At 59.1% G+C, this 52247-nt stretch carries 54 protein-coding genes, 3 tRNA genes and 6 pseudogenes (1 of these 63 only partly in view); 28 read left to right on the top strand and 35 right to left on the bottom strand.

Annotation, left to right across the window (positions count from 1 at the left end; all coding sequences use genetic code 11):
* Both BLP23_RS24570 and BLP23_RS24565 read left to right on the top strand, forming a co-directional pair.
* Positions 1-257 (top strand): VOC family protein (locus BLP23_RS24570; RefSeq protein ID WP_208603196.1); only part of this gene is annotated, 257 nt, incomplete at its 5' end.
* Positions 254-475, top strand: a complete 222-nt coding sequence (locus BLP23_RS24565; protein ID WP_092587333.1) for a DUF4287 domain-containing protein — start codon at positions 254-256, stop codon at positions 473-475. The genes BLP23_RS24570 and BLP23_RS24565, both read left to right, overlap by 4 nt.
* Before the next feature lie 241 nt (positions 476-716).
* Here the strand turns inward: BLP23_RS24565 and BLP23_RS24560 are convergent, their stop codons facing one another.
* Both BLP23_RS24560 and BLP23_RS24555 read right to left on the bottom strand, forming a co-directional pair.
* Positions 717-1547, bottom strand: a complete 831-nt coding sequence (locus BLP23_RS24560; RefSeq protein WP_092587364.1) for an alpha/beta fold hydrolase — start codon at positions 1545-1547, stop codon at positions 717-719.
* 586 nt (positions 1548-2133) lie between these two features.
* Positions 2134-3076, bottom strand: a pseudogene (locus BLP23_RS24555) (LysR family transcriptional regulator).
* 123 nt (positions 3077-3199) lie between these two features.
* Between BLP23_RS24555 and BLP23_RS24550 the strand changes: the two are divergent.
* The 4 genes and pseudogenes from BLP23_RS24550 (at position 3200) to BLP23_RS24535 (ending at position 6035) form a co-directional block, all read left to right on the top strand.
* Positions 3200-3679: a carboxymuconolactone decarboxylase family protein gene (locus BLP23_RS24550; protein ID WP_092587332.1), complete on the top strand. Its 480-nt coding sequence runs from the start codon at positions 3200-3202 to the stop codon at positions 3677-3679.
* Positions 3680-3708: 29 nt separating this feature from the next.
* Entirely contained in the window at positions 3709-4461 is a 753-nt protein-coding gene (locus tag BLP23_RS24545; protein WP_092587331.1) for an SDR family oxidoreductase, read from the top strand.
* Between the two features lie 58 nt (positions 4462-4519).
* Positions 4520-4943 (top strand): annotated as a pseudogene (locus BLP23_RS24540) (cupin domain-containing protein).
* Between the two features lie 81 nt (positions 4944-5024).
* Entirely contained in the window at positions 5025-6035 is a 1011-nt protein-coding gene (locus BLP23_RS24535; RefSeq protein ID WP_092587330.1) for a mechanosensitive ion channel family protein, read from the top strand.
* On the opposite strand, the gene BLP23_RS24530 is transcribed toward BLP23_RS24535, so the two are convergent.
* Complete coding sequence (locus tag BLP23_RS24530; protein ID WP_092587329.1) at positions 6018-6506, bottom strand: RrF2 family transcriptional regulator; 489 nt, start codon at positions 6504-6506, stop codon at positions 6018-6020. The two genes, BLP23_RS24535 and BLP23_RS24530, sit on opposite strands and share 18 nt — an antisense overlap.
* 505 nt (positions 6507-7011) lie before the next feature.
* On the opposite strand from BLP23_RS24530, the gene BLP23_RS24525 reads away from it, so the two are divergent.
* Together BLP23_RS24525 and BLP23_RS24520 are read left to right on the top strand one after the other, a co-directional pair.
* Entirely contained in the window at positions 7012-7968 is a 957-nt protein-coding gene (locus tag BLP23_RS24525; protein ID WP_092587328.1) for an MBL fold metallo-hydrolase, read from the top strand.
* Positions 7969-8062: 94 nt separating this feature from the next.
* A pseudogene (locus tag BLP23_RS24520) lies at positions 8063-8479 on the top strand (nitroreductase family protein); the annotation flags it as partial.
* Here the strand turns inward: BLP23_RS24520 and BLP23_RS24515 are convergent.
* The 8 genes and pseudogenes from BLP23_RS24515 to BLP23_RS24475 form a co-directional block, all read right to left on the bottom strand.
* A pseudogene (locus tag BLP23_RS24515) lies at positions 8438-8645 on the bottom strand (IS481 family transposase); the annotation flags it as partial. The pseudogenes BLP23_RS24520 and BLP23_RS24515 sit on opposite strands and share 42 nt — an antisense overlap.
* A gap of 137 nt (positions 8646-8782) precedes the next feature.
* Positions 8783-9187 (bottom strand): cupin domain-containing protein, encoded by a 405-nt coding sequence (locus BLP23_RS24510; RefSeq protein ID WP_208603195.1) that lies wholly within the window; start codon positions 9185-9187, stop codon positions 8783-8785.
* 541 nt (positions 9188-9728) lie between these two features.
* Positions 9729-10040: pseudogene (locus tag BLP23_RS24505) on the bottom strand (alpha/beta hydrolase); the annotation flags it as partial.
* 277 nt (positions 10041-10317) lie between these two features.
* The gene (locus tag BLP23_RS24500; protein ID WP_092587363.1) at positions 10318-14115 is read right to left on the bottom strand and encodes a vitamin B12-dependent ribonucleotide reductase; all 3798 of its coding nucleotides are present in this window, start codon (positions 14113-14115) and stop codon (positions 10318-10320) included.
* Between the two features lie 582 nt (positions 14116-14697).
* Positions 14698-15288 (bottom strand): hypothetical protein, encoded by a 591-nt coding sequence (locus BLP23_RS24490; RefSeq protein ID WP_092587325.1) that lies wholly within the window; start codon positions 15286-15288, stop codon positions 14698-14700.
* A gap of 169 nt (positions 15289-15457) precedes the next feature.
* The gene (gene gpt / locus BLP23_RS24485; protein ID WP_074061031.1) at positions 15458-15952 is read right to left on the bottom strand and encodes a xanthine phosphoribosyltransferase; all 495 of its coding nucleotides are present in this window, start codon (positions 15950-15952) and stop codon (positions 15458-15460) included.
* A gap of 166 nt (positions 15953-16118) precedes the next feature.
* The gene (locus BLP23_RS24480; RefSeq protein WP_092587324.1) at positions 16119-16961 is read right to left on the bottom strand and encodes a universal stress protein; all 843 of its coding nucleotides are present in this window, start codon (positions 16959-16961) and stop codon (positions 16119-16121) included.
* Between the two features lie 98 nt (positions 16962-17059).
* Positions 17060-17836, bottom strand: coding sequence for a competence/damage-inducible protein A (locus BLP23_RS24475; protein WP_092587323.1), 777 nt, complete (start codon positions 17834-17836; stop codon positions 17060-17062).
* A gap of 223 nt (positions 17837-18059) precedes the next feature.
* Here BLP23_RS24475 and BLP23_RS35150 point away from each other — a divergent pair, with 223 nt between their 5' ends.
* Entirely contained in the window at positions 18060-18503 is a 444-nt protein-coding gene (locus BLP23_RS35150) for a hypothetical protein (RefSeq protein WP_208603194.1), read from the top strand.
* A gap of 117 nt (positions 18504-18620) precedes the next feature.
* Positions 18621-18887 carry a hypothetical protein gene (locus BLP23_RS24470; RefSeq protein ID WP_092587322.1) on the top strand — a complete coding sequence of 89 codons (267 nt, stop codon included), beginning with the start codon at positions 18621-18623 and terminating at the stop codon, positions 18885-18887.
* A gap of 45 nt (positions 18888-18932) precedes the next feature.
* On the opposite strand, the gene BLP23_RS24465 is transcribed toward BLP23_RS24470, so the two are convergent.
* Both BLP23_RS24465 and BLP23_RS24460 read right to left on the bottom strand, forming a co-directional pair.
* Positions 18933-19017 (bottom strand) — tRNA-Leu (locus BLP23_RS24465).
* A gap of 30 nt (positions 19018-19047) precedes the next feature.
* Positions 19048-19455: a VanZ family protein gene (locus BLP23_RS24460; protein WP_092587321.1), complete on the bottom strand. Its 408-nt coding sequence runs from the start codon at positions 19453-19455 to the stop codon at positions 19048-19050.
* Between the two features lie 165 nt (positions 19456-19620).
* Here BLP23_RS24460 and ilvA point away from each other — a divergent pair, with 165 nt between their 5' ends.
* From ilvA to BLP23_RS24445, 3 genes are all read left to right on the top strand, one after another.
* The gene (gene ilvA, locus BLP23_RS24455; protein ID WP_092587320.1) at positions 19621-20877 is read left to right on the top strand and encodes a threonine ammonia-lyase; all 1257 of its coding nucleotides are present in this window, start codon (positions 19621-19623) and stop codon (positions 20875-20877) included.
* 37 nt (positions 20878-20914) lie between these two features.
* Positions 20915-21241: an HlyU family transcriptional regulator gene (locus BLP23_RS24450; protein ID WP_022718328.1), complete on the top strand. Its 327-nt coding sequence runs from the start codon at positions 20915-20917 to the stop codon at positions 21239-21241.
* 138 nt (positions 21242-21379) lie between these two features.
* The gene (locus BLP23_RS24445; protein ID WP_092587319.1) at positions 21380-22648 is read left to right on the top strand and encodes a GGDEF domain-containing protein; all 1269 of its coding nucleotides are present in this window, start codon (positions 21380-21382) and stop codon (positions 22646-22648) included.
* 486 nt (positions 22649-23134) lie between these two features.
* On the opposite strand, the gene BLP23_RS24440 is transcribed toward BLP23_RS24445, so the two are convergent.
* Positions 23135-23749 carry an FMN-dependent NADH-azoreductase gene (locus BLP23_RS24440; RefSeq protein ID WP_092587318.1) on the bottom strand — a complete coding sequence of 205 codons (615 nt, stop codon included), beginning with the start codon at positions 23747-23749 and terminating at the stop codon, positions 23135-23137.
* A 140-nt stretch (positions 23750-23889) separates the two neighbouring features.
* Here BLP23_RS24440 and BLP23_RS24435 point away from each other — a divergent pair, with 140 nt between their 5' ends.
* Complete coding sequence (locus BLP23_RS24435; protein ID WP_092587317.1) at positions 23890-24858, top strand: LysR family transcriptional regulator; 969 nt, start codon at positions 23890-23892, stop codon at positions 24856-24858.
* Positions 24859-24894: 36 nt separating this feature from the next.
* On the opposite strand, the gene BLP23_RS24430 is transcribed toward BLP23_RS24435, so the two are convergent.
* The 4 genes from BLP23_RS24430 to BLP23_RS24415 all read right to left on the bottom strand — a co-directional run bounded on the left by BLP23_RS24430 (position 24895) and on the right by BLP23_RS24415 (position 28822).
* Positions 24895-26883 (bottom strand): bifunctional 2',3'-cyclic-nucleotide 2'-phosphodiesterase/3'-nucleotidase, encoded by a 1989-nt coding sequence (locus tag BLP23_RS24430; RefSeq protein WP_092587316.1) that lies wholly within the window; start codon positions 26881-26883, stop codon positions 24895-24897.
* 99 nt (positions 26884-26982) lie between these two features.
* Positions 26983-27315, bottom strand: coding sequence for a PilZ domain-containing protein (locus BLP23_RS24425; RefSeq protein ID WP_233426790.1), 333 nt, complete (start codon positions 27313-27315; stop codon positions 26983-26985).
* A 91-nt stretch (positions 27316-27406) separates the two neighbouring features.
* Complete coding sequence (locus BLP23_RS24420; protein ID WP_092587314.1) at positions 27407-28288, bottom strand: DMT family transporter; 882 nt, start codon at positions 28286-28288, stop codon at positions 27407-27409.
* A gap of 72 nt (positions 28289-28360) precedes the next feature.
* Positions 28361-28822 carry an Lrp/AsnC family transcriptional regulator gene (locus BLP23_RS24415; RefSeq protein WP_022718321.1) on the bottom strand — a complete coding sequence of 154 codons (462 nt, stop codon included), beginning with the start codon at positions 28820-28822 and terminating at the stop codon, positions 28361-28363.
* Positions 28823-28980: 158 nt separating this feature from the next.
* Between BLP23_RS24415 and ald the strand changes: the two genes are divergently transcribed.
* The gene (ald, locus tag BLP23_RS24410; protein WP_022718320.1) at positions 28981-30099 is read left to right on the top strand and encodes an alanine dehydrogenase; all 1119 of its coding nucleotides are present in this window, start codon (positions 28981-28983) and stop codon (positions 30097-30099) included.
* A gap of 16 nt (positions 30100-30115) precedes the next feature.
* Here the strand turns inward: ald and BLP23_RS24405 are convergent, their stop codons facing one another.
* From BLP23_RS24405 to BLP23_RS24385, 5 genes are all read right to left on the bottom strand, one after another.
* Entirely contained in the window at positions 30116-30625 is a 510-nt protein-coding gene (locus tag BLP23_RS24405) for a DUF1203 domain-containing protein (protein ID WP_092587313.1), read from the bottom strand.
* A gap of 70 nt (positions 30626-30695) precedes the next feature.
* A complete protein-coding gene (locus tag BLP23_RS24400; protein ID WP_039844683.1) occupies positions 30696-31256 on the bottom strand; it encodes a GNAT family N-acetyltransferase in 561 nt (186 codons plus the stop codon).
* Between the two features lie 8 nt (positions 31257-31264).
* Positions 31265-32134, bottom strand: a complete 870-nt coding sequence (gene sseA / locus BLP23_RS24395) for a 3-mercaptopyruvate sulfurtransferase (RefSeq protein WP_092587312.1) — start codon at positions 32132-32134, stop codon at positions 31265-31267.
* A gap of 21 nt (positions 32135-32155) precedes the next feature.
* Positions 32156-32893: an alanyl-tRNA editing protein gene (locus BLP23_RS24390; RefSeq protein ID WP_092587311.1), complete on the bottom strand. Its 738-nt coding sequence runs from the start codon at positions 32891-32893 to the stop codon at positions 32156-32158.
* 5 nt (positions 32894-32898) lie between these two features.
* Complete coding sequence (locus BLP23_RS24385) at positions 32899-33939, bottom strand: cysteine synthase A (protein ID WP_092587310.1); 1041 nt, start codon at positions 33937-33939, stop codon at positions 32899-32901.
* A gap of 312 nt (positions 33940-34251) precedes the next feature.
* On the opposite strand from BLP23_RS24385, the gene BLP23_RS24380 reads away from it, so the two are divergent.
* Positions 34252-35088: an SDR family NAD(P)-dependent oxidoreductase gene (locus BLP23_RS24380; protein WP_092587309.1), complete on the top strand. Its 837-nt coding sequence runs from the start codon at positions 34252-34254 to the stop codon at positions 35086-35088.
* Positions 35089-35475: 387 nt separating this feature from the next.
* Here BLP23_RS24380 and BLP23_RS24370 read toward each other — a convergent pair whose 3' ends face one another.
* The gene (locus BLP23_RS24370) at positions 35476-35853 is read right to left on the bottom strand and encodes a hypothetical protein (RefSeq protein WP_092587308.1); all 378 of its coding nucleotides are present in this window, start codon (positions 35851-35853) and stop codon (positions 35476-35478) included.
* A gap of 342 nt (positions 35854-36195) precedes the next feature.
* On the opposite strand from BLP23_RS24370, the gene BLP23_RS24365 reads away from it, so the two are divergent.
* Positions 36196-36555: a hypothetical protein gene (locus BLP23_RS24365; protein WP_167363967.1), complete on the top strand. Its 360-nt coding sequence runs from the start codon at positions 36196-36198 to the stop codon at positions 36553-36555.
* A gap of 197 nt (positions 36556-36752) precedes the next feature.
* Here the strand turns inward: BLP23_RS24365 and BLP23_RS24360 are convergent, their stop codons facing one another.
* The 4 genes from BLP23_RS24360 to BLP23_RS33835 form a co-directional block, all read right to left on the bottom strand.
* Positions 36753-36950, bottom strand: a complete 198-nt coding sequence (locus BLP23_RS24360) for a hypothetical protein (RefSeq protein ID WP_139187103.1) — start codon at positions 36948-36950, stop codon at positions 36753-36755.
* Between the two features lie 605 nt (positions 36951-37555).
* The gene (locus tag BLP23_RS24350) at positions 37556-37840 is read right to left on the bottom strand and encodes a hypothetical protein (protein ID WP_092587304.1); all 285 of its coding nucleotides are present in this window, start codon (positions 37838-37840) and stop codon (positions 37556-37558) included.
* A 203-nt stretch (positions 37841-38043) separates the two neighbouring features.
* Positions 38044-38118 (bottom strand) — tRNA-Asn (locus BLP23_RS24345).
* Positions 38119-38295 carry a hypothetical protein gene (locus BLP23_RS33835; protein ID WP_167363952.1) on the bottom strand — a complete coding sequence of 59 codons (177 nt, stop codon included), beginning with the start codon at positions 38293-38295 and terminating at the stop codon, positions 38119-38121.
* On the opposite strand from BLP23_RS33835, the gene BLP23_RS24340 reads away from it, so the two are divergent.
* Entirely contained in the window at positions 38236-38532 is a 297-nt protein-coding gene (locus tag BLP23_RS24340) for a hypothetical protein (protein WP_092587303.1), read from the top strand. The two genes, BLP23_RS33835 and BLP23_RS24340, sit on opposite strands and share 60 nt — an antisense overlap.
* A 116-nt stretch (positions 38533-38648) precedes the next feature.
* Here BLP23_RS24340 and BLP23_RS24335 read toward each other — a convergent pair whose 3' ends face one another.
* From BLP23_RS24335 to BLP23_RS24325, 3 genes are all read right to left on the bottom strand, one after another.
* Positions 38649-39236: a hypothetical protein gene (locus BLP23_RS24335; RefSeq protein WP_139187102.1), complete on the bottom strand. Its 588-nt coding sequence runs from the start codon at positions 39234-39236 to the stop codon at positions 38649-38651.
* An 88-nt stretch (positions 39237-39324) separates the two neighbouring features.
* Complete coding sequence (locus tag BLP23_RS33320) at positions 39325-39510, bottom strand: hypothetical protein (protein WP_139187101.1); 186 nt, start codon at positions 39508-39510, stop codon at positions 39325-39327.
* Positions 39511-39599: 89 nt separating this feature from the next.
* A complete protein-coding gene (locus BLP23_RS24325) occupies positions 39600-39911 on the bottom strand; it encodes a hypothetical protein (RefSeq protein ID WP_092587300.1) in 312 nt (103 codons plus the stop codon).
* A 35-nt stretch (positions 39912-39946) separates the two neighbouring features.
* On the opposite strand from BLP23_RS24325, the gene BLP23_RS34705 reads away from it, so the two are divergent.
* Both BLP23_RS34705 and BLP23_RS33830 read left to right on the top strand, forming a co-directional pair.
* On the top strand, positions 39947-40381 hold the full coding sequence (locus BLP23_RS34705) for a hypothetical protein (protein WP_233426789.1): 435 nt from the start codon (positions 39947-39949) through the stop codon (positions 40379-40381).
* Positions 40350-40499, top strand: a complete 150-nt coding sequence (locus BLP23_RS33830) for a hypothetical protein (protein ID WP_167363966.1) — start codon at positions 40350-40352, stop codon at positions 40497-40499. The genes BLP23_RS34705 and BLP23_RS33830 overlap by 32 nt, the downstream gene beginning before the upstream one ends.
* 51 nt (positions 40500-40550) lie before the next feature.
* Here the strand turns inward: BLP23_RS33830 and BLP23_RS24315 are convergent, their stop codons facing one another.
* The gene (locus BLP23_RS24315) at positions 40551-40778 is read right to left on the bottom strand and encodes a hypothetical protein (protein WP_092587299.1); all 228 of its coding nucleotides are present in this window, start codon (positions 40776-40778) and stop codon (positions 40551-40553) included.
* A 414-nt stretch (positions 40779-41192) separates the two neighbouring features.
* On the opposite strand from BLP23_RS24315, the pseudogene BLP23_RS24310 reads away from it, so the two are divergent.
* The 3 genes and pseudogenes from BLP23_RS24310 to BLP23_RS24295 all read left to right on the top strand — a co-directional run.
* Positions 41193-41336, top strand: a pseudogene (locus tag BLP23_RS24310) (ATP dependent DNA ligase); the annotation flags it as partial.
* 518 nt (positions 41337-41854) lie between these two features.
* Positions 41855-41928, top strand: a tRNA-Cys gene (locus BLP23_RS24305).
* A 710-nt stretch (positions 41929-42638) separates the two neighbouring features.
* Complete coding sequence (locus BLP23_RS24295) at positions 42639-42836, top strand: hypothetical protein (RefSeq protein ID WP_092587297.1); 198 nt, start codon at positions 42639-42641, stop codon at positions 42834-42836.
* 18 nt (positions 42837-42854) lie between these two features.
* Here BLP23_RS24295 and BLP23_RS24290 read toward each other — a convergent pair whose 3' ends face one another.
* The 3 genes from BLP23_RS24290 to BLP23_RS35145 all read right to left on the bottom strand — a co-directional run bounded on the left by BLP23_RS24290 (position 42855) and on the right by BLP23_RS35145 (position 45125).
* Positions 42855-43040, bottom strand: a complete 186-nt coding sequence (locus BLP23_RS24290; protein WP_092587361.1) for a hypothetical protein — start codon at positions 43038-43040, stop codon at positions 42855-42857.
* A gap of 570 nt (positions 43041-43610) precedes the next feature.
* The gene (locus BLP23_RS33825) at positions 43611-43811 is read right to left on the bottom strand and encodes a hypothetical protein (protein WP_167363951.1); all 201 of its coding nucleotides are present in this window, start codon (positions 43809-43811) and stop codon (positions 43611-43613) included.
* A 1095-nt stretch (positions 43812-44906) separates the two neighbouring features.
* Positions 44907-45125, bottom strand: coding sequence for a DUF6719 family protein (locus BLP23_RS35145; protein ID WP_092587360.1), 219 nt, complete (start codon positions 45123-45125; stop codon positions 44907-44909).
* Positions 45126-45385: 260 nt separating this feature from the next.
* On the opposite strand from BLP23_RS35145, the gene BLP23_RS24265 reads away from it, so the two are divergent.
* From BLP23_RS24265 to BLP23_RS24245, 5 genes are all read left to right on the top strand, one after another.
* Positions 45386-46291 (top strand): hypothetical protein, encoded by a 906-nt coding sequence (locus BLP23_RS24265; protein ID WP_092587295.1) that lies wholly within the window; start codon positions 45386-45388, stop codon positions 46289-46291.
* 359 nt (positions 46292-46650) lie between these two features.
* The gene (locus BLP23_RS24260; protein ID WP_208603193.1) at positions 46651-47316 is read left to right on the top strand and encodes a protein-L-isoaspartate O-methyltransferase family protein; all 666 of its coding nucleotides are present in this window, start codon (positions 46651-46653) and stop codon (positions 47314-47316) included.
* 230 nt (positions 47317-47546) lie between these two features.
* A complete protein-coding gene (locus tag BLP23_RS24255; RefSeq protein ID WP_092587294.1) occupies positions 47547-48371 on the top strand; it encodes a PopZ family protein in 825 nt (274 codons plus the stop codon).
* Between the two features lie 117 nt (positions 48372-48488).
* A complete protein-coding gene (locus tag BLP23_RS24250) occupies positions 48489-51329 on the top strand; it encodes a valine--tRNA ligase (RefSeq protein WP_092587293.1) in 2841 nt (946 codons plus the stop codon).
* A 396-nt stretch (positions 51330-51725) separates the two neighbouring features.
* On the top strand, positions 51726-52247 hold the beginning of the coding sequence (locus BLP23_RS24245) for an OmpP1/FadL family transporter (RefSeq protein WP_167363965.1). It continues 714 nt past the right edge of the window; only the first 522 of its 1236 coding nucleotides appear in the window; it begins with the start codon at positions 51726-51728; its stop codon lies off the right edge, out of view.

The raw sequence follows: 52247 nt of genomic DNA, 5'->3' as shown, positions 1-52247 counted from the left end.
TCCAGATCAGCACCGAGGATCAGGAAGAAACAGATCGCTATTGGAACGCCATCGTCGGCAATGGCGGTCAGGAAAGCGAATGCGGCTGGTGCAAGGATAAGTGGGGAGTATCCTGGCAGATCACACCTCGCATTCTCATGGACGCGCTTGCAGCAGGTGGCGAACAAGCAAAGCGCGCATTCGACGCGATGATGACAATGAGGAAAATCGACGTAGCTGTGATCGATGCGGCACGAAAAGGGGATAACGCGCTATGACCACCGAGAAGATCAAAGGACCTGCTTCCTATTTTCCATCAATCGAGAAGAAATACGGCCGTCCTATCGATGACTGGCAAGAGCTCGTGCGAAAGCACTATCCTGCGAAGCACATGGAACTTGTCGGTATGCTGAAGAGCGAACACGGAATGGGCCACGGTCATGCAAATGCCGTCGTGGCGCACACTCTCGCGGAAGACAAGCAGCCGGCCTCTTAACGGAGTGTGGTGCGAGGCGAAACGTCTTGTCTGCTTCCGGCCGGTCATTCGCAGGATCGGATCTAAGTTTTCAATAGGGCGTCTATGCCAACGTTGCGGAGATGCGCTAAAGCCTTCTGCGCTCAGAACCCGCGCCGAGAAAGTTTGTGGGTTAGCATGTCAGCCACGATGTCAGCCCCACCTGCTCGCTTGGAACGCAGTGCCGCCTTCCGACGACACCGCAGACGTGTGCCAGTGACTATCACGCCTTCAAGAAGGCCAGCATGTCGGGATTGACGACATCAGGATGAGTCGAAAGCATGCCATGAGGAAGCCCGTCGTAGCTCTTGAGCGTTCCATTCTTGAGAAGCTTCACCGAGAGCGGCGCGGAGTCGGCATACGGCACGATCTGGTCGTCCGTGCCGTGCATAACGAGAACGGGCACCTCGATCTTCTTCAGATCTTCCGTGAAGTCCGTTTCAGAGAATGCCTTGATGCACTCGTAGTGGGCGTTGGCGGCACCCATCATACCCTGACGCCACCAGTTGTCGATGAGGCCTTGGGAAATCTTTGCATCCGGGCGGTTGAAGCCATAGAACGGACCCGTGGGCAGGTCGATGTAGAACTGTGCGCGGTTTGCTGCAAGCGCCTTGCGCAAACCGTCAAAGACGTCGATCGGCAGACCGCCGGGGTTCTTGTCGGACTTGACCATCACGGGCGGCACAGCGCCCGCGATGACCGCTTTGCCTACTCTGCCGGCCTTCGCGCGCGCGACGTAATGTACAACCTCGCCGCCGCCTGTGGAATGGCCGACGTGGAAGGCGTTCTTGAGATCGAGTGCCTCGGCCAGTTCGGCCACGTCAGCCGCGTAAGTGTTCATCTCGTGGCCTGTGGGGCTCTGCGAGGAGCGCCCGTGGCCCCGTCGATCGTGAGCGATCACTCGAAAGCCATTCTCCAGGAAGAACAGCATCTGATTGTCCCAGTCGTCGCCGCTCAGCGGCCAGCCGTGATGGAAGACGATAGGCTGCGCGTCCCGCGGACCCCAATCTTTGTAAAAGATTTCAGTTCCATCCTTCACTCTTACCGTACCCATGAACTTATACCCCTTGCTAGATTGGTTCGCCTTAGTGGCGGCTTTCGATGATGGAGCAAGCGCCAGCGAGGCGGTGACGGAAACCCCGGCGAGAAGCGCGTCCCGTCGCGCGAGCGAAAGATTGAAGTCCATGGGACCGCCTCCTGTAGAAGTAGCTGGATGCGTCACCTCGCCAGAAAGCTATACGCTCATTTTTAGAAAGGTCGTAGTTTTTAGAAGGTCGTAGGGCGGTGAAGCTCGCAATCAGAACTCCGTCATTCGCCCTCTACGATTCGTAGAAATATGGACGGCGCAGGTGGACGTCGCTCCGGTGGGGCAACTGCCTCACCTTTGGTGTGCGTTGCAGCCAACGGATTACCCCGGTTCTTCGATGGCTCTCATAAATTCAGGAGTCAAGAAGCGTAGAAAGCTGCCTCTGCGGCCTTTCTAAAGAGCGTCCGCCCTTGACCCATTAGAGAACAGTATCGGCCCAAATCATGTGTAATCGGGCGGTCCCCACAAGGGGCAAGCTCCCACTACTATACCGGCGTAGCCGAGGCCCGATTAGAGAGGCAGTCACTCGCATTTCAAGGATGCGGTGATGCAATTACGCAGGTCCAAGATCAAGGCGGAGCTGGCGTCGACGGTCGCGAGGTGGATCAGGGGCCATCAAGGGGTCTTCCTTGATGGCCTGGGTAAGGAAGTCGAGAACTGTGCGGACGCGCAACGACATGTTCCTGCGCGATGGGTAGACGACATTGATCGCCGGGCGCGCGGGAGGAAATTGCGGTATAACGTTTGCCAGCCTGCCAGCCTCGATGTCGGGGCAGGCGAGGATATGCGAGAGCACCGCAAGGCCGCTCCCGGCCAGTGCCGCGCGACAGCGACGGCGTTATTGGCGATCAGACGCGGTGCGATGCGCACGGAAATCTCGTCGGACCCATCGGGGAATGACCATGACCGTCCATTTCCGGCACGGCTGTAGCAAATGCATTCATGGCCGCTGATGTCATCCGGCGTTTTGGGCATGCTCCGTCGTTCGAGGTAGCAGGGCGCTGCAACGAGGAACGCGGTCGTCCAACCGATCCGCCGGCACATCAGGCTGCTATCCGTCACAGGACCAAGGCGCACTTGGAGATCGATTTCTTCCCCGACCAGATCTGACGGCTCTTCGCGGAACATCAATTCGACCGAGCGCCCCGGATGGTGCTCGAGCAGGCCGGCGAGACGGTCACTCACATAAAGACCGAGCCGCGGGGAGGGTGAGCCGCACCCGGCCCGATGCCATGGCTGTCTCGGCACATGAGGCTTCGCTGAGAGCGTCCACCGCTTCGACCACCTTCCGCGCCATCGCGATCATTTGTTCGCCTTGGACGGTCAGGGCGATCGCGTTTGTGGTACGATGCAGAGGGCGCGTGTTGATATGCTCCTCCAGTGCGGAAACCTGCCGGGAGACTGCTGGCTGTCAGGTTGAGGTCGATTGCCGCTGCAGAAAACGAGCCTGTCTCTACCACGCGCAGAAAGGCCCTTGGCGCAGATACGATGTCCATCCTGTCCCCTATACGTTTCGACATAAGCCTTATGTCCGCAGTTCGAAGGAACTTTACTTTCCATCAATTACGGATATCTTGTATCCATAAGGATATCAAATATCCTTAATAAAGGAGAGATACATGTCACAACGCCTCAACTACGCACAGCAATCACCCGAGTTCTTCAAGAAGCTCTCAGACCTCAGCATGGGCCTGAAGGACAGCCTCATCGAACAGAAAATCCGCGACCTCGTTCAGATCCGCGCTTCGCAGATCAATGGCTGCGGCTTCTGCCTCGACATGCATGTGAAGGAGGCCAAGATCCACGGCGAGAGCGAACTGCGCCTCTACCATGTCGCGATCTGGCGTGAATCAAACCTCTTCATCCCGCGCGAACGGGCAGCACTTGCGTGGACCGAAGCTGTCACGAAACTGCCGGAAGGCGGTATCCCCGACGAACTCTATGAGCGGGTACGCGGCCAGCTTTCGGAAAAGGAGATCTCCGACCTGACCTTCTCGATCATGGTGATCAATGCCTGGAACCGCGCAAGCATCGCCTTCAAGGCACAGCCTGGTTCGGCCGACAAGCTTTACGGCCTCGACAGGGCCGGGTTGAACTAATCATCGGCAACTGAACGGAGGACCCTATCATGAAAATCGTGATCATCGGCGGAACCGGCCTCATCGGTTCGAAGACTGTGGAACGCCTGCGCCGCAAGGGCCACGAGGTTATCGCAGCCTCGCCCAATACAGGCGTCAACACCATCACCGGCGAAGGCCTGGCTGAGGCGCTGGCGGGCGCTGCGGTTGTGCTCGACCTTGCCAACTCGCCCTCGTTCGAGGACAAGGCCGTGCTCGAATTCTTTCAAACCTCGGGCCACAACTTGATGGCGGCGGAAAAGGTGGCCGGCGTGAAACATCATATCGCGCTTTCCATCGTCGGCGCCGATCGCCTGCCGGAAAGCGGCTACCTGCGCGCCAAGGTCGCCCAGGAAGAGATCATCAGGGAATCCGGCATTCCCTACACCATCGTGCGTTCCACCCAGTTCCTGGAATTCCTCGGCGGAATCGCCCAGGCGGGCACGACCGGCGATAGTACCCGCCTATCGACGGGCAATCTGCAGCCCATCGCCTCCGATGATGTCGCAGACTTCATGACGGATGCGGCGCTTGCCGCGCCGGTCAACGGCATCATCGAGATTGCCGGCCCCGAGCGCGCACGCCTCAGCGATTTCGTCGCCCGGTACCTCAAGGCGACCGGTGATACCCGCAAGGTCGTCGCCGATCCGGAGGCTCACTATTTCGGCACGAAACTGGGAGACGGCTCGCTCGTCTCCGACGACAATCCCCGGATCGGTCGGATCAATTTCGACCAGTGGTTTGCCACCTCCGCACGGAATTGACCGCACACCGGTGCGCCGCATTTCGCTGCGCACCGCCAACCCATGAAAGAGTAAGGATATGATCAAATCAATCTTCGCCGCTCTTTCCGTGACGGCTCTCCTGTCCGGCATGGCTCTCGCTGACGACACCGCCGGCGGCAAAGAGTCCAAGGTCACGCTGGTCTATAAACATGAACTGCCGAACGTGCCCGGCAAGAGCATCAAAGGCGTGCTTGTGGAATATGGCCCCGGCGGCTTCTCCGAGGGCCGTACACATCCGAGTTCGGTCTTATTTATGCTACCGTGCTGGAAGGCTCGATCCTTCGGCCAGGTCAATGATAGCCCAGTCAAGGAGCACAAGGCGGGCGAGAGCTTTTCCAAGCTGCCTAGTGACCGCCATGCCTTTCCTAAGAATGGCAGCGAGGGCAAACCCGCCAAGCTGCTGGCCCGTCTTCGTGGTCGATACCAACCAGAAGGAACTGACCTGTCCCATGAATAAGTAAGTCAGGGGAGGGCAGGGTACTGGCGCGCTGCACGCGGCCCTCCGCTCGGAGCGCGAATTGTTGTTACGATTGGAGCTTGCCATGTTCGACGACCATCTTTCGTTGCCGCTGGTCCTGATCAATCTTCTGGGGATCGCCGGCATTGTCGTATGGCATCTCCAGGGTAGTGGCCGCCCGACGGCTAGGCTGGTCGTTCAGATCCTCTTTTTCGCGGGCATGACCGCTGTCCTCGCCCTCGCCGGCATCCTTCCGCACCGAGTCGACGAGACGCAACTGACAGGCATCGCGGCATTTCTGTCCACCTCTGCCAGGGTACTGTGGTGGACACACCTTGCATGGTCCCTCATCGGCTTCGTGCGCATCTATATCGTTCTTGATCGAAGGCCGCGAGAGGCGCGCCTGCTGCAGGATTTGATCGTCGCCGTCGTCTATCTCGGAGTAGCCTTGTCCCTTCTAGGCTTCGTCTTCAAAGCGCCCATCGGCACACTGGTTGCAACCTCCGGCGTTGTTGCCATCGTCTTCGGCCTTGCGCTGCAGAATACGCTCGGCGACGTTTTCTCCGGCATCGCCCTGACATTGGGGCGGCCCTTTGTCATCGGCGATTGGATCGTGCTAAGCGACGGAACTGAGGGGCGGGTCATCGAGAACAACTGGCGCTCCACTTTTCTGCTCACCGGCGCCCACAATGTCGTCGTTCTGCCCAATAGCGCCCTCGCGAAAGTGGGGCTGACCAATCTCAGTCGTCCCGACGAGACGCATCAGATCACGCTGCTCGTCCGCATCGCCGCAAGCCATAAGCCGCAGCTCGTCGAGGAGGCCATGCGAACCGCGTTGCAAGGCTGCGCCGGGATCGTGAAGGACCCGCCGCCGATCGTCGCCCTCAAGGGGATTGACGCCGTGGCGATCGAGGCCGAGCTGCAGTTTCGCGTGACTAGTCCGGCGAACCGGACGCCGGCGCGAAACGAGGTGATCGATCTCGTTCATCGCCAGTGCGAGGAAAGCGGCCTCTCGCTCGCAATGCCGCCCCAGAGCTACCTCTACACATTGCCGGCCGCAAGCGAAGTCAAACTGCGCTCATCCGGCTCGCTCTAGGACCCATTCGAAGCTGCTCTTCCAAAGGTCGGCAGGAATATCCTTGGACAGGGTCTCTATCAGATCGGATAATCTGACGCTGCGCAGCTTTTGGCGCCACGCTTCGTCGGCCTCCCACATGATGCGTGCCACCGCGCATGGATCGCTTTCGCAATAGCCCGGCGGCCTACAGGGATTGTTGGCCCTGATATTGTTGCAGACAAAGCTTCGCGCCTTGCCTTCCACCGCCTCGACAATATCAAGAAACGTTAGCTCGGCGGGCGTCTTTGCCAATCGATATCCGCCCGACGGGCCGAGGGTCGTATGGACAAGCCCGGCCTGCGAAAGGCCCTGCAGCGCCTTCGAAAGATACTCCTTCGGAAGTCCGTGGAACTCAGCCAGTGCCTTGGTGGACAGATAGCGGCCTTCAGGCAGACCGGCGAGAATAGCGCAGCAATGCAGCGCCCATTCGACTTGGCTTTTAAGGATCATCACTTCATTCCACGTAGACGCAGAGTTGCTGCGTCTATTAAGGATATAAAATATCCCTATTTTGCCACCATGTAAACAGAGGCATCTTGGGTGCGAGCGGATTGTGCAATACCGTTCGCTCCCGAGGGCCTGCTATTGGCGGCGCAATCTGGACGCCGCCGCGGCTGCTCTTGTCCTCCCATTGCGGACCTCGATTACGCGCCTGTCGCCGGAACCTAATAGAAACGACCTCATGGGGCCTTTCCGGCCGAACCGTGGCCGATCGATCGAATAGTTCGCCAAAGAATGACGTTCCAGACATTTGTCGATCATGACCCTGAGCCGCCAATCGCTGTCGATTTGCTGTGAGGCACAACAGACGTCGTCCCCCAAATATGATATCCTCCAGCCCGCACCGAAGTCTCGGCAGGATGGGAACCTTTCATGAGGCGGCCGGAATTTGTGATGCTCCTCGGCGGCGCGGCAGCGATACGGCCGTGGGTAAGGCGGTTAGCGGGAGGCAATCATGAGCTCGGACAACACCCCACACCCCTCGGTCAAACACTGCGCCGATAAGGTGAACGCGAAGTACATCCACGGTAGACCGGAGCCCGAGTTGGTTCCGTCGCGCTATGCGCTGAAGGTCGGCGAAATTGACGTAATGGTGGTTAGCGATGGGGTGCTATCGCTGCCAGGCGCGATGTTGGGCCACAACGTCGAACCGGCCGTCCGGGCAGCCTGGCTGGAGGACATGTTCCTGCCGCCGGACGTGCTCGAGTGGGCGCTGAACGTGGTCGTGGTGCGCAGCGGCGGCCGGACCATACTCATCGACGCTGGGATAGGGATGGAGTTCCCGGACTTGCCGCGGGCCGGGCATACCGTCCAGCGACTGAAGGCCGCCGGTATCGATCTTGCATCCGTGACCGACGTGGTGCTGACCCACATGCACATGGACCACTGTGGCGGGCTGCTCGCCGACGGGGTGAAAGAGCGGTTACGTCCGGACCTGCGGGTCCACGTGGCGGCCGCCGAGGCCGAGTTCTGGGAGGCGCCCGATTTTTCCCACGTCTCCATGCCGCCGGGGTTCCCGGACGCGCTTCGGCGAACGGGCAAGCGGTTCCTGGAAGAGTACCAGAGCCAGTTGCGGACGTTCGAGGAGGAGCACGAGGTGGCGCCGGGGGTGCTCGTGACACGCACTGGCGGCCACACCCCCGGACACAGCGTGGTCCGCCTGGCATCCGGCAGTGACCGGCTGATGTTCGCCGGCGACGCCGTGTTCCAGGTCGGGTTCGAGCACCCCGACTGGTACAATGGCTTCGAACACGACCCCGAGGAGGCGGCGCGCGTCCGGGTCCGTCTTCTGCGGGAGCTGGCGGCGAACCGCGAGTCGCTGGTGGCTACTCACCTGTCGTTCCCGTCCGTCTGCCATGTGGCGGTCGACGGCGACGTCTTTCGTTGGGTGCCGGGCCCCTGGGAGTACTGATCCGCTTGTTGGGTTAGGGCCGAGCTAGACGACCGCTTCGCGTTTGAACGAAACGGATGGCCGGCGGTAGGGAGGCTGCGATCATCATGGATGTATATCAGTCACAAGCCGACGGTCGGTGCGCGGATTCAAAGACGAGCCTGTGTCGAGGGAGGTGCTTGAGCGCGTGCTGTCCGCCGCAGCTTGGGCGCCGTCCGGATCGAACATCCAGCCGTGGAACACCTACGTGCTGACCGGCGCGCCGCTGGCCGAGCTCAAGACGTACGCCGTCGAGCGCGTGGCCCACGGCGACCCCTGGGACGAGCGGCAGTACGAGATGTACCCGCCCTCGCTGAAGTCCCCGTACGCGGAGCGCCGATCCGCCTTCGGCCAGGAGCGCTACAGCGCGCTCGGCATTGCGCGCGAGGACTGGGAGGCGCGCCAGAGGGCAGCCATTGCCAACTGGAACTGTTTCGGCGCGCCCGCCGCCCTGTTCTGCTACATCGACCGCGACCTGGGCCGGCCCCAATGGACCGGTCGGCAGGTCTGCGACTGAGGTCCGCTTCCGCCACTTGGCGACGGTCTTCTGATTGATCCCGTAGCGCTTCAAGAGCGCCCTCAGGCTCTCTTGACTATGTTTGTATCGCCCGACGGACTGCCTCTGTCGTCGTGGCGCTCCCATGAACAACCTGGCCGATAGCGCATCCTTTGATTCGGAAGACAGGGATGCCCCATCAAAGCCTGGGATCAAACATCTAGATACGAAAGCGACGATCATGCCAACGCGTTATCAGTCTAAGGTCCACTCGTCGCTCGCCGCCATCGTACCGGAATGTCACTCCACCGGCATGACAACCGGGGCGTCCTTGTTCTTCAGCAGCACGACAATAAATTTCGCTGGTTTAGACGTGCTCGCATTGCGGCTGACCAAGTGAATGTCGGAAGGACCTTCGTAGAAAGTCTCTCCCGGCGACAAGGTGACTTCTTTTTCTCCCTTGACCTGCATCACGATCGAGCCCTCCAGAACATAGACGAATGCATCTGCCTCATGTTTGTGAATCGGATCGGAACCTCCTGGCCCATACTCGACCGATATCATGAGACCCTCCTTGCCAGGATAATTTGGAAGGTCCTTTTTCATGAGCGGTGTGACATTTGCACCGTCGTCAGCAACAACGGCCAAAGTGCCGACGAGGCAAACCGTAGCCGCCACACATAGCGATAACAAAGCTGAATTCATTGTCGTAATCCCTCTGCTTGTTGAATGCGGATGTGGGTTTGCATAAATGCGTTTCGAGGTTGAAAACTCCCGAACAAAAAATCACTTGCCCCGGTTGTTTGATGCCTGGACTTACTTCGGCTGCTGGGACTGTCGAGACCGCTATTCAGCGCTTCCTCTGAAACGCATATTCGTCATCATCGATGCTATCGGAGCCGTCTACTGTCAGGACACGCGCGATGTTTGAGCATGCGCCTGCTTGAGCCGTGCTTATGGTCAGAATAAGCGCTGAAGTCATGCAAAGCAGCGTCTTCCTCATCGCAGCCCCTGTCCAGGTTCATCGACAGCAAACAGACGAAGGACCTTATCATGAACGACTATGAAACCGTAGGAATATGCAGCCATTCCGCTCCAGACCGCATGGCGACGCGTTCGCGCATTAAGGCCGCGCCAGCTCTTCCAGCGGCCGCTAATGGCGGCGTTTTCCGGAAGTAGCCGATCTTCCCCTCGCGGCCCGAAGCTGCCTTTCCGCAGGATCGCTTCGAAGTGCCGAAAAGCGCGAGGCCTGCTGGACATCCGATACCTGCCAGAAAGGGCGTTTGATTTCGACGAGTTGGCGACGAGGATCGCCGGCCTTCACTCTGTCGCGTATGAGCGCAACCAAGTCCGCCTTAACAGCCGGATCGGACGAGAAATAGCTATGGCCGATGAAGCCGCCGCCGCCTGAAAACTCAATGAAATCGACCAGCCCGCCCATGTGAGGCCCTGCCCATTGGGACGCCGCCTGGCTCCTGTCCCGGGGAAGCCTGCCGACAGCGAGCTGCCCCAGCCGCAAGGCACTGCCGAAAAGCAGCGTTGATGCCCCCAACGCTTTGTACGCAGTCGCCGATTATCCTAACCTTCTTTCCTTTGAAATCGTCCTTCAAAGTGGCAAAACCGTGCCAGAAAACTTTCGATCGGCGAGGACGACAGACGTCGGCACTCGGATGACAACCATCCTTTGATCTCTATTTGTTCCCGTGGCCATTTTCCGAGCAGCAGATGCCGCCCGGAAAATGTCTCTTCGCTAGCTACGTGAAACACTTCCGACCTGTTTCACGTCGAGATGACAAAGTTCGTGTCGCGCTACAACGTTTAGATATTCCCAGAAATCAGCTGCATCCGCTCGTCGCGCCACACGTATCGCACTTCTCGCAGGTCCCATTTCGCACCATCGTGAAGTTCTGGCACTCGGTGCACATGTTGCCCGTGTAACCCTGCATGATGGAGCGGGCGCGGCGTTCGGCTTCGACCTTCTTGGCTTCGGACTTGGCAGAGGCTGCGTCGGCAGCGGCGGCGTCGGTGAAGAGCGTGCTGGATTCCTCAGCGATCTCTTCGACGATTTCCTCCGCCAGTTCCTTGGCCCGTTCCTCGTAATCGCGCTTGAAGGCGACGACTTCGGAGGAGGCAGCGACGGTTTCGAGCTTGCGCACGGTGTTGCCGGCAATCGCCGTGATCGTCGCGCCCGAGGAGGCGCGGACAGGGGCGGCGGTTGCAGCACCCTTGATCTCCGATGCCGAGCGCTCGGTCGAGTTTCCGGAAACCAGCGTCGGCTTATAGCCGCGTGTCAGGCCCTTGGAGACGACGTCCGCCTTGCCTTCCGACACACCGCGGCCGAGTGCCGTGTTGTTGAAGTCGGACGTATCGACATGCGCGAGATCGTGGCGGCCGAGATAGGAGATGGCGAGTTCGCGGAACACGTAGTCGAGGATCGACGTCGCATTCTTGATCGCGTCGTTGCCGGTGACGATGCCCGCCGGCTCGAACTTCGTGAAGGTGAATGCATCGACATATTCCTCGAGCGGCACGCCGTATTGCAGGCCGAGCGAGACCGAGATCGCGAAGTTGTTGATGAACGCACGAAGGGCCGAACCTTCCTTGTTCATGTCGAGGAAGATCTCGCCGAGGCGGCCGTCGTCATATTCGCCGGTGCGCAGGAAGATCGTGTGACCGCCGATCTTTGCCTTCTGCGTGTAGCCCTTTCGACGGCCCGGCAGCTTTTCCTGGCTGCGCACGACCTTCTCGATCACCCGCTCGATGATCTTCTCGGTGACGGTGACGGCCTGGGCGGCTGCTGGCTGGGCAAGCAGTTCCTCCAGCGCGTCCTCCTCGCCTTCGTCCTCGATCAGCGAAGCGTTCAGCGGCTGCGACAGCTTGGAGCCGTCGCGGTAAAGCGCGTTAGCCTTCAGCCCGAGCTTCCAGGAGAGCATATAGGCGCTCTTGCAATCGTCGACCGTCGCATCGTTCGGCATGTTGATCGTCTTGGAGATCGCACCCGAGATGAAGGGTTGGGCAGCCGCCATCATGCGGATATGGCTTTCGACCGAGAGATAGCGCTTGCCGATCTTGCCGCACGGATTGGCGCAATCGAAGACGGCGAGGTGTTCGTTCTTGAGGAAGGGCGCGCCTTCCAGCGTCATGGCACCGCAGACGTGGATGTTCGCGGCCTCGATATCCTTCTTCGAGAAGCCCATGTGGTCGAGCAGGTTGAAGCTCATGTCGGCAAGCTGCTCGTCGGAGACCTTCAGCGTGCCCTTCAGGAAGTCGAGCCCAAGCGTCCACTGGTTGAAGACGAACTTGATGTCGAAGGCGGACTTCAGCGCCGCGTTGACGGCCTCGACCTTCTCGTCGGTAAAGCCCTTGGCCTTCAGCGTCGAAGGGTTGATGGCGGGCGCCTGGTTCAGATTGCCGTGGCCGACGGCATAGGCTTCGATCTCGGCAATCTGGCTTTCGGAATAGCCGAGCGTGCGCAGCGCTTCTGGTACGGCACGGTTGATGATCTTGAAGTAACCGCCGCCGGCAAGCTTTTTGAACTTGACGAGCGCGAAGTCGGGCTCGATGCCGGTCGTGTCGCAATCCATGACGAGGCCGATCGTGCCGGTCGGCGCAATCACGGTTGCCTGGGCATTGCGGTAGCCGTGCTTTTCGCCGAGTTCCAGTGCCTTGTCCCAAGCGCTCTTGGCGTGCGCGGCGAGATCCTGGTCCGGGTTTTCGGCGTGGATGAGAGCGACCGGGTTGATCGACAGGCCTTCATAGCCGGCCGTCTCACCATAGGCGGCGCGGCGGTGGTTGCGGATGACGCGCAGCATGTTCTCGCGGTTAGGCGCAAACATCGGGAACGGGCCGAGTTCAGCGGCCATTTCCGCCGAAGTGGCATAGGAAATGCCGGTCATGATCGCCGTCAGGGAGCCTGCGATGGCGCGGGCTTCGTCGCTGTCATAAGGAATGCCGGACGACATCAGCAGCCCGCCAATATTGGCATAGCCGAGACCGATCGTGCGATATTCGTAGGAGAGCTCGGCAATGCGGCGCGACGGAAACTGCGCCATCATGACGGAAATTTCGAGCACCACGCTCCACAGACGCACGGCATGCTCGTAATCGGCGATGTTGATGCGCTTTGTAGCCGCATCCTTGAACTGCATGAGGTTCAGCGAGGCAAGGTTGCAGGCCGTGTCGTCGAGGAACATGTATTCGGAGCACGGGTTGGAGGCGCGGATCGGACCGGCGGCTGGGCTGGTGTGCCAGTCGTTCATCGTGGTGTTGAAGTGCAGGCCCGGATCGGCCGATGCCCAGGCGGCGTAGGAGATCGTCTCCCAGAGGTCGCGGGCCTTCAGCGTCTTCATGACCTTGCCGTCCTTACGGGCCGTCAGGTTCCAGTCGCCATCGGCTTCGACGGCGCGCAGGAAGTCGTCGCGGATCGAGACCGAGTTGTTGGAGTTCTGTCCGGAGACGGTGAGGTAGGCTTCACTATCCCAGTCCGTGTCATAGGTCTTGAACTCCATGTCCTTGTAGCCCTGGCGGGCGAACTGGATGACGCGGCTCACATAGTTTTCCGGAACCTGATCCTTCTTGGCGGCGCGGATTTCGCGCTTGAGGGCAGGGTTCTTGGTCGGGTCGAAGCAATCCGCATCGGCGCCGCCTTCGCAATTGAAGCAGGCCTTCATGATCGCCTTCAGGTGCTTGGCGACGATCTTCGAACCGGTGACGAGGGCTGCAACCTTCTGCTCTTCCTTGACCTTCCAGTTGATGTATTCCTCGATATCCGGATGATCGATGTCGACGACGACCATCTTGGCCGCACGGCGCGTCGTGCCGCCCGACTTGATGGCGCCTGCTGCACGGTCGCCGATCTTCAGGAAGCTCATCAGGCCGGAGGAGCGGCCGCCGCCGGAAAGCTTTTCGCCTTCGCCGCGCAGATATGAGAAGTTGGAACCGGTGCCGGAGCCGTACTTGAAGAGGCGGGCCTCGCGAACCCAGAGGTCCATGATACCGCCTTCGTTGACGAGATCGTCCTCGACCGACTGGATGAAGCAGGCATGCGGCTGGGGATGCTCGTAGGCCGACTTGGACTTCGTCAGCTTGCCGGTGAAGGGGTCGACATAGAAGTGGCCCTGGCCGGGGCCGTCAATGCCGTAGGCCCAGTGCATACCGGTGTTGAACCACTGCGGGGAGTTCGGGGCGACGCGTTGGGTGGCGAGCATGTATGCGAGTTCGTCGCGAAAGGCAGAGGCATCTTCCTCCGACGAGAAGTAGCCGCCCTTCCAGCCCCAGTAGGTCCAGGTGCCGGCCAGACGGTCGAAGACCTGGCGCGCATCGATTTCCGAGCCGTACTGCTGGTCCTTCGGCAGCTCCTTGAGGGCTGCCTCATCGGCAACCGAACGCCACAGGAAGGAGGGAACGTCGTTTTCCTCGACCTTCTTCAGCTTTGCCGGAACGCCCGCCTTGCGGAAATATTTCTGGGCAAGGATGTCGGCCGCGACCTGGGAGAACTGCGCGGGAACGTCGATGTTCTCAAGGCGGAAGACGATCGAACCGTCGGGGTTCTTGATCTCGCTCGTCGCCTTGCGAAATTCGATGTCCGCGTAAGCGCTCTGGCCTGCCTTTGTGAAACGGCGTTCTATGCGCATGTCCTTGCACCTCTCTTTGCGCGCCCCATCCCCGTTGACCAGGGCGCAAGTTTCCTCATCCGGCAGCGCCGGAAGATGCGCAGCCAGTTCTCGTTTCCGTACCGTCACAGGAGTGTCATCCGGAGATGTCTTTCCTGTATCTTGTGGTGATGGTGGCTGCAAACACTAAATATAGTATTAACAGCTTGTTATCGCCAGCCCCGGATGTCACTTTTTTGGAGGTCAAAAATCGCGCAGAAGTCCCCTCACGGCTGCCATCCATCATGAATGCAACACCCTGATTCCACGCTCGAATTTTGAAGAGAACCGGCCTCGTTAAACCCGGTCCAGCTGCCGCCGCAACATCGGAAACCATTAAGTGAGAAATGGGCGATTCCGTCAAGGGGTGGTTTTTAACGAAGCGTTCACCACAACATATTGTGGACGGCCCTGTGAAGACTGGGGAAAAGCCTGGAGGCCTTGAATTTCAGGGCTTTGCGGGCTTCAGGCACCTGAAAAGCGAGGACGAAAAGAAAAAGTTAGCCGAATCCAAATCTAAGGATGGCATTTTCGGCCCGGATCGGCATCCCGATTCGGGAGGCCTCACATCGCATCGAGCGCGACGGTAACGGTGGCAATGCCGATCGCCGCTCCAGCCTCGTCGCGGATGGTGAAACTGGCCTGCGCCTCGAGGATCTGCGTGGTTTCGTCACGCTCGGCGCGATCGACGAAAGTCTCGTCCGAATCGCGCGCGAAGGTCTGCAGATACTTGTTTTCGTCGGCCTGCCAGAAATCCGTCGTCACTCTGCTCTCGCCGACATTGAGCCCATTCCTGTCGGTAATGAAGAACTCGACGATAACGCCCTGCGACGCATCCTGTTTTTCCTTCAGGTAGCGCGAAACGGGGGTGGATAGAATGGCGGACACCATCTGCAGGGCGCCGGTTTCCACTTCGGATCGGTAGGTCGAATCAAGGACCTGGATATCCGTGCTGCTGACGTCACTCAATTTGGCGTTCTGCTCTCTGATCGCCGCGAGAACCATCGGCGTGCTGACCATCGGCCGGACGACGGTATCCACATATTCGCGGACGACGGCGACATAAGCGGGTTCGGCAAAGGCCGGCACGGGCAACAAAGAGGGGATCGCCAGCCCTGAAGCGACGACCGCTCTAACCCAACCCCGGTATACCATTCCCCTCTTCCTTGCTCCGCGCCTTTTTGCCCTCGCGCGATCCGCGACCCGGCCCATGGCACGGGGCTCAGATGCGCGCGTGCAGGCCAGGCTCGCATCATACATCTGCAGTATTACTAAGATGACAATTCCGTGTGGGGTTTATTCGTCCCAGAATGGCCAGGCGCTGTCAGCGCGGACCCTTGGCGATCGGCTCCTGATAGGTGAAGCCCATGTCCCAGGGGAAGTAGATCCAGGTGTCCTGGCTGACCTCCGTGACGAAGGTGTCGACCGTCGGCACGCCGAGCGGCTTTGCATAGACGCAGGCAAAATGCGCCTTGGGCAGCATGGCGCGCACTTGCACCGCCGTCTTGCCGGTATCGGTGAGGTCGTCGATGACGAGGATACCTTCGCCGCCATTTTCCTTGAGTTCCGGCGCAATGCCCTTCAGCACCACCATATCCCCCTGGTTCACATAGTCATGATAAGAAGCGACGCAGACCGTTTCGATCAGGCGGATGTCGAGTTCGCGGCAGATGATTGCCGCAGGAACCAGACCGCCGCGGGTGATGCAGACAATGCCCTTGAATTCCTTGTTGAGGCCGGCGATGCGCCAGGCGAGCGCGCGGGCGTCGCGATGGAACTGATCCCAGGAAACGGGAAAGGCTTTATCGGGAAAAGACATCGAACTGCTCCGCGGCATGACATGGAAAACCCACCGGCGACCAAGCGCAATCCGTCAAACGCAAATCGCGCAGGGCCAACCCGCGCGAAACGAAGTTCCGGAGCCGTCACCGGTTGCCGCAATTAGCGGGATTTGCGGGTAAAACGCAAGTCCCGCCGGTGCTTCGTCAACGAGAGAGGAGGGTGAGCGCCGTCATCGACTGCAAGAGAGACTTCGTCGTACCGCCGAAGATCATCTGCCAGAGGCGCGAATGGGTGTAGGCGCCCATTACCAGGAGATCGATGCTGCTGTCGGAGAGGCGGTTTTCGATGACGTTCGAGGCGCTCTTGTGCGTGCCTTCCGCGACGGCAAGCGTCGCCTTTACGCCGTGGCGGGAAAGTGTGGCAGCGATTTCCGCTCCCGCCAGGCCTGCCGTCTGCATCGCCGAATCCACCGGATCGACGGAGAAGACCTCGACTTCGTCGGCAGCCTTCAGGATTGGCATGGCATCGAATGTCGCGCGCGCGGCTTCCTTCGAGCCGTTCCAGGCAATCATTACGCGTTTGATCGCTTTCGGTTGCCGCAAGATATAGGGGATCATCAGGACCGGACGACCGCTTTCGAAAAGAAAGCTGTCGATATCCACCTCACTGTCAGATGGCTTGGAAGGATCCGCTTGCGAGGCGATCAAGAGGTCCGCGCTGCGGGCGCTCTCGATCAGCGGCGCCGAGCCGTAGCCCGCCGAGGTGGCGAAGCTGCGCCATTCGAACGATGCGCCGGACGCTTCGGCTTTCTGACGGAAGATGCGCTCCACTTCCATGGTCTCGGAATGCGCCATGTCCTGCAGCGCCTGAACGGCGACCGGATCGGGAATTTCCATTGGAGCGACCAGCGGCACGGCCGAGATGTTTTCGGCGTGGAGACCGATGACATGGGCGTCGTTTTCGGCGGCAAGCGCAAAGGCAAAATCGGAGACTGCACGGCTGTTGTCGGCCGTATCGAGAATGGCGAGTATGGTCTTGTAAGGCATCTCAATTCTCCTCGGCGGCTGAAAATGGTTTCGTAAGCAGGAAATGCGTTGTTGGTGGAACGGTTCCTTGGTTGCTTGAGGGGCGGTGTGTTGCTGCTCTAAGCTTCGGCGGACCGGTTTTCGTCAATCTCCTTGGTCCTACGAATGTCCTCGATCATGGCGTGAACCTCAGCGCCCGCTGCATGGACAGCCGCCTGCGACCGGCCGCGCACGACGATCTCCGTCGAGAATTTCTGGCCGACATAGCGCGGATAGGAGCCGATGCTGGTGTCCGGGTGCGCCTTCTGGATGGCGGCGAGCAGCATGCCGATATCGCCTTCGGCATAGGGGCAGGCAATCGCCAGCGACAGCACGCGCTGCCCGGTGCGAAGCGTCGGCAGCACATTGTCGACCATGGCCTGGAACACCTGCGGCACGCCCGCCATCACGTAGACATTGCTGATGATGAAACCGGGCGCAGTCGACACCGGATTGGCGATGTGTGCCGCCCCGCGCGGCATGCGCGCCATGCGCTTGCGCGCTTCGGTGAATTCCATCTCGCGGCGCTTGTACATGTCACCGAGCAGTGTCATGGCGGCTGCATCATGGTCGCAGGGAACGCCAAAAGCCTTCGAGACTGCGTCCGCGGTGATATCGTCATGCGTCGGGCCGATGCCGCCCGAGGTGAAGACGTAGTCATACTTGCCGCGAAGGGCGTTCAGAGCATCGACGATCGCATCCTCGTCATCGGCGACGATCCGCACCTCCTTGAGATCGATGCCCGAAAGCTGAAGCATATCCGCCAGATGGCCAATGTTCTTGTCCTTGGTCCGGCCGGACAGAAGCTCATCGCCGATTGCGAGCATGGCGGCGGTGATGACGGTTTCAGTAGTCATGAGAGATATCCGATGATGGGGCTCTGCTATAGGTAGCGCCGTTTTCCCGGCTTGCAAATGGCGGCACCCGGTCGCGGCAGAAGGCGAAATGGAAACGGCAAACGAATTTTCGTCTACATGCATTGAACGCTAAGTTGTGCGCAGTCAGGTAATGCTCACGGAAGCGCCCTGATCGAACTTCGGCCGGTCAACCGTTCAAACCCGTGCCGCAGCGGAGTTCGCCATGGCGGGCGTCGAAGTCACTGTAAAGCGCGTTCCGGACCTAGCTCGCGAAGAGAAAGCTCCGATCGCAACCGTCGCCGAACTTGCCGACTACAATGTGATCATCGTGGCGCGGCTCATCACCTGCTCCGTCGCTTGGCCGCAAGAGGGGGCCTTCGTGCATTTCCTGTTGATTTTAACCGAAGCACCAGTCACGCGGCGCCAAAGCCGGCCACTACCCGTGAAACTGCAGGGCTATGACCAGCAACATGGTCCCTGCAAGCATGCTCCCGAACAAACACGCAGCAGCTGTTTTGTAAAACTTGAGACGCCGCGCCCTTTCTCCACTCCAATCGTAAACCATCGTCTTACTCCCACAAGACAAGCTTACACGCATCGTGGCACTGTAACTCGTGCATCTGCAAAGGCGCCTTCGAGCCCTGCCGCCTTTCAGACGCCCGCATAAAATCATATTTATTGGGATTGATAAAGATGGTGGGGCGAGACCACTAGGCGCATAGTTGTTTCCCCGCGATTGTGCGGCCTGCAATCGCCCTATGTGCCAATGGGACGGGAGATGTTGATGCGCGCTGTTATCGCTTCCCTGCTGGTTCCTCTTGCCCTTCCCGGATGTAACACGGCACCGCCGGAGCCCATCCGCGGCAGCCTCACCTATGGCAGAGTCGTCCACGTTCCCGCGCGAGCGGGCTACACCGTCAAGCACGAGTTTCCGGACAAGTTCGGATATCGGGTCTACGAAAGATACGTGGTTCAGCCGGATGGAACGCTAAAACTTATCTCCCGCCGAACCGGCTCCGACTACTGGCACTTCCCTCGGATGGAATGGTGAGTGAACGGCCCGGCGTCGCAAAAACGTCACGTGACGGCTGCGTGCTGGTGCGGGCGACGGGGATCGAACCCGTAAGGATTGCTCCGAGGGATTTTAAGTCCCTTGCGTCTACCAGTTTCGCCACGCCCGCGCGCGATCCTCAATTAACGACCGGAGCGATTCAGTCAAGAGCACCGGCGGCGGCACCGGTTTGCGGCTTAGGAGCGGGAAGGGCCTCTATCCTCTGCTTCATCTGCCCGCGCCGGTAGGCAGCGCGGCCGGTAAGAAAGCCGAGCATGGCGCCGGCTGCCTTGATGACCGCGTCGTGCAGGCGTGCATGACGTGTCGGCGACAGATATTGCAGGAACTCGATGGCGAGTGCGCCGAAGATCAGCAGCAGTGCGACGAGCTTCCACTGCTTGGGATAGCCGAGCGCGAAAACGAAGCCGGTGACGGCATAGGCAAGCGCGCGGTCGGCGTTGACGCTGGTCATCGTATGCGGCCTGAGGCCGATCGGTGAAATGGTGACGAAAATGATGGCGGCAAGCAGCAGCCAGGCGAGCGGTCGGATAAAACGGGATGTGATCATCCCGTCACGTTAGCAGCATTGCAAAGCGAACGCACGGGGGGAGCTGCAGCAATTCGCCAAGCGCGATGACGGAAGCTTTTCGCAGAGCGAACCGTACGGCGTTAAACGGACTTCTTTTGCCAGCCGACCTGTGCCATAGCGAAGTCTTGAGACAGGAATGGACCGATGACCGTCACAAGACAGGATGTAGATCGCGCGGAAGAGGCGCTGCGCAGCCTCTTTCCGGCAACGCCGCTGCAGCTCAACGACCATCTTTCGGCGCGCTACGGTGCCGAAATCTGGCTGAAGCGGGAGGATCTGTCGCCCGTCCGTTCTTACAAGATCCGCGGCGCCTTTAATTTCCTCCGCAAAGCGATTGCCGAAGGGAACGGCGAGCGCCTCTTCGTCTGCGCATCGGCGGGTAACCATGCGCAGGGCTTTGCATATGTCTGCCGCCATTTCGGCGTTCAGGGCGTGGTCTTCATGCCGGTGACGACGCCTCAGCAGAAGATCGACAAGACGCGCATGTTCGGCGCCGAATTCATCACCATCAAGCTCTACGGCGATTTCTTCGATCAATGCTATCAGGCTGCCCGCGACCATGCGGAGGCGGCCGGAGGCGTCATGGTGCCGCCCTTCGACCATGCGGACATCATCGAGGGGCAGGCAACGGTCGCAGCCGAAATCATGCAGCAGCTGCCGGAGGGTAGGGTGCCGGACATGCTGGTCCTGCCGGTCGGTGGCGGCGGGCTTGCTGCGGGCATCACGGGATATCTCAAGGGCTCGGTCCCGAATTCCGCCTTTGTCTTCACCGAGCCGGCAGGCGCGCCGAGTCTGAAACGCAGCATCGAGGCCGGCGAAGTGGTGACGCTTTCCAAGGTCGACAATTTTGTCGACGGCGCGGCCGTTGCCCGCATCGGCGACCTGAATTTTTCAGCGCTCAAAGGCTTTGCAGCCGAGCAGGTCATGCTGATGCCGGAGAACGCCATCTGCGTTACGATCTCGGAAATGCTCAATGTCGAGGGCGTCGTGCTGGAGCCGGCGGGCGCTTTGTCTTTGACGGCGATCGCGACGATGGATCCGCAGACCATTCAGGGCAAGACGATCGTCGCCGTCGTCTCCGGCGGCAATTTCGACTTCGAACGGCTGCCCGACGTCAAAGAGCGCGCGATGCGGTACGCCGGGCTCAAGAAATACTTCATCCTGCGGCTGCCGCAGCGCCCCGGGGCGCTTCGCGATTTCCTCAATCTTTTGGGGCCTGACGACGACATCGCCCGTTTCGAATACCTGAAGAAGACGGCGCGCAACTTCGGCTCTGTCCTGATCGGCATCGAAACCAAGGCGCCGGAGAACTTCGCCACCTTGATTTCGAATTTCGAAGAGGCCGGCATGGGCTTCGAGGACATCACCGAGAACGACATCCTCGCCAACCTCATCATTTGACTTTGCGGGCGCGAGCGGCTCGTGTTAAAGGCGGAACATGGCTTCGATCTTTTCCAGCATTTTCTCGATGTTTTCCGGTGGCGGCAAATCCGCCGAGGCGAGCGCAGGCCCGAAGGGCGAGCCGCAGCTTTACGCCGATTGCACTATCTACGCTGAGCCGCGCAAGGAAGGCGGCCAGTTCCGCCTGGCAGGCCGCATCGAAAAGACGGTCGGCGGCGAGGTCCTGGTGCGCAATTTCATTCGCGCCGACATGTTCTCCTCTTCGGACGATGCGATCGAATGCACGGTGCGCAAAGCGCACCAGATCATCGATCAGCACGGCCCCTCGCTTTTCGGCGACGGCGCAAAGGAGCGGCAGGTCTAGCCGCTCACTTCCCATCGCCTTCGCTGGGCGGCTTTGCGGCTGCAGCCATACAGGGCGGCCACCGGTTACACTGACGTCATGCGACCGTTTCTTAACCGTATCGCGCTATGAAGGAGCGGTTGGAGAGCGGAAAGCGCGATGGCAATTGTCAATCTCGGTCTCATTGTGGTGGAAGCCGTTGGCTACTTCGCGCTGATGGTGAGCCTGCTGCATTTCCGCCACAGGCTGGGCCTTGGCGTTTTCATGACGGCGCTCGGCGTCATGCATTTCATGGAAACCTATCTCGCCGCCGTATTCTACGTGTCGCTACCTTTCGGCGTCGCCTCGCCCGGATCGTCGGTCTTCTTCGCCGGCAAGCTGATGATGATCCTGATGCTCTACCTGGAGGAGGATGCTTCGACGGTTCGCCAGCCGATCTACGGCCTGTTCCTCGGCAATCTCCTGACCGTCGCGATCGCGTGGGTCCTGCAGCTGCATGAAACCGTCGAGATTTCACCCGGCAACGCCGCCGATTTCAGCTTCCTGAAGGAGATCGGCTGGCTGATGGTCTGGGGTACGGCGCTGCTCTACCTCGATGCGCTCGGTATCATTTTGCTTTACGAACGCCTTGGTCATTGGATGAAGCGCAAGGTGATCCTTCGTTTCATGCTGTGCGGCTTCGCACTTCTGACCTTCGACCAGATCGGCTTCTTCGGCGCCTTGCACTATTTTCTCGACGTACCGCTTGCAGCCTTCTGGGACGGCTGGAGGGCAAAGATGTTCGCGGTCTGCATCTACACCGCGCTCTTTGCCTTCTACCGGCTTTATATTCATCGAAACGGCGTTCCGGCGGCAGCACGCTCCCTAACCGATCTGTTCGGGGACCTGACATTCCGCGAGCGGTACAACGATCTTCTGGAGCGGACGGGCCGGGACATTCTGACGGGCGTCTACGACCGCTCGCGTATGGAGTTCGAAGCACCGGTCATGATGCGGGAAGCCCTGCGGCAAGGGCAGTTCACAACCGTCATCATCATTGATGCCGACCACTTCAAGGACGTTAACGACAACTTCGGCCACCTGCAGGGTGATCAGGTGCTGAAGTCGATCGCCGCCCGGCTGGTGATGATCCTGCGTTCTGCAGACAGGGTGTTCCGCTTTGGAGGCGAAGAATTCGTTGCAATCTGCCCGGGCACGGACCATGAGGAGGGCTTGTTGGTCGCAGAACGGCTCCGATGGACGATCGCGACGAGCGTCAGGACACCAGATGCAAGACCCGTCACCGTCAGCATCGGCGTTGCGACCGCCGACGAAGATGGCGTGAGCTTCATGACCGTACTCTCAACTGCAGATGACCGGCTCTACCAGGCGAAGAAGAATGGCCGGAATTGCGTCTTCGGTCGTACGGGCCTGGTCAAAGTCAGCTGATCTGACGCTTGGTTCCGGAGCCTGCTCGCCCCGACATGCGACGAATGCAATGGGGCCATGAGCGGCAGAACGTTACTTCCGGATTGCGCTCGAAGGGCTGTTCTTTGTCTGCAGTGCTGGCCTGGCAGTGCCTATCGGCCCGTTGCGCCGCCCATTGGAACCTTGCTTCGGCTTAGACACCCGACGGTTCAAGAGAGGAGTCCGGACACGCGCGCCCGGCGGCCCGCCAGCGACTTCCTCATGCTCGCTTCATCAGGCGGACCCAACGGGAAAGTGAAAGCACGGGAGGGGCTTGATTGACACCGCCCAATCAGTGGTGACGAGGGCTGCCAACGCGCTATTCCGCGCGTCATTCAAACCTAGCAACTACAACGTCCGCAATCGGCCGGAAAAGGTATTCCGGACAGGATATCAAGCTCAGACGCGCTGGGTATGGCGCAGGGGAACAAAAAACGGCCGGACAGAGCCGGCCGCTTCGTTAAGCGTTTAGGCGGCGAGAGCGATCTCTTCGGCACGGGCCTTGGCGGCGCCGATCGCCTTTTCCGCAGCTTCCGGACCGAAGGCGAGGCCTTCGACATAGATGGTTTCGATGTCGGTGATGCCGAGGAAGCCCAGAACGGACTTCAGATACGGAACGGCATGGTTCATGCCAGCGGCAGGACCCTGCGAGTAGACGCCGCCAGAGGCGAGCACGACATAGACCTTCTTGCCGGTTGCAAGTCCGACCGGGCCGCTTTCGGTGTACTTGAAGGTGCGGCCGGCGCGCGCGACGTTGTCGATCCAGGTCTTCAGCGACGAATAGATATTGAAGTTGATGAGACCAGTGCCGATGACGATGGTGTCGGCGGCGAGCAACTCGTCGATGAGCGCGTCGGAGGTCTTCACGGCTTCGGCTTCCTGCGCCGTGCGGTCTTCGGCAGGCTTGCGGATTGCGGCGGTAAACAGGTCATCGATGTGCGGAAGGGGGTTGGCGGCGAGGTCGCGGCGGACGATGACGCTGCCCGGCTTCTGGGCCTGAAGCTTGCCGGCAAGATCGGTGGCAATGGTGGTCGAAAGCGATTCAGCGCGCGGGCTGGATGTCAGGAGCAGGATGGACGACATAATAGAATTTCCTCTCGAATTGGGGGTGCTGCGAGCTCGCTTGGGAGGTTCGAGCCGCCTTCACTGGAAAAATAGGACTGGCCGCCTATCGAAAAAACTGGGATAATGTCGATCGAAATCATCGATAGATTGGATGGAAGATGCTTCCCAACCCGACATTGGATCAGTTGCAGGTGTTCCTTACCGTGGCAGAAACCGGCAGCTTCTCCGCCGCTTCGCGCGCGCTCAACCGCGCGCAGTCGGTGATCAGCTACACGATCGCGAACCTCGAGGCACAGCTCGAGATGCCGCTTTTTGAGCGTTCCGGCGCCCGTCAGCCGAAGCTCACGGATGCGGGCAAGGCCATGCTCGAAGATGCGCGCCGCCTGCTGACCGATCTGCAGGTGATGCGCGCCCGCGTCAAAGGGCTGAAGGAAGGATTGGAAGCGGAGGTCTCTGTGGCGATCAGTGTCATGGTGCCATCTCCGGCAACGGTGGACGTGCTGCGGGAATTCCGTGAGCAATTTCCGTCCGTTGCGCTCAGTCTCACGGTCGGCGAGCTTGGCATGGTCATGGAGACCGTCCTGAGCGGCAAGGCGACGATCGGCATCGGCGGAGCCGTTCTGAAGCCGGACGACTCGATGCTGATGGAAAAGATCGGCCATTCCTTCATGATGCCGGTGGCCTCGCGCAATCATCCGTTAGCGCAGATAGGTCGGCCGTTGACGCTTGGCGATGTGCGCGAGGAAGTACAGCTCGTCGTCACCGATGCGTCCGGGCTGACGAAAGGCCGCGATTTCAACGTGCTTTCCTACAAGACCTGGCGTGTCAGCGACATCGCGACCAAGCACGCGTTGATCCGCGGCGGCCTCGGCTGGGGCGGCCTGCCGGCATCGATAATCCGTGACGACCTGATGAGCGGCGCACTCGTTCATCTCGACCTTGAGGCCTATGAGCAAGGCGAGTATCCGATCTATGCCATGCGCCGCCTTGCCAATCCGCCAGGCCCAGCTGCGGCGTGGATGATCGATGCATTCCGCACCAGGCTGTCCCAATGCCCCAACCACGCCGATTTCACGGCGGCGCTGAACGAGATTCGCGGACCGGAATTGCCGCTTGCAGCGGAATAGGCGAGGCGCTGCCGCCTCGCCCGGCTTTCACATCGGCTAGAGGACCAGCCTGAACTTTGCAAATCCGTCCGCGCCTTCGCCGGCATCCTCCAGCTTGACGCTCTTGACGTCTGCCAGGAATCGCTTGGCCTTCGGCCCGCTCTGGAAGACGGCGCTCGTGCCCGCCAGCGGCTTGAAGGTCCAGTTGCCGTCGGCGGACGGATTGATCGTGCCCTGTTCATGAACGAAGCGGACGATCACGTCGCGGTTGGTGTCCGGAGCCTGGAAGACGACCTTGTCGGCTGCGATCTCCGGGAACTTGCCGCCGCCGCCGGCACGGTAGTTGTTAGTGACCACGACGAACTTCTGCGTAAGGTCGATCGGCTTGCCGTCGAACTGCAGATTCTGGATGCGGTTAGAGGTTTCATTGATCGCCTTGCCGTCATTGTCGTATTTGCGCGGCTGCGAAAGGTCGATCTGGTAGGTCACACCGTCGATGACATCGAAGTTGTAGGACGGAAAATCACCGTTGAGCAATTCCGCATCCGTTGCGCCGGGCTTCACCTCGTTGAACATGCCGGCCGACATTTCCAGCCAGTTCTTTACCTGCTCGCCGGTTATGACCACTGCCTGCACGGTGTTCGGATAGAGATAGAGGTCGGCGACGTTCTTGATCGCGACATCGCCCGCCGGAACGTCGGTATAGTAATCCGCGCCGCCGCGGCCGCCTGCCTTGAAAGGAGCAGCGGCAGAAAGGACGGGCAGATCCTTAAATTCGGTGTCAGCCAGCATCTGCTTGATGTACCAGGTCTGCGCCTGGCTGACGATCTGCACGGAGGGATCGTCGGCAACGAGGGCGAAGTATGAATAGAGCGGCGCCGACGTCTTGCCGACCGGGGTGCGGACATAGGCGAGCGTCGCCTCATGCTCGGCCTTTGCGGCTTCGATCACGTCCTTCTTGTCGCCCACGTCGGCGACGACCTTCTTCTTATCGTCGCGGTGATAGATCGGCCGGGCCTCGGCGGTGAAATCGACGATCGCCCAGCTCTTGCCGTTCTTTTCCAGGAGCAGGTCGATGAGGCCGAGATGCGAGCCCCAGAAACCGGCCATGACCGTCGGCTTGCCATGCAACGTGCCTTTTACCGGATCGGCGTTGGCAATCCCGTCCCAACTCTTCGGACCGGGGAAGACAAGGTGCTGATGGCCGGTGAAGATTGCATCGATGCCGTCCACGGCGGCAAGATGCACCGAGGCATTCTCCATTTTTTCGGAGGGGGCGGAGCCGTCGATGCCGGAGTGGGAAAGCGCGATGACGATATCGGCACCTTCCTCCTTCATCGCCGGAACCCAGGCCCTGGCGGCCTCGACGATGTCGCGGGTCTGCGCCTTGCCTTCGAGGTTCTTGATGTCCCAGAGCATGATCTGCGGTGGCACGAAGCCGATGAAGCCGATCTTGACCGGGCTTTCGCTGCCTGCGCCGTCCTTGATCTGTTTTTCGACGATCACGTAGGGCTTGAAGAAGAGATCGTCCTTCTTCGGATCGGAGGCGAGCTGGCCCTTCGTCAGATTGGCGCAGACGAACGGGAAATTCGCGCCGCCAAGCACCTTGAACATGAAATCGAGGCCGTAGTTGAACTCGTGGTTTCCGAGCGTGCCGACAGTATAGCCAAGCGTGTTCATCGCCTTGATGACCGGGTGGACGTCGCCATCCTTCATGCCGTGCTGATAGGCCATGTAATCGCCCATCGGATTGCCCTGCAGCAGGTCACCATTGTCGATCAGGAGCGAGTTTGCCGCTTCGGCGCGGATGTTATCGATGATCGTCGCGGTGCGCGCCAGACCCATCGTGTCGTTCGGCTTGTCGGCATAGTAGTCGTATGGGAAAACGTTGACATGGATGTCGGTGGTTTCCATGAGCCGCAGATGCGCTTGATTGGCAGACGCGCGCGCCGTGAAGGGGTGGAGCAGAACAAGCGCCGAAGTGGCGGCAATGCCGCCAAGCAATGACCGGCGGGTAATCGGGTGCAAATCAAGAATGGAAGACATTGAACAATCCTTCGCAAATGACGCATGGCTCAATCGGCGGCGAGCCTAGGATGATTTGCACCCCAGTGCATCCGGAAAATGACAAACCGGTATTGGATGTTAACGCGTTAACACCGGCTTCACGTCCTTGTGGAAGAAACGGAAGTAGGATGCGACCTGAGCCCTGGCGTTGGAGTTAGGGTCGAACTGGATACCGAGACGCCCATTGTGGCTCCACCGGATTATGCCGTGCAGCGTTCCAAGATCTTCCGCCAGGATTTGTACGCGGCTGCCCGATGCGGCATAAAGCGGCGTTCGAATTTCCACCGCAGCACCCGTTATCGAGAGATTAAGGATGCGAGCGTCTACTTCGTTATTGAGATAGCGAACCTTACCGAAAATGCGGCAATACTTGCGGTCGGCCCTGCGAGTAATGATATTCAGATTACGCATTATGCAGCCCTCAATAGAATACTTGGCGTAGCGTATCGCGAGAATATTGAAAATCCTTTGATAGAAATCGCTAAATTACGAGAGATGGGTTCTACCTGCGCACACCGCCGCCGCGTGCCACCACATGCTCACGCCAGATGGTGAAAATGCCGGCAGCGACGACGATCACTGAGCCGGCGATCGTGTTGAGGCTCAGGGCTTCGTCAAAGATGGCGACGCCGATGATCGAGGCGTAGACGAGCTGCAGATAGGTAAGCGGTTGAACGGCTGCGGCATCGAGCATGTCATAGGCGCGGATCAGGAAATAGTGACTGGAGATGCCGGTTAGGCAAAGAAGCGCCATCCAGCCCCAGTCGCTGGCCGACATCGGGGTCCAGTAGAAAGGACCGATGAGTGTTATCGTTATGCCGCCCGCGACGCCCGTATAAAAGAAGCTCGTCATCGACGAATCGTCGCGGCTGACGAGGCGGGTAGCGATGACGTAGAAGGCAAAGAGGAAGCAGCCCAAGACCGCAAGAAGAAGTTTCGGATCAAAAAAGCCGCTTTCTGGCTTCAAGATCAAAAGGACACCGGCGAGCCCCGCGCAGATTGCCGTCCAGCGGCGCCACCCGACGCGCTCGCCGAGCAGCGGCACTGAAAGCAGGGCGATCAGGATCGGAGTGCCGGCAAAGATCGCCTGGGTGCGCGCAAGTCCGATGATCGCGAAACAGGTGATCGCCAGCACGACCTGCGCGGCAAGCAGCACGCCACGCGTGACCTGAAGCAAGGGCCGGTTCGTACGCACGGTCGCCTTCAGGCCGCCGCGCATTCTCGACGCGAGCAGGATCGTGAAAATTGCAAAGGCCCAGTAGCGGATCATCGTCACGAAAACCGGCGGATAGGTGCTCGCCAGATGCTTCGAGATGCCATCCTGCACGGAAAAGATGGTGATCGCCAGAAGGACGAAGATATAGCCTTGCGTCTTGGATTTCATGCCTTGCCGTAAGGCGGGAGAGGCCCGCATACGATTGAAGCTAGGCCAGGATTCATGCCGCTTTGCAAGGCCTCAAAGCCCCACATTCGGCCTGTCGATGATTTCCCGGAGCGCGAAGCTGGAATTGATCTTGACGACGTGGGGCAGGGCGGAGAGCCAGTCGCGGTGTATGCGCTCGTAGTCTTCCAGGTCGCGCGCGGCGACGCGCAGAATGTAGTCGTACTCGCCCGACATCAGATAGCAGACGAGCACGTTCGGGCAGCGCTTCACTGCCGCCTCGAATTCCGCAAGGGTCTTCGCAAACTGGCCGGAGAGCGAGATGTGGACGATGGCGATCATCTTGTAGTCCAGCGCCTTGTGTGAAAGGCGCGCGTGATAGCCGCCGATGACGCCGCTCTTCTCGAGAATGTCGAGCCGTCTGGAACAGGCGGACGCCGAAAGGCCCACCTTGTTCGCGAGATCGGCATTGGTGATGCGGGCGTTCGCCTGAAGCGCCTTCAGAATCGCACGATCGATGGTATCGAGTTCAGACATTCGAAGAACCTTCGAAAATATGGTTGTTTCCGCAATAATCCTCGAAAAATAGTTCTCAAGCAAATGCTCTTTGCAAGGACATTTCGCGCGTCCGGTGGTTGGATTCGGGTCATCCATAACGCTCCGCCGAAGCGGACATAAAATGAGAGGAACGCTGAATGCGTGTCGGTTGCCCGAAGGAAATCAAGAATCATGAATATCGTGTCGGCCTGACACCTGCTTCGGTTCGTGAATATGTCGCCCATGGCCATGATGTCTGGGTCGAGACAAAGGCAGGCGCCGGCATCGGTGCCGATGACGCCTCCTATATCGCCGCTGGCGCGAGGATAGCCGCCTCGGCCAAGGATATCTTCGAGAAGTGCGACATGGTCGTGAAGGTCAAGGAGCCGCAGCCCTCGGAATGGGTGCAGCTTCGCGACGGCCAGCTTCTCTATACCTATCTCCACCTCGCGCCCGATCCGGAGCAGACCAAGGGCCTGCTCGCATCCGGCGTCACCGCGATCGCCTATGAAACCGTTACCGACGAGCGCGGCGGCCTGCCGCTGCTTGCCCCGATGTCTGAAGTCGCGGGACGCCTGTCGATCCAGGCGGGGGCCACGGCGCTTCAAAAGGCCAATGGCGGCCTCGGCATCCTGCTCGGCGGCGTTCCCGGCGTGCTGCCGGCCAAGGTCGCAATCATCGGCGGCGGCGTTGTTGGCCTGCATGCGGCCAAGATGGCAGCCGGCCTAGGCGCCGATGTCAGTATCCTCGACAAGTCGCTGCCGCGCCTGCGCCAGCTCGACGACATTTTCGGCGGGCGCATCCACACGCGTTATTCCAGCATCCAGGCACTGGAGGAAGAGGTCTTCACCGCCGACCTCGTCATCGGCGCCGTGCTCATTCCTGGTGCGGCCGCGCCAAAGCTCGTCACCCGCGAAATGTTGTCCGGCATGAAGAAGGGCTCAGTCATCGTCGATGTCGCGATCGACCAGGGCGGCTGCTTCGAAACCTCGCATGCGACGACGCATTCCGAGCCCACCTACGAGGTGGAAGGCGTGGTGCACTACTGCGTCGCCAACATGCCGGGTGCGGTTCCCGTCACTTCCGCGCATGCGCTGAACAACGCAACGCTTGTCCATGGCCTGGCGCTTGCAGACCGCGGCCTGCGCGCCATTGCAGAGGACAAGCATCTGCGCAACGGTCTCAACGTCCACAGAGGCCGCATCACCAACAAGCCGGTCGCCGACGCGTTGGGTTATGAAGCCCACGCAGCGGAAAGCTTATTGAACGTAGCGTAATTTGCATCACGCTGCGTTAGATGAAGGCGCTGGGCTCGCAGAAGGCCGGCGCCTTTCGCTTGTCGATCCGGCACTGGAAGCAATTGTTGCGCGCCGAGCGCACATGCACGTATGCGATCTCCGGGCGCTTCAGCAACTCTTCGGCATAACCCGGAATATCGGCGGTGGCGATGACGGCCCCGGTGCCGTAGACAATGCGATTGCTCTCGCCATAGCCGCGCAGGATAAAGTCCCGGCTCGTCGTCAGCACCGGCGGCAGCTCTTCCTCGGCTTCATAACGCTGGCACCGTTTCTTGTGCAGGAAGATCGGGCCGGTCTCGGCATAGGGCTGCAATTCCGGAAACGGGCGGTAGGCGAAAACAAGAAGCAAGTCACCGGCATCGATATTCTTCAGGCAATGACGGCAGGGATGCCCCGGTCCATCGGAAACCATCGTTTCCGGCAGATTGTCATAGGCATCGCGCCCGCCGGTCCAAAGGTGTTCGGCATCGGCGGTCGGCATGGCGGAAAAACGGATGGCTGGCATGGCAAATCTCCTTCGTGATTGCCATGAAATGCGCTTTTCGAACCGGTGAAACCACCCGATTCCTGCCGGCTCAGCTCTTCCTGGCAATCTCCAGCAGTTCCTTGTCGCTGAGCGGCCGGACGATGCCGGTGCCGGTTGAGACAGGAGAGAAGCCGAACATCTGATAGAGCTGCAGGGCGCGCGGATGGTCGAGGTTGTTGGTCGTCGTCGTGACGCGCGTTGGGTTCAGCGTCCAGATCGCGTAGAGCGCCTGCAGCAGGAACCACTTGCCGATGCCGAGGCCGAGCGCGTGCTCGATCAGGCCGAAATGGCAAAGTTCGATCGTATCCTCGTCCTCGCAGAAATACTCGTAGAAGCCGGCAGGCGCGCCGTTAACATAGAGCACGCTGATATTGTTGCGCTTGTCGTGCAGGGTTTCCGTAAGCGCCTCGTCGCTCATCCGCAGCCGGTCCACCCATTGCCAGCGGGCGCCGACCTGGCGGTAGAGATAGCGGTAGAATGGCAGCGGAATGCCCGGCGCACGCATGATCGCCGTCTGGATGTTGACCGGCACCGGTAGGCTTGCCTTGGGCGGCGCCGTCATTTCCAGCCGGGTGATATGCGCTGTGAGCGAGGAGGGGGACTTCGCCATGATGCGTCTCAGACCTTGATGGGGTCGGGCGGGCCAGTCACCACCGGGGTGTCGTCGCGGCTGCCCCACTCGCTCCACGAGCCGTCATAAAGCTTGTTGTCGGTATGGCCGATCGATTCGAGCGCCAGCGTGATGATCGCGGCCGTAATCCCCGAGCCGCAGGAGGTGACGACCGGTTTCGAAAGGTCGATGCCGGCACCCTCGATGGTCTGCTTCAGTTCCGGCAGCGATTTGAAACGGCCCTGATTGGCAAAAACGCCGGAGGGCAGGCTGCGGGCGCCGGGCATATGGCCGGAGCGCATGCCGGCACGCGGCTCCGGCTCAGTGGCGGCGAAACGTCCGGCACTGCGCGCATCGGCGATCTGCAGCGCGCCGCTGGAAACGATGTCTCGCATGGTTTCGAGGGAAACGACACGGCCTGCATCATAATTCGTCTTGAAGGTCGTCGGCTTATAGTTCGGGACATCCGTTTTCAGCGGACGGCCCTCCGCCTTCCAGCCGTCGAGTCCGCCGTCGAGAACGAAGACGTTTTTCGCGCCCATGACCCGGAAGAGCCACCAGACGCGCGGCGAGGCGAACATGCCAATACCATCATAGACGACGATACGGTCCGTCTCGCTGATGCCGAGCTTGCCGGCTTCTTCGGCGAAATAATCCGGCGAGGGGATGGTATGGGGCAGCCCGGTGGAATGATCCGCGATCTTGTCTTGGTCGAAGCGGATCGCGCCAGCAATGTGGCCACTTGCATATTCGGCGTCCGCGTCGCGATTCTGCGCCGGGAGATAGAAGGAGGCGTCCAGCACGCGCAGGTCCGGCTTTCCGAGCTCGCCCTGCAGCCAATCGGCCGAGACGACGAAACGGCTCTTCTCTTCGCTCATTCTGATCTCTCCCTGATTGTCTTAAGCGTCATTGCCGGTCACGCCGAAGCGGATGCGGAAGCGGCGGTTCTCCTTACCCTTCTTCTCGATCTTGGCAATGTGGACCTGGCCGACTTCCTGCGTTTCGGAGACATGTGTGCCGCCGCAGGGCTGGCTGTCAATCGCCGAGTTTTCCCCGATGCAGACGAGACTGAGGCGGCCAAGGCCCATCGGCGGGCGCACGTTCTTCGATTTCACGATGCCGGGGTTCGCAGCCAGCTCCTCGTCGGTGATCCACTGGACATAAACCGGATAGTTCTGGGCAACGAGACCCATCAACTTCGCCGTCACCTCGTCCTTGTCGATCGTCTCGCTCATGTCGAAATCGACGCGGCTCTCGTCCTCGCCAACAGCGGCACCCGTGATCGGATAGGAACAGACAACCGAAAGCAGGTGGCAGGCTGTGTGCATGCGCATCAGCCGGTAGCGGCGTGGCCAGTCGACATGCAGGACGAGCCTTTCGCCGATCACCGGCTGCGGCTGGCCCGGAAACGGGACATGGACGACGATATCCTTGGTCGCCCCGTGCTTCGTCGGACCAAGTTCGATCTTCGAACCGTCAGCGCGCTCGAGAAAGCCGGTATCGCCCGGTTGGCCGCCCGACGCTGCATAAAAGCAGGTCTGATCCAGCTCGATGCCCCCGCCTTCGTGGATGGCGGTGACCACCGCCTCGCATGTCGATAGATAGAAATCGTCACGATAGAGGGCATTGACTGGCATGGATCTCACGCTGCTGGTTCGTAGGGTATCTGTATGTCCTGCGAAGTGGTCAGCCACGTGGGAACGGGCAGGCCCTTTGAGGTCAGGAAATCGGGGTTGAAAAGTTTTGACTGGTAGCGGTTGCCGTAGTCGCAAAGGATCGTCACCACGATGTGACCCGGGCCAAGATCCTTCGCAAGGCGTACCGCGCCGGCAATATTGATTCCCGTCGAACCGCCGAGGCAGAGCCCTTCGTGTTCCACGAGATCGAAGACATAGGGCAGCGCTTCGGCGTCGGAAATCTGATAGGCGAAATCCGGCGTGAAGCCGTCGAGATTGGCCGTGATGCGGCCCTGGCCGATGCCCTCGGTGATCGAGGAGCCGGACGATTTCAATTCACCGTTCTTGTAGAACTCGTAAAGTGCTGCCCCCTCAGGGTCGGCGATGGCGATCTTGACGTCCTTGCGGAACGCCTTGAGGCCGGCCGCGACGCCCGCAAGCGTGCCTCCCGAACCGACGGCGCTGACGAAGCCGTCGACCTTGCCGTCGGTATCTTTCCAGATTTCCGCGGCCGTGGTCTCGATGTGCGCCTGGCGGTTCGCGACATTGTCGAACTGGTTCGCCCAGATAGCGCCGTTCGGATCGGACTTCGCCAGTTGCTCTGCCAGGCGGCCGGAAACCTTCACGTAGTTGTTGGGGTTCTTGTAAGGCACGGCGGGCACTTCGACGAGTTCGGCGCCGAGCAACTTCAGTGCGTCCTTCTTCTCCTGGCTTTGCGTTTCCGGGATGACGATCACGGTGCGGTAACCGAGCGCGTTAGCGACGACGGCCAGCCCGATGCCGGTATTGCCGGCGGTGCCCTCGACAATTACGCCGCCTGGCCTCAGCAGCCCCTTTTTCTCGGCATCGCGAATGATGTAAAGCGCGGCGCGGTCCTTCACCGACTGGCCGGGGTTCAGGAACTCCGCCTTGCCTAGGATGGTGCAACCGGTCGCTTCGGATGCGCCCTTGAGCTTGATGAGCGGAGTGTTGCCGATCGCCTCGATGACGGATGGGTGGAAGGTCATGGAATCTGCCTCTGTGGAACTGGTAGTTTAGGAACGGTCTTTTCCCTTCACAAGGCTGGGTTGGCAAGAAATGCTATTCCATGGCCCCGCCTGCGACGATAAAATTAGACTTCCGCTTTCAAAATCCGGCGTGACTTGCAATTTGCGTCGGGCTGCCCGCTTCAAGCACATCAAAATCCTGTGGCGGGGTGAGCGACCGCCTGATCGGCTGAAATGAGCCACAATAGCATGATAAAGGCATGAATCCGGGAGGCAGCGAGGAACTTCCGGGCCTGGTTTTGTGCTGAATCGGCAGTCTGGAGGAAGTCAATCATGCGTGATTTCGTCGCCCGTCCCGAACATGGCATCACCTGGATTTCCGGCGCGAATTCAGGCATCGGGCGGGCATTGGCGCTGAAACTGGCAGGCGAGGGATACAAAGTCGCCGTCACCGCGGGCAATCATGTAGAGCTGGCCGAACTTCAGACCGAAGCAAGCGGCCTTTCCGGCAGCATTGTCGTTCTCGATGGCGACGTGACCGATCCCGAGGATATGGAGCATGTACTCGCCTCGATCGAATACGAGCACGGCGCGCTCGCCCTGGCGATCTTCAATACCGGCATTTACCAGCCTGTGCATGCCGAGGAATTGAACCGCGCGGATTTCGAGAAAAGCTTCGCCGTCAATCTGTGCGGTGTCGTTAATTGCCTCCTGCCTGCCATCCGGCACATGAAGGCCAAGGGGCAGGGGCAGATTGCCATCGTCTCTTCCGCCGCCGGCTATGGTGGCCTGCCCACGAGCGCGGCCTATGGCGCCACCGAGGCGGCCCTCATCAACATGGCCGAAAGCCTGAAATTCGATCTCGACAAGATGGGCATCCGCATCCAGATCATTTGCCCGGGCTTTGCCGATATGCCGGCGGCGCTCGAGAACAGCTTCCCGATGCCGCCGCTCGTGTCGCCAGCGGAAGCCGCCGAACAGATTGCGGCAGGCCTCAAATCCAATCGCTTCGAAGTCAGTTTTCCGAAGCGCTTCACTTATATACTGAAGCTCCTCCGGCTGATGCCCTACGGCCTCTACTTCCGGCTGGTGAATCGTTCCACCCGCTGGTGGAAGCATCCGCGCCCTTCGTCCGGTCACCATCCGGCGACACCGCATCCTGCGGAGTGACTGGGGAACGAGTCTCAGTGCAGCCTGCGGCCAAAGAATAGGAGGCGGTTCAAAAAGAACAGCTCATTCAGTTGATTAGTTGATACTGACGAAATCCGGCTCCCCGAGCCGGACGAAACCGCGAACTTTGTGTCGTCAATTCCCCTCTATTCTTCTACTGCGCCAGATAGATGCCTCCGATGCGCAAACGAGACCATGATCGGGCCGAGCGGATTCGTCTTACCGGTGGCACGGATCCTTCCTTTAGAGCACACGCTGTCGCCCTTGCCCGGGAGGGTAAGCTTCGGACCAAAGACCTGACCGACACCGCCCTTCAACGCTGTTATCGCTTGCATGTGCGAAGAGGGTTTGTTGATCATGATATCGGGCAGATGCTGAGATAGGTTCCTACCGGTAATCATCACGATCGCCTCTGGACGATGATGCCCCTTCCAATCTGTCCAGCATTTGCAAGAGAACGTCGGCGCAAACCTTTGTCGGCTCGTCATCGGCACACTTGATGTCGATTTTAATGTCTCCATCCTGAATGTGAAAATGCGCGGCCTTTGATGGGGGAGGCGGCGGACGATCACGCATTCGTCCCCTGCTCCAACCAAAACGAGGACGATCCTCATTTGAGGGAGCTGCTTGCTGACCGGGCGGAGTGGGTTCAGGCGCCGCTGTTGCGCTGTCTGGCGACCGCGGGGTGTCGGTGGCCTGCTGGGCGAAGCTTGCGCCGGCAGTCAATGCCAAGGTAACGGCTGCAATGGAAAGGATGGGTTTCATGACTGATCCTCGGATTTCGCACGTGAAGGAACGCGTCGCACCGAGGTTGGTTGCAACGATACTTTTAAGGCGTAAACGACGAACGCCGACAAAGATGTTCTGGCAGGCCGTCGGCACGAATGCGGCCGCCCGCATGAGATGGTGCTGGCTGGGGTGCGGTTAGCGGCCGCGCTCCGATTTATTCGTTGAGCGCGGCTTTTTAATTGAACACCAAAGGCCGGTGCGCCCACAGCAGCAGTGCGCCGGCCGGTTGACTCTGCTAAGCGCAAGTCGCCGCACACGCAACGTTCATCGGTGGTTCAGGCGCGATGGTTCAATGTAGATAGCGAGGAGGAGTTCATGATGAAAAAACTCTTATCCGCCCTCGCAGCTGTAGTCTTGGCTGCCTCTTTCGCCCTACCGCTAAACGCTGCGCCGATCTACGTGCCGAAAGCAGAACAGGTGCAGACCGGCGATGTCGTGCAGGTCAAAAAACGGCACCACGGTCATTGGCGTTCGGATCGCTATTGGAACCGGCGGTACGCCTACCGTTCCTGCCGTTACTACGGCAACTGCTACTCTCGCCCATATGGATACCGCAGTTATCCGAGGTACTATGGCTATTATCCGAGGTACTATGGCTATCCTCGGTACTACGGCGGCTATCCTGACTATTACCGCTACCACCGGCGGTCGGGAGTGACCCTCTATTTTGATTTCTAGTCGGTAGCGCTCGCACGTCAGGGAAAAAGCGACGATCTAAAACGGTTACCCTCAGCCCAGCCCGTCGGTGTCACCAGCCGGCGGGTTTTCTGCCGTTTGAGCAAATCATCCTTTGTGCGAGTCGTCAGCCCGTGCCGGAGGACGGTGACAAGCATACTAGTTTCGGATTGCTGGACGGCGGCCCGTCGCCGGAAGACTTACGAAACGGTCGTCTCGATCCACTCTGCACCAGGAACCTTCCCGAACGCCGCGAGGGTGCCGGCGGTCGTCGCCGCTAGTAATCCGATAATCGCCTTAGCGACAAATTTTCTCCCTTCGCTGGCGACTTCTTTCGCCAAGGCCGACTTCGCTATCAGCGACCAGAAATTTTGAAGCGTGCTTGTCAGTGCGAGCACGTCTCTCTTGTCTGCCTTCTTGTTTCGCCCATCCCACCACGATATCCAGAGCTTCACTAACCTCGCGTGTAGCGTCGCTCCTCGTTTTCAGGCTGCGTGACAGGGCAATCGTGCTTTGCGAAAGAGCGGAGATGGAATCGCGATCGAGGTCGACGGCGTTTTCGCAGAACATCCTCCAGTAATTGCGCTATTGCCACGAAGATCATTTCCACGTGCGAAAGCAAGAGCTCGAACAGAGTTGAGGAAAGCTCCTCGACATCGCCGCGCAGGACGCGACCGCAAGTCTGATTGAACATTCCGATTTGGATTATGCTGGAACGAGCCTCTAGCTTGCCTTGGAGCATCCTGAAGGCGTCCCGAAGCCTCAGAGAGCAGATAGACTGTGAGAGTTGCTCACCGACGTAGACGCTTTGCTCGACCGCGGCATCGAGCGCTGCAGCGGCAATGTCTCGTTCTCGCTCCGTAGCTCGTAGCGGCTGGTCGACGACGACGATACGGTCACCTTCAAAGCCAAATTGAAAAGCGGCCAGCTTTGGCCCAGCAACGCATCGAGAACATCGTCCGCCCCAGTTGGTTCAAGCCGATTTTGATTCCGGCACTAAGGTTCACGAAGCCGATTGAATTGAGTCGTGAAAGATCGAACGAAGAGGTTCGCTAATCGGTGCTGAATGGCCGAAGGCATGGAGACGATCCCCGGCGACCTCTCGAAGACGATCGATGTGATGTTCTAGACTGGCAATATCCGCCGCGCGCAGCGCGTCGACTTTGTTCAGACGTCTTCGAACTTCTGCCCGCAGGTTGAACAACTGCTGCACCACGCTGTTAGCCGGCCCAGCTTTGCCGTCGACTTGAGTGATAGCATTTTCCGCCCGAGCCAGCCGGACATCCATCTCTTGCAACAGATTGCGGAGTTTTATCCGGCTTCATCTATATCCCGTCGCCGAGCACGCTCGCAGAATATCTGGTGGGGCAGATGGCCGCGCTAGCAGTTCCCGGCAAAGGAGACTGATCCACAGGCAAACAAAAGTGGGAAGTAGGGAAGAAAGCGCCTGTTTCGGAAAAATCTACGAAAACAGGCGCCTATCCTTAAATCTGGCTCCCCGGGCCGGATTCGAACCGGCGACCTGTCGATTAACAGTCGAATGCTCTACCGCTGAGCTACCAGGGATCACCGCTTGGCGCGGCGTGAGTGGGCTAATACAAATGCTTGTTCGATTTGCCAAGCAGTTTTTTCAAAAAAATGACATCCGCTTGCATTTGCGGCGTTTGTTCCCATCTCCTGTGCATGACTAACGGGAAAGACAATAGCAGAAATCCGCGCGAAAAGCGCTTCGGCATCGATCATACAACGGGAAAGCTCGTTCTCGGTTCCCTGCACATCCCTCTACCGCGCTCGCGGATTGCCCGCGTGTTCATAGGCGTCCTGCTGATCTTCTGCGGTATCCTGGGCTTTCTGCCTGTTCTCGGCTTCTGGATGATACCGCTCGGCTTCATCGTTCTCTCGCACGACCTGCCGTTCGCCCGCAGATGGCGCCGCCGATTCTCCATCTGGTGGCACCGACGGAACACGTCCACAGGCTGATCGAGCAGCCAAGGAAAAGAGCGTGTGAAGAACGGTGGCCCCGTGGTGGAGTGGTGACGCAGAGGACTGCAAATCCACAGCAAATCCAATGACCGTTCTGAATAAGAGCCGTCATATCAGGCCCCATTCTCTTTTTTACTGCCTTTGATTTCATTCATAATTTTCGGCTGTTCAGAATGGCCGAAACGCTTCTTCGTGGCTTCCAGGACGTGCTTTTCCGTCTCTTTCGCATAGCCACGGTAGACCGCCGCAGTCTTGTGCTTTGAGAGCGCTCGACCCTGTCCCTCGGTAAGGCTGCTCTCCTCCAATTCTGTCATGCCGCCGTGTCGGCACATGTCCAGGCTGAATGCCTTCGCGCTGAGCTTTCCTTCGTCGCGCAACAAATCCGCCCTCTCGCGGACCTTGTGGGCGAGGAATGTACCATCCCCGAATAGCTGGCCATTCTTCTTACAGACGATTGATGTGCCGTATCTCGGCGTCTTGAGCAAAATGTCTTCGGCGTCGGCATAGAGCCTCACCAGTTCCCCGTCTTTCTCGTCGACATATTCGAGCGGGTGAAGCACCAGCTCATCCGTTTTCCTGTGCTTCAGGCGAATCTTGTCCGGATGAGCGGAGGCGGGGTAGCCGGTCCATGGGGCATAGCCGGCGCCGATCGAGGACGGGCGCATGAGCCATTCGAAGGCCAGCACCGCGGCTGCCGCCAATTCCCCACGCCCTTTCTCGATAGCGCCATTGGCGAAGGAATAGACAGCCTCGCGATCCACATGGCCCTTGGTGTTTTTCTTCCGTAGCTTAAGCGTGACGCCGTCCCATGGGTTCGGCGTATCCTGCCGAAACAGTTCCGGGTGATGAGGCTTCATGCTTCCAGATGACCTTGCAATAGGTGACGACCTTCTCGCCCATGCGAGTGCCGCCGAACTCTTCGTAGGTCTTCTCTGCCGTGCTGACGCCGATCTGGCCTATCTTTGCATCACCCACGCGGATATCACCTCGGAGGCCTTACAACACACGGCGGCTTCCGGGGTGATGACAACAGTCACCTATGTCTAAGGGCACCGAACGAGCGATCATTTCGCAGGGTCGGCTTTAACATCAGAGTCAAATGTGGCTGAGCCCCAGTCGGCGATAAAATACTTCTCGACCGTAAGCTCACCCTTCTCAGCTCTGGCGGCCTTTGCTGCGGCGTTGAATGCTGCTTGTGCCGCGTCGCGATCTTGGAAGTCGCCGATCAGGGTGGTGTTGGGTAGCTTATACCATTTCTTCGCGGTAAGCGCCCATACCCAAGTCGACCATCCAATTTTCTCCGCTTGAGCGATAAACGCGGCGTGCGGATCTCGATAGGTGTCGGCGATATCGTAAACTGCAATGTAGCGTGCCATAGCCGTTCCTTTGCTGGTTGCATGAGCAATTGATAATGAACACCCATGAGTCGCAAGTGCAGTTCAACAACATGAACGGCTTTGCACGCGGTTTACCGATTATTCGACTTATTCACAGGTTGAGAGACGACGATCGAAAATATTCTGATGCTGGCGCTGATGTTGCTCGGCGCCCATTTGGCTGTGCGATTCTATCCGACGCCAAACAATCAGGCCCGCTGCGCGTTTATCATCTGATCGCACACTCCGGCATTCAAGGCACCGGCGTGACAGTGGTCACCGGGAGCGTCTGGCTAGGTCTGATCGAATGGACGGCGCACGCGATAATCGACGAGGCGAAGGTGAGCGGCAAGACGACGTTCGCCCAGAACCAAGCCCTCCACATCGTCTGCAAGATCGTCTGGCTCGCCTACCTCGTCCTGTCCGCAACGCTGCTGCATGGACCGTCTATCTCGCTCTGGTGGCGATGATGTTCGCACTGTCATCTATCGCGGCATGGTGGCCGAGATGAGCGGGATGGTCGAGCGCGGCACGCTGCTGGTGATGTGCATCGTGGTGGCAGTCACGCTCCTGTGCTGGATATTGTAGAAAATTCGTGTCGCGAAATGCGATGGCCGCAGCGTGGCGTGGTCGACAAGATCATTGGACAGTCGAGAAATTCGGAGCCTCGTCGCCTTCACCGTGAGCAAGAAACGGCACCAGCGCCGATAGCAAACCTTCTGCAGTATCGCGGTCGATCCTCACTTCCACGACCTCGTCGGTCTCAGTCATGAGCTCAAGCTTCCCGATCAGCGGGTCTTTCGACATCACGACGATATCGTCGCCCTGGTATTCGGCAGAGATCGTTGTTCTTTCGTCGTCTTCCATGACGGTCCTCTCAAGATTAACCCGTGCCCGTCCTGAAAAGCGCACGGCATGAGAAGTTCGCCCAGGGAGTTGGCGAAAGGCAAGACGGCCTGCGAGTCAACCCTCACGCTCGAAGAGGCGACAGAAGAATGACGCAAAATACGATGAACATGGCAATTAGGCTAATGTAGGGAACCCAAGGAACCAAGCGCTTCGGCTCGCTATACTTGCGAGATCGACGGGGTGGACCGTATAGGCCTCCCCCCTGGGCCGCCGCTCTAGGTTGTCAACAAATGTCAACATCAGCCGCCGTGTTGACGAAATCAAGAACAAGGTGGCCGAGAAAGCCGAATGGACGGCTGCTGACAGGCTTCTCGCCCTCAAAAGCATATTCGATGCATCCGCTAAGGATGATCGCCGTACGGCCATCGCTGCCGAAAATATATCGTCTGGGTGAAGCCGGCGCTGGTTGCCGAGGTCGAATATCGAGCCTGGACTCATGACGGCAAGCTGCGGCAGTCATCATACAAGGGGCTGCGTGAGCCCGACGAGAATGCGGAGATTTATCAGATAGAGTGAAACAATTGGCAGGAACCTGTTCCTCTCGCCGAGGTTTGGTGGATCAGAACCGAAGCTCAAAATGGAGGATCAACCAATGCTTCTGAAACTCATTACAGTCTTTGCACTTTCGATCGGCCTTGCAACTTCGGCAATGGCTCAGGCCAGCGGCTCGGGTGGGACTGGCGGTTCTGGTGGAACTAGTGGTTCTGGCCAATCCGGCGACACTTCAGGTTCGGGTACCGGATCTGGCACTTCAACCTCCGGGCCAAGCTCGTCCGACAAAGACAAGGATTCCCAAGGCAAGCAAGAGTCGTCCGACTGCGCACCGGGTCAAGTTAAAAATGCCGCCGGCATCTGCCAGTAAAAATCTCGCTGTCCGTTAAAGAAAAACCCCGCGGTCAACTCTGCGGGGTCCGAGAACATTCGGAAAACGGTTACTCAGAATGAAAAAAGGACCGTATTCAGAATGAACCCCCTTGCGCTTCTCCTAGGATCATTCTAAATCCGCGCCACCACAGCATAAAACGCTTAACGATGGCCTCGTGGCGGAGTGGTGACGCAGAGGACTGCAAATCCTTGTACCCCGGTTCAATTCCGGGCGAGGCCTCCAATCAACTTTTAAGTCACCTGTAAGTGCTTGATTTTGCTGCAGCTTTTTTCGGTGTCAATCTTGACTTGAACCGTTCCGCCATACCAAAACGAGGCGTTGAAATGCGTTCCACCGTCCTTCAGCGGCGGCAGCTTTGAACCGATTCTATCCGAGTTAATTTTTTCCACAGTCTGCCTACGTGCGCGCTCGGCATGCTGCAGCGTCGATCGCGAAGGATGCAGCGCCTTATATGCAATGCCAAGCTCGCCAGTATTCGACACACCGGCCGCGGTGGCGGACCTATCCAGACCGTCGATCTAACGAACGTATCGGAAGAGCAACTCAATGCACCCGAAGCCATCTTTGCCTGCTTGCCACCGGGAGATGATGAGGGCTATTGCGGCGCAGAGGATGGGAGAGCGGCGGCTCTTGAAATAGACCGCACCGCCAAGGATGCGGAGCGCTTACGGGCGCGCTGCCAATCCCTGGCTGGTTTCGTTCACGAGGCATGGCATGCGGTAGAGCCGAACTCGACGTTTGTTCGCGGGTGGCATCTTGACGCGATCTGCGACCACCTGGCAAGCGGTGACAGATGGCCGGATCAACCGGCTTCTGATCAATGTTGCGCCCGGCAGGCGCCGACTGGTCTTCCGTCGCTCCGGTATCTGACCGCGGCTGATGGAGCGGTTCTGAGAGGCTCGCGCGTTGCTGTTTGCGTCGAACAAGCTCATTTGCCAGCACGAGGAGATGGTGGAGAGAGGGGCGCGAGCTGGGATTACGCCGAGTGCCAGCCGCATATCACCATTTCTTACGACGGTGATGCACCGGAACTCGGGACCGTCGAACCCTATCAGGGCGAGATCCCGCTTCGACCGGAGGTGCTTAAGGAAGTGATCGACGACTGTCTTGCGAGCGTCAGCGAGGTCTGATGCTCGGTGTCATCGGTGTCATGCAGCCAGAAGAAATTCTTGATCTATCTCGCGGTTCAGTGCTCCGACCAACTCCTCGGCCTGCTCGGCTGTGAGCATGTCCATGACAAATCCGTTGATCACCGCTTTCTGCCCGGTAACTTCATCGAACACCGACCAATAGATGTTGAGGTTCTTGTGAGCGTTATACCTGTTGGCTTCCATGGGAAATTCCTCCTTCTTGAAGCATCTAAAGAAAAGCACTTGGCCATCAAAAAATGAATCGTGCGTGTGTATATCGAGCCTATCCATTGGGATAGTGCCCGGCTACGCCGCTAACCTCGGGTTCCACAATGAATTTTGCCGACGCTGTAACCGTCGCGGGAACGCGCCGGCGCGATGACGGCTACCTTGTTGTTGCCGACGCTCGCATCGCCCGTACAGGCATCCAGACCGATCTGGGTCCGATGTGGGAAACCGGACATGAGCGCGGTGCGCGTCTATTGCGCGGGCGCCGAGGTCTTTGTTGAGGACACGCTCAAGAGTGCTGACCGGCCGGTGAGGAATGAGCACCCGCCGGAAATGGTCCCGGCGGATAACTGAAAGAACTACGCCGTAGGCCAGACTGGATACGAGATCACCGGCGAGGGCATCGTCATTAGCGTCCCGCTCGAATATCCAACCTCTGCTTCAACGGACATCGCCGACATCGTTGCGCTCGCCACCGGTCGTGACGAGGATCGAGGGGCGGCTCTGGCCGTTCCTGTGTCCGATCCCGTCGGGCGCGCTCGTAGTCTAGGCCCTGTGAGCCGCCTCACTCGCGAGCCTGATGACGTAATCTTCGGATGCGTCGGCGAGGGCGAGGGCCACCTCAGCCCGTCCAAGGCCTTGTGAGTGCAGCGTTTCGATCAATTCAAGCATGGCAGCATCGACGATCTGCCGGCAGTTCATGCGTATCGGTTGTGGTCTACCTATAATGTATAGCTTGGCAGTCATGGGACCCCCTTTTGATCGCTTGCAGGATGCCACAATTTCGCAGGTTCACAAGCAACTGCTAATTTTAATATGCGGTGCAATATGGAACAGTTTAACCATAGGCGCTTGGGGTCACCGCTGAACGCCTGATCTGAAATTCGGCCAGAGCGGCACCGTTACGCGCGTCACGCCTCCAGATCAGTCGTTGGGCGGCGATCCGATCGAAAAACCCGTCCACGGCCAAGCTCGTGCCGATGGAATAAACGGCGCGCGAGATCGACGGGACCGTCATTCCGGCCGGAGACGTGCAGGTTTACATTCTCGTCCGTGGGGCTCGCGATCGCGCCGGCCGTCGGCGATCTCGTCGTCAAGGCCAATGGCAAGCAGTATCGCGTCGTCAACGGCAATCCCAAAATTGCGATGGAGTGACCAACGTTGTCTCAGTCGTCGTGGGACGCCGCCCATTCGCGCTCGAATTGGATGCTGTCATCGAGTGATGGGAACCAGCAGTGAGCGTCGACCGCAGGCGTTCCTGGTCCGCCGCTTGGTGCCTTGAGTATGTAAACGCCCGCGCACTTCTTCACGGAATTTGAGAGCTTTTCCAAATCCGAATACGGAATGTTTGCGATTATCACGGGCCCGAAGTTTCCCATCCGTCACTCCGTGTCTCTGCTTAGGCGAGTATCATCGAAAGCCGAAACGATGGAAAGGAACACCTATTACTAAGTTGCTACTGCATAAGACCTATAGGGCCTGCAAGCCCGGAACGATCCTCGATATCCCGCAGCGTGAGGCGGGTTCACTCGAAGCCATCAGGCCCCGGGCAGATCATCAAGGATGATTGTCCGTCTCGGGGGGGCAGCCAACGCCATGTCCAACGGTGAAGCCGGAGGAGAATGCCGGGATTTTACGAGATAGAATAGGCGATAAGGTGCGGCAGGGTGTGGCAGCCGCCGTTGATTTTCAGAGGATTTTATTTCAGGCAATTGTGGCAGTGCTAAATCTGGTTATTCCGGGCGAGGCCTCCAAACTTCTCAATGCTTTGACATTTCGGCGTTAGATACAATTTGGGAAGGTGTCTAAGCGAGTTGGCAAGCTCTTGCCGCAAGTGACGGTTCACTGGTGGACGCATTGGCCGCGTCTAATTTCATCCCGATTTTTTGCTCTGGTGTATCTCGCGATCATGCCGGCCGGGCACCTCTTGTCGTCGTATAGAACGGCCTCGCCTGGGGCCAATGATGAAACGGTCGGTTTTTGCTTTACGACCTTCATTGCAGCCTCTGCCGGCGCGAAGCCAGCCGAGAACAGAACTGCCGATGCGCAAAGAATGTTCATCGTGCGTTTCATTTTCCCCTCCATCTATTCGTGAATGCTAATAGATATAGCGGATTGGTCTCGAAGGAAACTTCGCAATCGGATTAGCTCGAAACCATCAGGTTTTTAATGCGGATGAATGCACCGTCCGCCAAGCAATTATTTGACAAACAATCATATTTTTGGAAAATGAGGGAGCCTCTCCAGGAGTATACCTCCAAGGCAAAAGCCGGGCGCTGCGGTCTGGCTGAATTGCCGAAATCAGTCCGCTGTGATCCGATATGCCGGCCATTGAACAGGAAATTCGACAGGACGCGCGCATTCCGTCCGGCTATAGCGTTAGGGAGCTTCTGGCGTCGCCGCTGTTTGCAATGTCGCTGACGGAGGCGGCGAGCCGCCTGATAGCCATCTATCATGAGGCGCCGCGCGCGGTGCGCTATACGTCTGATCTGCGTCGTTGGCTCGTCGCCCAGGCCGCGCTCGCCTTCTATTTCGAGCGTCGGACCGATGCGAGCCGCGAGGATCTGACGGTGACGCGTCTTACCGAGTTCGCGCCGCTACACAGATTTGCAAGCAAGAATACGATCGCCTCCTATATAGCGCAGATGCGCCAGTACAAGCTCTTCACCGAACGGGAGAGCCACGACAAGAGACTGCGGCCGCTGGCGATTTCCGAAGCGGCGGAGCGTCTTATCCGCAACTGGTTCGACAGCCATATGGCATCGCTGGACAGATTGGACGGGGGAGAGCGGCTTGCTCTTTCCCAGGCCGACCCGCGACTGCTTTATTATTCCCATCCGCCCGCTGCCCGGGCACTTATCGCCGATCCGCGCTGGAACGATCCGCCGGAAAGCGTGAAGACCTTCACGTTCACCAATCTCGGCAGCAATGTGGTTCATGACCTGGTGGCCCGTTTTCCCTCGGGCAATACGCTTTCCGAGCGCTGCTATGTTGGTGAACTGAGGCCGGGAGATCTTGCAAGCCGCTACCATGTCTCGCGCACGCAGATCGTGAGGGTGCTGAACCGTGCGAGAGCCCTCGGCGACATCGGCTGGGACGGATCACAATATGGCGAGAATTTCTGGATTTCCGCCCGCCTGATCGAAGACTATCGGGGATGGCAGGCCGTCAAATTCGAAGCGCTGTCGAGGTCGATGAGCGACGCTTGCGCGCAGTTATATGCATAGTGCGGCGTTCCGGCGCGCTGCACTTCGCAGCTCTGAGTGCACTAACGCTATCGTGTCGTCTCGCTGTCCAGCAGCCCGCAGCAGAATATGGCGATGAGCGCTGCGATGATGAAGAAGTCGAACAGCGTGAGATACTCGAAAAAGGCAGACATGGCCTGCACCTCCTCCATTTCCTCCGGTTGTAAGAATACCACAAACCACCTCTTTATTCCAAACAAGAGTTGCAGTCATGGCCGCGTCGGACGGCTGCCGGCTCAAGCGGGAGGATTCTTGCCGCAGTTGCTTACTGTGCCTTGAAAGCGCACGCCGCGGAGATTAAGAGGACGGGTGACAATGCCGCGTTCAACGGGCGAGAGGATATGATGGATTTCGAAGCAGCACGCGCAAAGATGGTCGACAACCAGATCCGTACGACGGACGTCACGTCGCATTCCGTGCTGACGGCCTTCCTGACAGTGCCGCGCGAGGCCTTCGTGCCGGAGAAATCCAAGGCTCTGGCCTATATCGACAACGATGTCGAAATCTCACCCGCAGCGGGCGGCAAGTCGGCGCGCTTCCTGATGGAAGCTTCGCCGCTGGCAAAGCTGCTGCAACTCGCTGCCATCACCACGGACGATGCGGTCCTTGAAGTCGGCTGCGGCACGGGCTACACCTCGGCTCTGCTGGCCATGCTTGCCGGTTCGGTCGTTGCGGTTGAATGCGACGAAGCGCTTGCAGCCGAAGCAAAGAAGAATCTTTCCGGCTACGCCAACGTTTCCGTCATAACCGGCGCGCTGGAACAGGGCAACAGTGCCGGCGCGCCCTACGATCTGATCTTCGTCAATGGCTCCGTCGAGGAGGTCCCCGCGGCCCTTCTCGGCCAGCTCGCCGAGGGCGGCCGTCTTGTCACCGTTCAGGGCTACGGCAACGCCGCCCGCGCCAAGGTGTTCTTCAGCGAAAACGGCGCTGTTTCGGAAAACGTGTTCTTCAATGCTTCTGTCAAGCCGTTGCCGGGCTTTGCCAAGGTTCGAGAGTTCGTCTTCTGACCGCAATTTTCAGGATTTACGAAGCGGGCGCCTCGGGGCGCCCGTTTTGTTTTCCGCCTGTCGCAAAAGCGTCAGCGGCGCTGGCCTAGACTGCCGCAACAAAACTGTGCACGGGCACATTCATTTGATTCGCGCTGATTTTTTTCATGTCTGGGGTATTCTAAGGTCTGGGTGATTCGGATGCCCACTCCACGCAATCCGATCTTGTTGCAGGGATAACGGGGATAGATATGGCTCAGCCAAGCGTAGTGCGTGAACCGTCCATGGAAGAGATCCTGGCCTCGATCCGCCAGATCATCGAAAGCAATGAGCCGGGCGCGGGCAGGGCGATTTCACCGTCCCTACCGCCTGTCTACGGCGCCGATGACGAGGAGATCGACTCCAACATCCATCTGACGGTCGACGAGACTTATGCTGACGTCGAGTTCCCCGAGCCTATGATGATGTCCGACCCGCGTTTCGTTGCGGCTAATTCGGCAGGCAGCCGCGAAGCGGAAGCGCCGGCGCCGGCGCGGGCGATGTCGCTTGCCGATGTTGCTGCCCGGGTTCGTGCCGCCTCGGAGCGTACCGCACCGCAACCGCAGCGCGAAGCGCCGCCGGTCTTTCGTCAGCCGGAACCGGCCGGATCCCCCGAACAGGACGCCCGCCATCCGGTGGAAGCTGTTTCAGCGCCTTTTAGTGCTCCGCCGCCGGCCGCAATTCCGGCCCCGGTCGTTGCGCAGGCAGAACGCGTTGGCATTCCGCAGCCAGCCGCCGCAGAAGCGGCGCAGCCGGCTGCCGTCCCGCTGGCGGCCGACGCTGAAGAAGACCGTTTGCCGAATGTAGCCGAAGAAGGCCAGAGCCTGATTTCACAGAGTGCCGGCCTGCAGGTTGCACGCTCGTTCGAGGAGCTTGCGCTTGCGATCGATGGCGCCGAGCGCCGCTCGATGGACGAGATTGCCGAGGACATGCTGCGCCCGATGCTGCGCGAGTGGCTGGACGACAATCTGCCGACGCTTGTCGAACGGCTGGTGCGCGAAGAAATCGAACGCGTGGCGCGCGGCCCGCGCCGCTGACCGGGACCGGTTTTATCGAACAAGCCGCTCCGGTCTCCGGGGCGGCTTTTTTATTGACTTGCCGTCAGCCATCCTATTTACAACCCCCATCCTAAAACCCCGAAGTTTGGTCATAAAATGCTCGACAAGACCTATGATTCCGCCGCAGTCGAACCGAAAATCGCCGCGAAATGGGATGAGGCCGATGCGTTCCGCGCGGGCGCCAACAAGAAGCCCGGCGCCGAGACCTTCACGATTGTCATCCCGCCGCCGAACGTGACCGGTTCGCTGCACATGGGACATGCGCTGAATAACACGCTGCAGGACATCATGGTCCGCTTTGAGCGCATGCGCGGCAAGGACGTGCTCTGGCAGCCGGGGATGGACCATGCGGGCATCGCCACACAGATGGTCGTCGAGCGCAAGCTGATGGAACAGCAACTGCCGGGCCGGCGCGAGATGGGCCGCGACGCCTTCATCGAGAAGGTCTGGGAGTGGAAGGCGGAATCGGGCGGCCTGATCTTCAACCAGCTGAAGCGCCTAGGCGCTTCCTGCGACTGGTCGCGCGAACGGTTTACGATGGACGACGGGCTCTCCGAGGCGGTTCTCGAGGTTTTCGTCACGCTCTATAAAGAGGGTCTGATCTACAAGGACAAACGCCTCGTCAACTGGGACCCGAAGCTTCTGACGGCGATCTCCGACATGGAAGTCGAGCAGGTTGAGGTCAAAGGCAATCTCTGGCATTTGCGCTATCCTCTTGAAGAGGGCGTTAGCTATCAGCATCCCGTTGCCTTTGACGAGGAAGGTAAGCCCACAGACTTCGAAACGCGCGACTATCTGGTTGTTGCGACGACGAGGCCCGAGACCATGCTCGGCGATACTGGCGTCGCGGTAAATCCCGAAGACGAGCGCTACAAGTCGATCATCGGCAAACACGTCATTCTGCCGATCGTCGGCCGCAAGATTCCGATCGTTGCCGACAACTACGCGGATCCGACGGCCGGCACCGGCGCCGTCAAGGTCACACCTGCACACGACTTCAACGATTTCGACGTTGCCAAGCGCACGGGCCTGCGTGCCATCAACGTGCTCAATACCGATGCTTCGGTTACGATCAAGGACAACGAGGACTTCCTGGAAGGTCTCGACCATCCGGCCGCCTTGCATGGTGCCTGGGACCGGCTGGAAGGCCAGGATCGCTTCACGGCACGGAAGATCATCGTCGAGATTTTCGAGGAAGCGGGCCTGCTCGACAAGATCGAGCCGCACATACATACGGTCCCGCACGGTGACCGCGGCGGGGTGCCGATCGAGCCGCGTTTGACCGAACAATGGTGGGTGGACAACAAGACTCTTGCGAAGCCTGCCATCGCATCGGTCCGTGAAGGCCGCACCAAGTTTGTTCCGAAGAACTGGGAGAATACTTACTTCCAATGGATGGAGAACATCCAGCCCTGGTGCATTTCCCGCCAGCTCTGGTGGGGCCATCAGATCCCGGCCTGGTACGGTCCGGACGGCCAGGTCTTCGTTGAGAAAACCGAGGAAGAGGCGCTGCAGGCTGCCATCCAGCATTACCTCTCGCACGAAGGCCCGATGAAGGCCTATGTCGAGGACCTCTTGGAAAACTTCAAGCCGGGCGAAATCCTGACGCGCGACGAGGACGTTCTCGACACGTGGTTTTCCTCAGCGCTCTGGCCTTTCTCCACTCTCGGCTGGCCGGAGCAGACCCCGGAACTGGCGCGATACTACCCGACGAACGTTCTCGTCACAGGCTTCGACATCATACCGTTTTGGGTGGTTCGCATGATGCAGATGGGCCTTCACTTCATGAAGGACGAGGACGGCAATCCGGTCGAGCCCTTCCATACCGTCTATATCCACGCGCTCGTCCGCGACAAGAACGGCCAGAAGATGTCGAAGTCGAAGGGCAACGTCATCGATCCGCTGGAACTGATGGACGAATACGGCGCCGACGCATTGCGCTTCACGCTGGCGATCATGGCTGCACAGGGCCGCGATGTTAAGCTCGATCCGGCCCGCATCGCCGGCTACCGGAATTTCGGCACCAAGCTTTGGAACGCCACGCGCTTTGCCGAAATGAACGGCGTCAAAAGCGATCCGAACTTCGTTCCGGAGGCGACGGGGCTGACGATCAACCGCTGGATCCTGACGGAGCTTGCTCGTACGGAACGTGACGTAACGGAAGCAATCGAATCCTACCGCTTCAACGATGCGGCCGGGGCGCTTTACCGGTTCGTGTGGAATCAGGTCTGCGACTGGTACCTGGAACTGCTGAAGCCGGTCTTCAGCGGTGAAGACGAGGGCGCGAAGAAGGAGGCTCAAGCCTGCAGCGCCTATGTTCTCGAAGAGATCTACAAGTTGCTGCATCCCTTCATGCCGTTCATGACCGAGGAGCTTTGGGCGCATACAGCAGGCGAAGGCGTCGATCGCGACACGCTGATCTGCCATGCCGAATGGCCGGCGCCCTCCTATGCGGACAATGCTGCGGCCGACGAGATCAACTGGCTGATCGATCTCGTCTCCGGCATCCGCTCGGTTCGCGCCGAAATGAACGTTCCGCCGTCGGCGACCGCTCCGCTGGTGGTCGTCAAGGCCAACAATCTGACACGCGAACGGCTTGCCCGTCATGAGGCGGCGATCAAGCGCCTTGCCCGTGTCGAGGCGATTACGCTTGCCGATAGCGCCCCCAAGGGGGCAGCGCAGATCGTCGTCGCCGAAGCGACCGCCTGCCTGCCGCTCGGCAGCCTGATCGATCTTTCGGTTGAGAAAACTCGCTTGGAAAAGGCCATCACCAAGACTGAAGGAGAGATCGCGCGCATCAACGGCAAGCTTTCCAATGAGAAGTTCGTCGCCAATGCCAATCCGGACGTGGTGGAAGCGGAACGCGAGCGGCTGGCCGAATTCCAGAGCCAGATTGCAAGCCTCAAGGTGGCGCTGTCGCGCGTCGTTGAAGCCTAAGCTTCCCCTTGGCGTATAATACCTTAGGGCGTCCGGTCCGTTCGGACGCCTTTTTTACGCCGTTGGAATGATTCGATCGTCCTGGCTGATTATTCCGGCTGCAAACATACAGTTTTGCGAATTTATGAAATGAACTGGCCTCGCGGGGCGAAAATCACGACTGTTGTCGGATTGATACAGACCACCCGATGTGTGGAATGACAATCCAAAAATACCCCTAAATGATTAGGGTATTAGGATAAAATTTTATGAACAAAAAATATTGACGTGCCCGTCAATTCCTTACGTCAATTTAACATCTCTCCCGCATTGTGGCTGCAAGATGGCGCAAGTTGCCATTTGTCACGATCGCCTGCACTCTGCCGCCATTGGAGTGCTTAAGTGGGGGAGACACAGTTGGCATCTCGTATGTTTTCCAAAGGCGTCGCATCGCTCGCCATCCTTTCGTCCATCGCCTCGCCATCGTTTGCAGGCGGCTTGGACCGCGGCGGGTATAATATCGATCTTCTGTTTGATCCTTCGCGCTTTGCGGTCGAATCCACCGCCACTTTCGTGATGCCGCAGCGAAAGCTGAAGAATGTGGATGATATCAACCCTGCAAACGGTGATCTCAATGCCATTCCGGGATATTCCACCTCGGCGGATGACAGCGAGGACTACTGGTCGCCCCGTATCGGCGCCAAGGCTGCAATCGGCGATGCGGACTGCATGTTCGATTATTCGCAGCCCTATGGTGCTCACACCAATCCAGGTGCTCGCTGGGCGGGGGCAAACGACAACATCGAGACGAAGGTCAACAGCGACAATTATGCTCTGACCTGCTCTTACAGATTTGACATGGGGCCAGGTCAGTTTCGGGTCATTGGCGGCGCCAATTACCTCGAAATGGATGGTTTCAAGGAACGCCTCCTTGTTCCA

The organism is Rhizobium mongolense subsp. loessense, from assembly GCF_900099775.1.
Lineage (GTDB): Bacteria > Pseudomonadota > Alphaproteobacteria > Rhizobiales > Rhizobiaceae > Rhizobium > Rhizobium loessense.
This window is presented reverse-complemented; position numbering and strand designations above follow the sequence as displayed.

Bases quoted from the DNA above. Each gene is read 5' to 3' on its own strand.
- BLP23_RS24565 (WP_092587333.1), top strand. From the start codon at position 254: ATGACCACCGAGAAGATCAAAGGACCTGCTTCCTATTTTCCATCAATC.
- BLP23_RS24560 (WP_092587364.1), bottom strand. From the start codon at position 1,547: ATGGGTACGGTAAGAGTGAAGGATGGAACTGAAATCTTTTACAAAGAT.
- BLP23_RS24550 (WP_092587332.1), top strand. From the start codon at position 3,200: ATGTCACAACGCCTCAACTACGCACAGCAATCACCCGAGTTCTTCAAG.
- BLP23_RS24545 (WP_092587331.1), top strand. From the start codon at position 3,709: ATGAAAATCGTGATCATCGGCGGAACCGGCCTCATCGGTTCGAAGACT.
- BLP23_RS24535 (WP_092587330.1), top strand. From the start codon at position 5,025: ATGTTCGACGACCATCTTTCGTTGCCGCTGGTCCTGATCAATCTTCTG.
- BLP23_RS24530 (WP_092587329.1), bottom strand. From the start codon at position 6,506: ATGATCCTTAAAAGCCAAGTCGAATGGGCGCTGCATTGCTGCGCTATT.
- BLP23_RS24525 (WP_092587328.1), top strand. From the start codon at position 7,012: ATGAGCTCGGACAACACCCCACACCCCTCGGTCAAACACTGCGCCGAT.
- BLP23_RS24510 (WP_208603195.1), bottom strand. From the start codon at position 9,187: ATGAATTCAGCTTTGTTATCGCTATGTGTGGCGGCTACGGTTTGCCTC.
- BLP23_RS24500 (WP_092587363.1), bottom strand. From the start codon at position 14,115: ATGCGCATAGAACGCCGTTTCACAAAGGCAGGCCAGAGCGCTTACGCG.
- BLP23_RS24490 (WP_092587325.1), bottom strand. From the start codon at position 15,288: ATGGTATACCGGGGTTGGGTTAGAGCGGTCGTCGCTTCAGGGCTGGCG.
- gpt (WP_074061031.1), bottom strand. From the start codon at position 15,952: ATGTCTTTTCCCGATAAAGCCTTTCCCGTTTCCTGGGATCAGTTCCAT.
- BLP23_RS24480 (WP_092587324.1), bottom strand. From the start codon at position 16,961: ATGCCTTACAAGACCATACTCGCCATTCTCGATACGGCCGACAACAGC.
- BLP23_RS24475 (WP_092587323.1), bottom strand. From the start codon at position 17,836: ATGACTACTGAAACCGTCATCACCGCCGCCATGCTCGCAATCGGCGAT.
- BLP23_RS35150 (WP_208603194.1), top strand. From the start codon at position 18,060: ATGGCGGGCGTCGAAGTCACTGTAAAGCGCGTTCCGGACCTAGCTCGC.
- BLP23_RS24470 (WP_092587322.1), top strand. From the start codon at position 18,621: ATGCGCGCTGTTATCGCTTCCCTGCTGGTTCCTCTTGCCCTTCCCGGA.
- BLP23_RS24460 (WP_092587321.1), bottom strand. From the start codon at position 19,455: ATGATCACATCCCGTTTTATCCGACCGCTCGCCTGGCTGCTGCTTGCC.
- ilvA (WP_092587320.1), top strand. From the start codon at position 19,621: ATGACCGTCACAAGACAGGATGTAGATCGCGCGGAAGAGGCGCTGCGC.
- BLP23_RS24450 (WP_022718328.1), top strand. From the start codon at position 20,915: ATGGCTTCGATCTTTTCCAGCATTTTCTCGATGTTTTCCGGTGGCGGC.
- BLP23_RS24445 (WP_092587319.1), top strand. From the start codon at position 21,380: ATGGCAATTGTCAATCTCGGTCTCATTGTGGTGGAAGCCGTTGGCTAC.
- BLP23_RS24440 (WP_092587318.1), bottom strand. From the start codon at position 23,749: ATGTCGTCCATCCTGCTCCTGACATCCAGCCCGCGCGCTGAATCGCTT.
- BLP23_RS24435 (WP_092587317.1), top strand. From the start codon at position 23,890: ATGCTTCCCAACCCGACATTGGATCAGTTGCAGGTGTTCCTTACCGTG.
- BLP23_RS24430 (WP_092587316.1), bottom strand. From the start codon at position 26,883: ATGTCTTCCATTCTTGATTTGCACCCGATTACCCGCCGGTCATTGCTT.
- BLP23_RS24425 (WP_233426790.1), bottom strand. From the start codon at position 27,315: ATGCGTAATCTGAATATCATTACTCGCAGGGCCGACCGCAAGTATTGC.
- BLP23_RS24420 (WP_092587314.1), bottom strand. From the start codon at position 28,288: ATGAAATCCAAGACGCAAGGCTATATCTTCGTCCTTCTGGCGATCACC.
- BLP23_RS24415 (WP_022718321.1), bottom strand. From the start codon at position 28,822: ATGTCTGAACTCGATACCATCGATCGTGCGATTCTGAAGGCGCTTCAG.
- ald (WP_022718320.1), top strand. From the start codon at position 28,981: ATGCGTGTCGGTTGCCCGAAGGAAATCAAGAATCATGAATATCGTGTC.
- BLP23_RS24405 (WP_092587313.1), bottom strand. From the start codon at position 30,625: ATGCCAGCCATCCGTTTTTCCGCCATGCCGACCGCCGATGCCGAACAC.
- BLP23_RS24400 (WP_039844683.1), bottom strand. From the start codon at position 31,256: ATGGCGAAGTCCCCCTCCTCGCTCACAGCGCATATCACCCGGCTGGAA.
- sseA (WP_092587312.1), bottom strand. From the start codon at position 32,134: ATGAGCGAAGAGAAGAGCCGTTTCGTCGTCTCGGCCGATTGGCTGCAG.
- BLP23_RS24390 (WP_092587311.1), bottom strand. From the start codon at position 32,893: ATGCCAGTCAATGCCCTCTATCGTGACGATTTCTATCTATCGACATGC.
- BLP23_RS24385 (WP_092587310.1), bottom strand. From the start codon at position 33,939: ATGACCTTCCACCCATCCGTCATCGAGGCGATCGGCAACACTCCGCTC.
- BLP23_RS24380 (WP_092587309.1), top strand. From the start codon at position 34,252: ATGCGTGATTTCGTCGCCCGTCCCGAACATGGCATCACCTGGATTTCC.
- BLP23_RS24370 (WP_092587308.1), bottom strand. From the start codon at position 35,853: ATGAAACCCATCCTTTCCATTGCAGCCGTTACCTTGGCATTGACTGCC.
- BLP23_RS24365 (WP_167363967.1), top strand. From the start codon at position 36,196: ATGAAAAAACTCTTATCCGCCCTCGCAGCTGTAGTCTTGGCTGCCTCT.
- BLP23_RS24350 (WP_092587304.1), bottom strand. From the start codon at position 37,840: ATGGATGTCCGGCTGGCTCGGGCGGAAAATGCTATCACTCAAGTCGAC.
- BLP23_RS24340 (WP_092587303.1), top strand. From the start codon at position 38,236: ATGACTAACGGGAAAGACAATAGCAGAAATCCGCGCGAAAAGCGCTTC.
- BLP23_RS33835 (WP_167363952.1), bottom strand. From the start codon at position 38,295: ATGATCGATGCCGAAGCGCTTTTCGCGCGGATTTCTGCTATTGTCTTT.
- BLP23_RS24325 (WP_092587300.1), bottom strand. From the start codon at position 39,911: ATGGCACGCTACATTGCAGTTTACGATATCGCCGACACCTATCGAGAT.
- BLP23_RS34705 (WP_233426789.1), top strand. From the start codon at position 39,947: ATGAACACCCATGAGTCGCAAGTGCAGTTCAACAACATGAACGGCTTT.
- BLP23_RS33830 (WP_167363966.1), top strand. From the start codon at position 40,350: ATGGACCGTCTATCTCGCTCTGGTGGCGATGATGTTCGCACTGTCATC.
- BLP23_RS24315 (WP_092587299.1), bottom strand. From the start codon at position 40,778: ATGGAAGACGACGAAAGAACAACGATCTCTGCCGAATACCAGGGCGAC.
- BLP23_RS24290 (WP_092587361.1), bottom strand. From the start codon at position 43,040: ATGGAAGCCAACAGGTATAACGCTCACAAGAACCTCAACATCTATTGG.
- BLP23_RS33825 (WP_167363951.1), bottom strand. From the start codon at position 43,811: ATGACTGCCAAGCTATACATTATAGGTAGACCACAACCGATACGCATG.
- BLP23_RS35145 (WP_092587360.1), bottom strand. From the start codon at position 45,125: ATGAACATTCTTTGCGCATCGGCAGTTCTGTTCTCGGCTGGCTTCGCG.
- BLP23_RS24265 (WP_092587295.1), top strand. From the start codon at position 45,386: ATGCCGGCCATTGAACAGGAAATTCGACAGGACGCGCGCATTCCGTCC.
- BLP23_RS24260 (WP_208603193.1), top strand. From the start codon at position 46,651: ATGATGGATTTCGAAGCAGCACGCGCAAAGATGGTCGACAACCAGATC.
- BLP23_RS24255 (WP_092587294.1), top strand. From the start codon at position 47,547: ATGGCTCAGCCAAGCGTAGTGCGTGAACCGTCCATGGAAGAGATCCTG.
- BLP23_RS24250 (WP_092587293.1), top strand. From the start codon at position 48,489: ATGCTCGACAAGACCTATGATTCCGCCGCAGTCGAACCGAAAATCGCC.